The organism is Paenibacillus cookii, assembly GCF_018333375.1.
Taxonomy (GTDB): Bacteria; Bacillota; Bacilli; order Paenibacillales; family Paenibacillaceae; genus Paenibacillus_AQ; species Paenibacillus_AQ cookii.
The window spans coordinates 57,672-115,342 of record NZ_BORW01000013.1 but is presented as its reverse complement, the minus strand read 5'-3'; the positions used below and the strand labels follow the sequence as shown (position 1 = coordinate 115,342).

The 57,671-nt window shown below is 54.6% G+C and carries 43 protein-coding genes, 2 pseudogenes and 2 riboswitches (1 of these 47 only partly in view); of the genes and pseudogenes, 14 read left to right on the top strand and 31 right to left on the bottom strand.

Going from position 1 to position 57,671, the window contains the following annotated elements; genetic code table 11:
- The 9 genes from KI367_RS14105 to KI367_RS14065 all read right to left on the bottom strand — a co-directional run.
- Window positions 1-518: the 5' portion of a carbohydrate ABC transporter permease gene (locus KI367_RS14105; protein ID WP_036706506.1), read on the bottom strand. 391 nt of this gene lie to the left of the window's left edge; only the first 518 of its 909 coding nucleotides appear in the window; its start codon is at window positions 516-518; the stop codon falls past the left edge of the window.
- A gap of 16 nt (window positions 519-534) precedes the next feature.
- A complete protein-coding gene (locus KI367_RS14100) occupies window positions 535-1,497 on the bottom strand; it encodes an ABC transporter permease (protein ID WP_036706504.1) in 963 nt (320 codons plus the stop codon).
- A gap of 513 nt (window positions 1,498-2,010) precedes the next feature.
- A complete protein-coding gene (locus KI367_RS14095; protein ID WP_212950402.1) occupies window positions 2,011-2,838 on the bottom strand; it encodes a C40 family peptidase in 828 nt (275 codons plus the stop codon).
- Window positions 2,839-3,147: 309 nt separating this feature from the next.
- Window positions 3,148-4,734: a glycoside hydrolase family 43 protein gene (locus tag KI367_RS14090; protein WP_212950400.1), complete on the bottom strand. Its 1,587-nt coding sequence runs from the start codon at window positions 4,732-4,734 to the stop codon at window positions 3,148-3,150.
- Window positions 4,725-5,708: a pectinesterase family protein gene (locus tag KI367_RS14085; RefSeq protein ID WP_212950398.1), complete on the bottom strand. Its 984-nt coding sequence runs from the start codon at window positions 5,706-5,708 to the stop codon at window positions 4,725-4,727. Before KI367_RS14085 ends, KI367_RS14090 begins: the two co-directional genes overlap by 10 nt.
- Before the next feature lie 80 nt (window positions 5,709-5,788).
- On the bottom strand, window positions 5,789-7,159 hold the full coding sequence (locus tag KI367_RS14080) for a glycoside hydrolase family 28 protein (protein ID WP_212950397.1): 1,371 nt from the start codon (window positions 7,157-7,159) through the stop codon (window positions 5,789-5,791).
- A 70-nt stretch (window positions 7,160-7,229) separates the two neighbouring features.
- A complete protein-coding gene (locus tag KI367_RS14075) occupies window positions 7,230-8,354 on the bottom strand; it encodes a glycoside hydrolase family 88/105 protein (protein WP_212950395.1) in 1,125 nt (374 codons plus the stop codon).
- A 79-nt stretch (window positions 8,355-8,433) separates the two neighbouring features.
- Complete coding sequence (locus KI367_RS14070) at window positions 8,434-9,951, bottom strand: extracellular solute-binding protein (RefSeq protein WP_212950393.1); 1,518 nt, start codon at window positions 9,949-9,951, stop codon at window positions 8,434-8,436.
- A gap of 47 nt (window positions 9,952-9,998) precedes the next feature.
- Complete coding sequence (locus tag KI367_RS14065) at window positions 9,999-10,937, bottom strand: ABC transporter permease (protein WP_212950418.1); 939 nt, start codon at window positions 10,935-10,937, stop codon at window positions 9,999-10,001.
- Window positions 10,938-11,258: 321 nt separating this feature from the next.
- Here KI367_RS14065 and KI367_RS14060 point away from each other — a divergent pair, with 321 nt between their 5' ends.
- Window positions 11,259-12,143 (top strand): carbohydrate ABC transporter permease, encoded by an 885-nt coding sequence (locus KI367_RS14060; protein WP_036706498.1) that lies wholly within the window; start codon window positions 11,259-11,261, stop codon window positions 12,141-12,143.
- A 205-nt stretch (window positions 12,144-12,348) separates the two neighbouring features.
- On the opposite strand, the gene KI367_RS14055 is transcribed toward KI367_RS14060, so the two are convergent.
- Window positions 12,349-14,592: a helix-turn-helix domain-containing protein gene (locus KI367_RS14055; RefSeq protein ID WP_212950391.1), complete on the bottom strand. Its 2,244-nt coding sequence runs from the start codon at window positions 14,590-14,592 to the stop codon at window positions 12,349-12,351.
- A 272-nt stretch (window positions 14,593-14,864) separates the two neighbouring features.
- Between KI367_RS14055 and KI367_RS14050 the strand changes: the two genes are divergently transcribed.
- The 6 genes from KI367_RS14050 (at window position 14,865) to KI367_RS27170 (ending at window position 22,340) form a co-directional block, all read left to right on the top strand.
- Window positions 14,865-15,860, top strand: a complete 996-nt coding sequence (locus tag KI367_RS14050) for a LacI family DNA-binding transcriptional regulator (protein ID WP_212950389.1) — start codon at window positions 14,865-14,867, stop codon at window positions 15,858-15,860.
- A gap of 93 nt (window positions 15,861-15,953) precedes the next feature.
- Window positions 15,954-17,363, top strand: coding sequence for a tagaturonate reductase (locus KI367_RS14045; protein WP_212950388.1), 1,410 nt, complete (start codon window positions 15,954-15,956; stop codon window positions 17,361-17,363).
- Window positions 17,364-17,379: 16 nt separating this feature from the next.
- Window positions 17,380-18,867: a UxaA family hydrolase gene (locus KI367_RS14040; RefSeq protein WP_212950386.1), complete on the top strand. Its 1,488-nt coding sequence runs from the start codon at window positions 17,380-17,382 to the stop codon at window positions 18,865-18,867.
- A gap of 594 nt (window positions 18,868-19,461) precedes the next feature.
- Window positions 19,462-20,871 carry a glucuronate isomerase gene (uxaC, locus tag KI367_RS14035; RefSeq protein ID WP_212950384.1) on the top strand — a complete coding sequence of 470 codons (1,410 nt, stop codon included), beginning with the start codon at window positions 19,462-19,464 and terminating at the stop codon, window positions 20,869-20,871.
- A 13-nt stretch (window positions 20,872-20,884) separates the two neighbouring features.
- Entirely contained in the window at window positions 20,885-21,649 is a 765-nt protein-coding gene (locus KI367_RS27175) for an alpha/beta hydrolase (RefSeq protein WP_246536916.1), read from the top strand.
- 1 nt (window position 21,650) lies between these two features.
- Entirely contained in the window at window positions 21,651-22,340 is a 690-nt protein-coding gene (locus KI367_RS27170; RefSeq protein ID WP_246536915.1) for a rhamnogalacturonan acetylesterase, read from the top strand.
- A 135-nt stretch (window positions 22,341-22,475) separates the two neighbouring features.
- Here the strand turns inward: KI367_RS27170 and KI367_RS14025 are convergent, their stop codons facing one another.
- The 12 genes and pseudogenes from KI367_RS14025 to KI367_RS13980 all read right to left on the bottom strand — a co-directional run bounded on the left by KI367_RS14025 (window position 22,476) and on the right by KI367_RS13980 (window position 37,741).
- Window positions 22,476-23,156: a DUF4956 domain-containing protein gene (locus KI367_RS14025; protein ID WP_212950382.1), complete on the bottom strand. Its 681-nt coding sequence runs from the start codon at window positions 23,154-23,156 to the stop codon at window positions 22,476-22,478.
- Window positions 23,157-23,174: 18 nt separating this feature from the next.
- Window positions 23,175-23,885, bottom strand: a complete 711-nt coding sequence (locus KI367_RS14020) for a polyphosphate polymerase domain-containing protein (protein WP_212950380.1) — start codon at window positions 23,883-23,885, stop codon at window positions 23,175-23,177.
- A pseudogene (locus tag KI367_RS27165) lies at window positions 23,886-25,196 on the bottom strand (CotH kinase family protein); the annotation flags it as partial. It lies immediately after the preceding gene.
- A gap of 447 nt (window positions 25,197-25,643) precedes the next feature.
- Window positions 25,644-27,491, bottom strand: a pseudogene (pelG, locus tag KI367_RS27160) (exopolysaccharide Pel transporter PelG); the annotation flags it as partial.
- Between the two features lie 54 nt (window positions 27,492-27,545).
- On the bottom strand, window positions 27,546-28,256 hold the full coding sequence (gene deoD, locus KI367_RS14010; protein WP_212950376.1) for a purine-nucleoside phosphorylase: 711 nt from the start codon (window positions 28,254-28,256) through the stop codon (window positions 27,546-27,548).
- A gap of 135 nt (window positions 28,257-28,391) precedes the next feature.
- Window positions 28,392-29,831 (bottom strand): AcpB/EbpR/MafR family transcriptional regulator, encoded by a 1,440-nt coding sequence (locus KI367_RS14005; RefSeq protein ID WP_212950375.1) that lies wholly within the window; start codon window positions 29,829-29,831, stop codon window positions 28,392-28,394.
- Window positions 29,832-29,906: 75 nt separating this feature from the next.
- Entirely contained in the window at window positions 29,907-30,731 is an 825-nt protein-coding gene (locus KI367_RS14000) for an alpha/beta fold hydrolase (protein ID WP_212950373.1), read from the bottom strand.
- A 173-nt stretch (window positions 30,732-30,904) separates the two neighbouring features.
- Window positions 30,905-31,065: riboswitch (cyclic di-AMP (ydaO/yuaA leader) on the bottom strand.
- A 72-nt stretch (window positions 31,066-31,137) separates the two neighbouring features.
- A riboswitch (cyclic di-AMP (ydaO/yuaA leader) is annotated at window positions 31,138-31,338 on the bottom strand.
- Between the two features lie 496 nt (window positions 31,339-31,834).
- The gene (locus KI367_RS13995; RefSeq protein WP_246536914.1) at window positions 31,835-33,397 is read right to left on the bottom strand and encodes a helix-turn-helix transcriptional regulator; all 1,563 of its coding nucleotides are present in this window, start codon (window positions 33,395-33,397) and stop codon (window positions 31,835-31,837) included.
- Window positions 33,312-34,073: a hypothetical protein gene (locus KI367_RS27155; RefSeq protein WP_246536913.1), complete on the bottom strand. Its 762-nt coding sequence runs from the start codon at window positions 34,071-34,073 to the stop codon at window positions 33,312-33,314. Before KI367_RS27155 ends, KI367_RS13995 begins: the two co-directional genes overlap by 86 nt.
- Before the next feature lie 127 nt (window positions 34,074-34,200).
- Complete coding sequence (locus tag KI367_RS13990; RefSeq protein WP_212950371.1) at window positions 34,201-35,856, bottom strand: extracellular solute-binding protein; 1,656 nt, start codon at window positions 35,854-35,856, stop codon at window positions 34,201-34,203.
- A gap of 29 nt (window positions 35,857-35,885) precedes the next feature.
- A complete protein-coding gene (locus KI367_RS13985) occupies window positions 35,886-36,797 on the bottom strand; it encodes a carbohydrate ABC transporter permease (RefSeq protein WP_052146856.1) in 912 nt (303 codons plus the stop codon).
- An 11-nt stretch (window positions 36,798-36,808) separates the two neighbouring features.
- Window positions 36,809-37,741, bottom strand: a complete 933-nt coding sequence (locus KI367_RS13980; protein WP_052146855.1) for an ABC transporter permease — start codon at window positions 37,739-37,741, stop codon at window positions 36,809-36,811.
- 516 nt (window positions 37,742-38,257) lie between these two features.
- On the opposite strand from KI367_RS13980, the gene KI367_RS13975 reads away from it, so the two are divergent.
- The 7 genes from KI367_RS13975 (at window position 38,258) to KI367_RS13945 (ending at window position 45,353) form a co-directional block, all read left to right on the top strand.
- Window positions 38,258-38,605: a hypothetical protein gene (locus tag KI367_RS13975; protein ID WP_036708005.1), complete on the top strand. Its 348-nt coding sequence runs from the start codon at window positions 38,258-38,260 to the stop codon at window positions 38,603-38,605.
- 182 nt (window positions 38,606-38,787) lie between these two features.
- On the top strand, window positions 38,788-39,852 hold the full coding sequence (locus KI367_RS13970; protein WP_246536912.1) for an ABC transporter substrate-binding protein: 1,065 nt from the start codon (window positions 38,788-38,790) through the stop codon (window positions 39,850-39,852).
- Window positions 39,853-39,936: 84 nt separating this feature from the next.
- The gene (locus KI367_RS13965; RefSeq protein ID WP_212950369.1) at window positions 39,937-40,869 is read left to right on the top strand and encodes a nucleoside hydrolase; all 933 of its coding nucleotides are present in this window, start codon (window positions 39,937-39,939) and stop codon (window positions 40,867-40,869) included.
- 61 nt (window positions 40,870-40,930) lie between these two features.
- Window positions 40,931-41,752: an ABC transporter permease gene (locus tag KI367_RS13960; RefSeq protein ID WP_212950367.1), complete on the top strand. Its 822-nt coding sequence runs from the start codon at window positions 40,931-40,933 to the stop codon at window positions 41,750-41,752.
- Between the two features lie 6 nt (window positions 41,753-41,758).
- On the top strand, window positions 41,759-42,547 hold the full coding sequence (locus KI367_RS13955) for an ABC transporter permease (RefSeq protein WP_036707999.1): 789 nt from the start codon (window positions 41,759-41,761) through the stop codon (window positions 42,545-42,547).
- Window positions 42,548-42,563: 16 nt separating this feature from the next.
- Window positions 42,564-43,619, top strand: a complete 1,056-nt coding sequence (locus KI367_RS13950) for an ABC transporter ATP-binding protein (protein ID WP_036707997.1) — start codon at window positions 42,564-42,566, stop codon at window positions 43,617-43,619.
- Window positions 43,620-43,637: 18 nt separating this feature from the next.
- Window positions 43,638-45,353 carry an adenine deaminase C-terminal domain-containing protein gene (locus KI367_RS13945; RefSeq protein ID WP_212950365.1) on the top strand — a complete coding sequence of 572 codons (1,716 nt, stop codon included), beginning with the start codon at window positions 43,638-43,640 and terminating at the stop codon, window positions 45,351-45,353.
- 120 nt (window positions 45,354-45,473) lie between these two features.
- On the opposite strand, the gene KI367_RS13940 is transcribed toward KI367_RS13945, so the two are convergent.
- From KI367_RS13940 to KI367_RS13900, 9 genes are all read right to left on the bottom strand, one after another.
- A complete protein-coding gene (locus KI367_RS13940) occupies window positions 45,474-46,268 on the bottom strand; it encodes a DUF2935 domain-containing protein (protein WP_212950363.1) in 795 nt (264 codons plus the stop codon).
- Between the two features lie 192 nt (window positions 46,269-46,460).
- Complete coding sequence (locus KI367_RS13935; RefSeq protein ID WP_036707991.1) at window positions 46,461-47,531, bottom strand: bifunctional 3-deoxy-7-phosphoheptulonate synthase/chorismate mutase; 1,071 nt, start codon at window positions 47,529-47,531, stop codon at window positions 46,461-46,463.
- Window positions 47,532-47,965: 434 nt separating this feature from the next.
- Window positions 47,966-48,151: an aspartyl-phosphate phosphatase Spo0E family protein gene (locus KI367_RS13930; RefSeq protein ID WP_036707989.1), complete on the bottom strand. Its 186-nt coding sequence runs from the start codon at window positions 48,149-48,151 to the stop codon at window positions 47,966-47,968.
- A gap of 558 nt (window positions 48,152-48,709) precedes the next feature.
- On the bottom strand, window positions 48,710-49,558 hold the full coding sequence (locus tag KI367_RS13925; RefSeq protein WP_036707986.1) for a carbohydrate ABC transporter permease: 849 nt from the start codon (window positions 49,556-49,558) through the stop codon (window positions 48,710-48,712).
- A gap of 24 nt (window positions 49,559-49,582) precedes the next feature.
- Window positions 49,583-50,440 (bottom strand): carbohydrate ABC transporter permease, encoded by an 858-nt coding sequence (locus KI367_RS13920; protein ID WP_212950362.1) that lies wholly within the window; start codon window positions 50,438-50,440, stop codon window positions 49,583-49,585.
- 132 nt (window positions 50,441-50,572) lie between these two features.
- On the bottom strand, window positions 50,573-51,910 hold the full coding sequence (locus tag KI367_RS13915; RefSeq protein WP_036707983.1) for an ABC transporter substrate-binding protein: 1,338 nt from the start codon (window positions 51,908-51,910) through the stop codon (window positions 50,573-50,575).
- Window positions 51,911-52,185: 275 nt separating this feature from the next.
- On the bottom strand, window positions 52,186-53,403 hold the full coding sequence (locus KI367_RS13910) for an acyltransferase (protein WP_212950360.1): 1,218 nt from the start codon (window positions 53,401-53,403) through the stop codon (window positions 52,186-52,188).
- Window positions 53,404-53,598: 195 nt separating this feature from the next.
- Window positions 53,599-54,063, bottom strand: a complete 465-nt coding sequence (locus tag KI367_RS13905; protein ID WP_306433237.1) for a GlcG/HbpS family heme-binding protein — start codon at window positions 54,061-54,063, stop codon at window positions 53,599-53,601.
- Between the two features lie 149 nt (window positions 54,064-54,212).
- On the bottom strand, window positions 54,213-57,449 hold the full coding sequence (locus KI367_RS13900) for a polysaccharide lyase family 8 super-sandwich domain-containing protein (protein WP_212950358.1): 3,237 nt from the start codon (window positions 57,447-57,449) through the stop codon (window positions 54,213-54,215).
- Window positions 57,450-57,671: the final 222 nt, after the last annotated feature.

The following is a 57,671-nucleotide window of genomic DNA, read 5'->3' as shown; positions in this document are numbered from 1 at the left end:
TGCAGCTCCTTCGGAATCGAGCTCTGGAAAAACGTGCGGGACACGATGATGTTCCAAATCGATGCCGCAGACGGAATGACGATCGCCCACATCGTGTTGATCATGCCGAGCTGCTTCACCAGCAGGTAGGTCGGTACCAGCCCGCCGCCGAAAAACATCGTCACCATGAACATGCCCATAAAGAAGTTGCGGCCGACGAAATCCCTGCGGCTCAGCGCATAAGCTGCCGGCAGCGTAACCACTAGGTTGATGGCGGTCCCTACCGCCGTATATAAAATAGTGTTCGCGTATCCGTTCCAAATGTTCGAATTTTCAAACACCCGTTTGTAGCCTTCAAAAGTGATGCCTTTCGGCCACAGCCACATTTCCCCGGAACCGACGAACTTCGGATCGCTGATCGATGCGCTGATCATATACACCAGCGGATAAAACACGATCGCAAAGGCCAAAAAAACGTAAATGTAGTTGCAGACGAGAAACGCCTTGTCGCGTTTGGTTTCTTTTACGCCCGAAAGCATCCGCGCATCCTCCTTTCTACCACAAGCTGTTTTCGCTCGTCCGGCGCACGATTTGATTCACGACGATCAGCAGCACGCAGTTGATCACGGAATTAAACAAGCCGATGGCCGTCGAGAAGCTGTATTGGGCATCCACGAGCCCCGAACGGTACACGAACGTCGAGATGACGTCGGAAGAACTCATGTTGAGCGGATTTTGCAAAAGCAGTATCTTTTCGAAGCCGACCCCAAGCAAACTTCCCATATTGAGAATCAGCAGGATCGTCATCGTCGGGATGAGCGTCGGGATGTTGATATGGCGGATGCGCTGAAACCGCGAAGCCCCGTCGATGATCGCCGCTTCGTGAAGCCCCGGGTCCACGCCGGAAAGCGCTGCCAAATAAATGATCGTGCCCCAACCCGCGCTTTGCCACACGCCCGATAACACGTACATCGTTTTGAACCATCTCGGATCCGTCAAAAAGTCAGGCGCTTGAAGGCCGAGCCCTTCAATGACATGAACGACGATGCCCGTCGAAGGGGACAGGAACGAGATGATCATCCCGGCCATGACGACGACCGAAATGAAATGCGGCGCGTACGTGACCGTTTGGGCCAGCTTTTTGAAAAAGCCGTTTCTGACCTCGTTAAACGCAAGCGCCAGAATGATCGGAATCGGAAATCCGACGGCGAGTTCGTACAAGCTGATGCTCAGCGTGTTCCACAACAAATCCCAAAAATAATACGAATGGAAAAAACGAATGAAATGGTCGAATCCGACCCACGGGCTGCCCGTGATCCCTTTGGTGGGAATGAAGTTTTTGAACGCGATTTGGATGCCGTACATCGGCCCGTAGGAGAAAATGAGAAAGTACAGAAACGCCGGCGCGATAAAGATGTACAATTCCCAGTTCTGGACGATTCTTTTCCAGACGCCTTTGCCGGATGTTTTGCGTTTCGGTACCGCTCCCAGCGGGATGGCCGTTTTCGTATCCTGCATAGAACCACTCCCTCATCCACTGATGAACGTTTTGGCTGCCCGCTCCTTCCCGGACTACATGCCCCGGCGGGCTGACAGCGCTTACAACCCCAAAGATATCCGACCCCGCGGGACTCGTAAATATGCCATTTTTGCAAAGGGGCAAAAACGCGCTCCGCTCCTAAATTCGTGCCGGACTCCAAACGTCGTTGTCAGGCGTAAATATGTCATTTTTGCTTGGATTTACGCCCTTTTGAGCTCCCGACCGCAAAAATGACAATGGGCGCACAACCCTTGACAGCGCCCCGTTTAAGCTGACATCAAAAACGCCATGTATACGCTTACAGGCGTATGACGGTTTTTTTATTGACGCTTAAGGAAGATAGATCGTCCCGGATCGAAACGGGGCCCCTGCCTTGCTCCTGATCCTGACCGGCGCAAAAAAGACACGCCGTTTCCGGCGTGTCTTCGCCCGGGCTTCCGACCCGATATCGGACCGATCAGACACGGTCACTGATCCGCTTGGATCGTCCCTTATTTCAGCACGCTGCCGCCATATAAAAAGCGGTACTTCCAGGAGTTCGTAAAGTCCGTCACCACGACGCCGCCCGCCTTTTGCGAATAGGTGTGCAGAAGCTTGCCGTTCCCCAGGTACATCGCGACATGCGTGATCCGCTGGCTGGATTTATCGATGCCTTGGTACGCCGCGCTGCTGGAGCCTCTGTAGCTCATGAAAAAGAGGATGTCGCCGCGCTTCAGGCCGCCCACGTCATAAACCGGCGTGCTTTTTTCTTTGATCCAGGCTCCCTGCTGGCGGGAATCGGCAGGAAGCACCAGTCCGGCCCCTTCCTTGAAAATTTGGCGGAGGAAATCGGAGCAGTCGAAGGTCGTCGTCGTATTCCGGTTGGAGCCGAATTCATACGGCGTGCCCAAATATTTCATGCCCGTCTGGATGACCTTCTCGATGGCTGCCGATGCGTTCTGGGAAGGTTTCGGCGCCGCCGTGTTTCCATCCGGTTTCGACGGTCCCGCCGAACCTGCGGCCACTTGGATGTACTTGCCGGAAGCGCTGGTGTAACCGACCTCGCCGGACGACGTTTTGACCTTGTAATAATACGGCGTGCTTTGGGCCAAAATCGTCACCCGCTCCCCGCGCTTCAAATAACCGAGAACATGGCTGGAGAGGGAAGGCTTGTCCCTTAATCGGACCGAAGCTTGAACCAAGCCGGTCTGAACCTTGGCTGCCGATTGGACTACGGCCGAAGCCTCCGCCGCATGGGATGGGGTTGGAAGCAGGAAAGCTGCCGAGATTGCGGCCGATACCGCAAAACAGCCGAGAATGCTTTTCTTGATGTTGATCATGTTGTTTCCTCCTTGAAAAGATTACATTTTTGTAACATTTAGGTTATAACGTTGCCTCAGGCATTGTTTGCGTTGTACTGTTCACCATTATGTCAGAGCTTGGACGTTGGAACATGGTCAATATTTCACAAAAAATGACGCCAAATTATGGTTAAATATAGGTCGTAAGTCCTTTTTTCTCCTTGAAAATGGTTTCACAGGAATAATTACGATTTTGTAAACATAAAAAAACGGCGCCACGATCCGTTGACCGTAAACGCCGTTTGTCGTCGCTGACCGCATAGGCCGCCAACAACAAGGCAAAAGCTTTTATTCATCTCTTCCTTCGTAACGGAAATGGGAAAAATCGGCGTGTATGCCTTGGAACTGCTGCATATCGTGGACCGCAATCCCTATAAAGTTCCCCGTAAAACCTCCGCTCAGGAAGCCGATGTCGGTCGCCCCATGCAGCGGCTGCCAATCTTCTTCGCCGGCACCGGCCCGGTAATAAAACCGCGCATTCGTGCCCTCCGCTTCCACCGACAGCTGGACCGACTCGTCCGGAACCGGAACAAGTACCGGCAAAAGGGCGAATTCGTCCGCCGCGCAGCGCATCATCCGCAGCACCTTCCCCTGTCCTTCTTCATGGGTGGCATAAGCGTACAAATAATTGTCTTCATTAAGGTATAGCATCAGCCCGGCCATTTGCAAATAACTTTCCGGCGCAAATTCGAACGCGGTTTCGGCGCGAAAACGGACGTCGGTTTGCCGGATCGCCACCATATGCTGGCGGAACAGGCTTTGCGGAGACTCCCCGGCGCGGATCCGCAGATATCCGGGGCGCTCGCGCTGGGAACACCAGCTTTCATCCGCCAGGATCCGAAGGGTATTCCACGTTTTGTTCAACCGCTCGCCATCAAAAGCGTCCTCAAAAATATGCCGTTCCGTCCGCTCCGGCACCTTCACGCCTTGGGGAGCCGGCACCTCCGTGCGCGGCGCGCTGCCGCCTCCGGTCAGGCGCAGCCAGCCTGCGTCGTCCCAATACACTTGCTGAAGCGCGGTTTCCCGTCCCAAAATGGCGTATTGGCCTTCGACCGGACGCGTGCATAGATGGGCCATGTACCATTCGCCTGCGGGCGTCTGCACGAGGCTGCCGTGCCCTGCGCATTGCAGCGCCAGCTCCGGCCGCTCGCGCGAGGTCAGCATCGGATTGAGCGGGTCCACTTCGTATGGGCCGAGCAATTCCTTCGACCGCGCCACCGTCACCGCGTGTCCGGCCCCCGTTCCGCCTTCGGCCGTAATCAGGTAATAATATCCGCCTCGTTTGTAAATGTGGGGCGCTTCCGTCTTTTTCAGCCAGGTGCAGTCGAACAGCTTATGCGGTTTGCCCACAAGCCGCCGCTGCCCGGGATCATATTCCTGAATGACGATGCCGCTCGATTTGTTTCCTTCCGTGATGCGGTAATCCCATAAGGCGTTGAGCAGCCATTTCCGCCCGTCCTCGTCGTGGAACAACGAAGGATCGAAGCCGCTGCTGTTCAGGTACACCGGTTCGGACCAAGGCCCTTCGAGCGAGCTTGCGGTGATCAAATAGTTATGCGCATCCTTAAACGGGCGTTTCGTGCTTTTCACGTCGGTGTACAACAGGTAAAAAAGGCCGTCGCTGTAGCTGAGCTGCGGCGCCCAGATGCTGCAGTTTTTCGGATTGCCCCGCAAGTCGACCTGGTCCGTAAGCAGGTCGGTGAAATGCTCCCAGGAGGCCAAATCCCGGGACCGGTACACCCTGATCCCCGGAAGCCATTCAAAAGAAGATACCGCGATATAATACATGTCGTCCACGCGCAAAATGCACGGGTCCGGATTAAATCCTTTCAAAATCGGATTTTTGATCACGCCTCTTTCCGTCGTTACTGCCATGTTCCGTTCTCTCCTCCCTGAATCCAGAAATCCGTGCCTAGGAACACGTCTTTTTTATCCGGGGCCGCATCAAGCGAACCGGTGCACAACGCCCATGGCACCCGCCGCTCCCGCAGCGTTTTGGCGTCATGAACCCCGAATTCCCGGTAGCGGACCGTCGTTTCGTTGGCGGGATTGTCCCAGTTATGCCAGCCTTCGGGAACGATATGCCCGCCCAGCTTGCAGCTGACGAAATCCGTTTTGGCATGCGCCCTCCACGGACGGCCCAGATACACGCCCGTCACCCCGGGTTCCGCCGTCAACGCGCAATCCCGGAACACGTAGCCGTGCTCCGCTCCCGGCGGCGTCGAAGCCGCCGTCACGTACCCCCGGCTCCCCCGCTTCGCATGGGCCAAGCTGCGAATCTCGCACCGCTCGAAAAAGGCGGTCGCTCCGCCGAAAATAAAATCGACGGTGCCTTCGATCCGGCAGTACTGGTACAGCTGGCGGCAGCGGTCATGGCGCTCTTTTAACGGGATGCCGCCAAAGGAGCCCCCATGCTTGGGCGCCGGGGGCAGCGGCCCGGTAAACAGCGTATCCTGATGGCCTTTGAAGGTGCAGTGCCGGAACACGGCTTCGTCGCAATAGGCGGATACCGCAACGGCCTGCCCGATGCCGTCTCCCTGCCCCGCCGCATTGGTTACGATGAGATTTTCCAGCAGCAGCCGCCTGCCGCCCAAAAACAAGGTCGGCGTCGCAAAGGTTCCGATCTCTTCTCCCGTTTCGCCCCATTGTTTGGCGTAACGGTTCATCGTCAGCTCCACGCGCCCGATGCCGACGATGCGCAGGTTCGAGCGGTAAATCCGGACCGCCTCCTCATAGACGCCGGACAGGATGTACAGCGTCTCCTGCCGCTCGCCAGGCATCCGTTCCAGCGCGTCTACCGCTTCCCGGATCGTATGAAAATCGCAAAAGCTCTCTTTTCCAACCAGCATGCCGCATGGCCGTCCTTTCTTTGGGCCTTTTCAACGAGCGCTTCTGCCGTTGTCCCCGTCTTCCGGCAAAGCCGTCCGTCCTACGTTTCGGTTTCGCTAAGTTCCGGCTCCGGCGGTGCCGCCGTGACCTGCTCCACCAGCTTTTCCGGCTTGCGGGTGTTTCGCGAGCGGCAGCCGGACACCTCGACGTTGTCCCCGTTTTCGATATAAAACGCCGGACCTTCGTGATTTTCGACCGTCACGTGGCGGAACTGCACGTCCCGGACGTTGCCCAGGTAAAAGCCCCGGTTGTTCATGTCCTCGATTCCCGCCATCATGGCCGGCTTGCCCGGAATGGCCTGTTCAGCCATTGAAACGTCGATATCCGTGAAGGTCACCTCGGAAACGTAACGCTCGGCCAAACCGTACAGGAAACCGGCTGCCGCATGGACGTTCCGTGCCGTAATGTTCGCAAAATGGATCCGCCGGAACGTCGGCGTTTCCTCCGTTACCGGGTAAGGACGCTTATCCCACACGTATTTGTCCTTGCCGCGCGGACCGCAGAAATAATACAGGTTCATGATAAACGGGCATATGACGTCTTCCATCACGATATTGCTCACCCGGACGTCCTCGACGGTCCCGCCGCGGCCCCGTCTCGACTTGAGGCGGATGCCGCGGTCGGTCTGCTTGAAGATGCAGTTCGTGATGGCGACGTTCCGAATGTCCCCGCTCATTTCGCTCCCCAACACCACCCCGCCATGGCCGTGGATCATCGTGCAGTTTGCGATCGCGATGTTTTCGCACGGAACGCGCTCCTTCGTGTCTTCGGTTCCGGATTTGATGGCGATGCAGTCGTCCCCGACGTCGATATGGCAGTTGCTGATGCGCACGTTGCTGCAGGATTCCGGATCGATGCCGTCGGTGTTCGGCGAATCGGCCGGATTCCAGATCGAAACGTTGTCGATCGTTACGTCGTTGCAGCGGATCGGGTTGATCGTCCAGCTGGGGGAATTCCGCAGCATGACGTCCTTGATCGTCACCCGGGAGCAGCCGTCGAAGCTGATCAGCTTGGGCCGCGGGTATTCAAGCTCCTGCCGCCGGTTGCGGAACAGATCCCACCACGCCTGGCCGTTGCCTTCCAGCGTCCCGCTGCCGGTGATCGATACGTTGACGAGGTCTTTGCCGAAAATGCAGGAGGCGTGGACCTGGCGCCGGACGCCTTCCCAGCGGGATTCCACGGCAGGATAATCGCCCGGATCGGTCGTGAAGGAAAGCACCGCCCCCGGGCTCAGACGCAGCTCGATATGATCCTTCAGAAAAATCGCTCCCGTGCGGAAGGTTCCCGCCGGCACGTATACGGTGCCGCCGCCGGCCGCGCTTGCCGCGGCGATGGCGGCGCGGATCGCCTCCGTCGACGGCTCCGGGCTGTTGCGGTGCGCGCCGTAGTCGATAATGTTGTGCATGTGCATGTCAGCTCCTCTCGTTGTGCTGAAGCTTCGGCGGCCGGATGCCGCCGGTTCAGCCACTTCCATGCGGCGATCACGCCTCCGCGCGAGGCAGCGCTTCGTATTCGGCGCAGGCCTGCAAAAACGCGCCCAGTCCTTTTTGGTCGTTCGTCACGATCGGCTCGCTGATGTAATAAGCGTACGTGCCGTCCCGCTTGTCGGCGCCGCCGAGGCCTGCGACCTGGCAGTTTTTGTTCAGGTTGACCCAGCCTTCCTTCGTTTCCAGCACGAATTCGGCGATCAGCCCCCGGTACGCTTGATCGAGCGTCTCCCTCCAGCCGTCGTCCAGCACGCCCAGACGGATGCCTTTGGCCATGGCATACGTGAACATGCTGGAAGCCGACGCTTCCAAATAATTGCCCTTGCGGCCCCCCTGGTCCACCACCTGGTACCATACGCCGCTTTCGGAATCCTGGAATTTGCGGATGGCCGCCAGCGTATCGTTCAGGATGCGGACAAGCTCCTGATAATCGGCATGCTGCACCGGCAGCAGGGCGAGCACATCGACCAGCGCCATGACGAACCAGCCCAAGGAACGGCCCCAGAAGTTTGCGGACAGCCCCGTCTCCGGATCGCACCAAGGCTGCACCCTTTTTTCGTCCCATGCATGGAACAGGAGGCCCGTTTTCGCATCTTTCGTATGCCGCTCGCAAAGGATGAACTGCTTCGTGACGTCGCCGAGGCCTTCCCCGTCCTCGAACGCAAGCAAATATTCGAGATAAAAAGGGGAGCCCATGTACAACCCGTCGAGCCAGATTTGATAAGGATAGATTTGCTTGTGCCAGAACGCGCCTTCGGACGTCCGCGGATGCGAGCGCAGCTGATTTCGGAGGAGCTCCGCCGCTTTTTTGTATTTATCCTGCTTCGTTTCGGCATGCAGGACGAACAGCAGCTTTCCGTTGTTGATATGGTCGATGTTGTATTCGTCCAGGCGGTACCCCCGGATCGTGCCGTCTTCCTGAATGAAATCGTCCATGTTGTCCTGAATGAATCGATAATACGCACGGTCGCCGGTTTGGCGCCAAAGCAGCTCGAACCCTTTTAGCACCACGCCGTAATCGTATGACCATTTGCCCCCGTAACCTTTGTCTTCATGCAGCTTCGGCGTTCGTTCCATGATCGATTTTGCCGTACGCGCGGCCCAGCTCGTATGTTCCATGATGACCTCCTGCGGAATAAACAGGTCCTAACCCCGGGTTAGGCGGATAGGACCCTATTTTTGTTATGGTTTTCATTCGTTACTTTTTGGCGGCTTTGTAAGCTTCTTCGTATTCGGCGATGATTTTGCTGCCGCCGGATTTTTTCCAGTTCTCGACGGCGTCCTTGAACCCGTTCAGGTCGATTTTGCCGAGAATGTATTTGTAAGTGGCGTCGGTGATGATTTTTTGCAGCTCGGAGCCCTGCGTCGAATAGGTTTCCGATTCGAGCGAATAAGCCGGGTTCAGCACCGCGTATTTTGCGTTTTCCTTGATCAGCTTGTCGGATTCGGCCTTCAGCGGATCGGAGTCGTGGATTTTGTAGCCGGTTTCGTTCGGCCGGGAAGACGCAAACGGCTGCACTTCCTGCTGCCACAAATCCTGGTTGATGATCGTAGCCGCATCGTTTTCGTCCACTTTGTAGTGAACGTCTTTGATGCCGTACGTCATCAGGGCGTACATATCGTCATCCATCAAGTCGTTGACGAATTTCAGCACCCGCTTCAGCTCCGCTTCGTCCTTCACTTCCGATTTCGGGAAGGCCAGCAGGCCGCCGATGCCGTTGTTGCCCGCCCAAATATGGCGCTCGGATTCGCTGCCGGTCGGCGTAATGTTGTTGGCGAGCACGAGCTCCATGTTGTCCTGGACGCCTTTGGCCATGTTTTTCAGGTTTTTGCTGTCAAACAACGCTCCCACGTAGATGCCGGCTTTGCCCTGCGCGAATTTTTGCTGCTGGTCGGTTTTCGCCGTCACGGCAAAGTCCTGGTTGATGTAGCCGTTGTCGTACAGCTTTTTCATGTAATCCATCGTTTTGACGTATTCTTCGGTATCGAATTCCGGCGTCATTTTGCCGTCTTCGCTCACTTTCCAGTAGTTCGGAACGCCCATGTAGGAGCCGAGCGTTTTGAATGCGCCGTACACGAGGTCGCTGCGGTCCATGAAGCCGGTCGTATCGTTTTTGCCGTTGCCGTCGGGATCTTTTTCGGTAAACGCTTTCGCGACTTCCATCAGCTCATCCAGCGTTTTCGGCACGGGCAGTCCGACCTTATCCAGCCAGTCCTTCCGGATCACGACGCCGTTGCGGGCCAAATCCTTCTGGAACGGGATGCCGTACAACTTGCCGGCGATGGAAGCGGATCTGCGCGTATCCTCGGAAATTTTGGCCAGGTTCGGGAACTCGTTGAGATACGGCTCGACTTCCCAGAACATGCCCGATTTCAGCGCATTGCGGACGGAAGAGTTGTCAAGAATGGTCAAGGTGACGATGTCCGCCAGGGAATCCGAAGCCAGCGACGTGTTGATGCGTTCTTCTTTGGATGCGTCCGGGATCCAGGAGAATTTGACCTCGGCGTTCGTTTTTTCTTCGATCTTTTTAATGATCGTGTCCGTCGGCGGCGAAGCCGTATGCAAAATGTTCAGCCAGGTGATGCTTGTTTTCGCGTTTGCGTCGGAGCCGCTTCCGGTCGTCCCCCCCGCCGCTTTTTCTTTCTCGCCGCATGCCGTCAGCACCAGCGCGGAGCAGATCGCAAGCGCGGCCATTTTTTTGACCATTTTTTTCATCTTCATTTCCCCTTTTTCAAAAGATTGAGAACATCCCGCCCGCATGATCAATAGACGCCGTCTTCCCCGAATTTTTTGGCGAGCCGGTTGGAGAGCATGACCAGGATCAACCCTACCAGCCCTTTGAAAAGGCCTACGGTGGTGCTGAAGCTGAGCTGGCCGTTTTTCAGACCGGCGGTATAAATGTAGGTGTCGAAAATTTCGGCGACCTCGCGGTTGAGGGAATTAAGCAGCAGGTACATATGTTCAAAGCCCAAATCGAGCGTGCTGCCGATTTTTAAAATCAGAAGCGTAATGATGACCGGACGGATGGCCGGCAGCGTGACATGCCATGTTTTGCGCAGCCGTCCCGCGCCGTCCATCTCGGCGGCCTCGTACAGCTGGGTGTCCACGACCGTGATCGCCGCCAAATAAATGATGGTGGACCAGCCGAGCTCTTTCCAAATGACTTGTCCGATATATACGGTCCGCAGCCATTCGGGAGAAGTCAGGAAGCTGATTTTCGGCAGCCCGAGCGCGGCGAGCATCTCGTTGAACACCCCGCCGTCCACGGTCAGGAACACGTAAGTAATGGAAACGATGATGACCCACGACATAAAATGCGGAATGTAAATGATCGTCTGGACCGCGTTTTTAAACAGCTTGTGCCGGACTTCGTTCAGCATGAGCGCCAAGATGATCGGAAGCGGAAAAAAAATGACGATGTTCAGCGCAAACAAAATCAGCGTGTTGCTCAGCAGCATAAAAAACGTCGGTTCCGTAAACAAACGGATAAAATGTTTGAATCCCACCCAGGGGCTGCCTGTAATGCCTTGGTAAGGCTGATAATCCTGAAACGCGATCACAAGCCCGCCCATCGGCAAATATTTAAAAATAATGAAGTAAAGCACGCCGGGCAAAATCATGAGGTACAGCAGCTTGTTCCGTTTCAGGCTTTCGAGACGCATTCGCGCCGGCCGCTCCTTTTTGGCGGCTTTCATGTTCATGTTCACTGCGGCGGTACTTGAATCCTTCACCGAGTCGACCTCCTTGTCTGCATGTTGACGTCTACGTTGTTCAGCTTAAGGTCTTTTCGGCATTCCGTACATAATCATTTCATGATAGCGATTGCAAAACGGCGCGGTTATGCGGTTTCCGGCCGGTTCACCTCATCTGATGATCGCGATGCAACATAATGATTATGCCGCAATTCCGGCCCGGTTCGACCGTCGTTTACCGTCCCGGCAAGACCTTAGCATTTGATTATATACGTAACCCTTCCGGCTTGATAAAGTGTCCATGAAACCGACTACAAGGAGGACAAACTTATGGCACGATCCCTTAGAAAAAAACAATCCGCAGGCAGCATCGCATTTACGGTTGTGAACTCCACGTTATTGATATTGATCGCGCTCGCCTGCCTGCTGCCTTTCGTGAACGTGATCGCCAGTTCGTTTGCGTCGACGCAGGAAGTGGTGGCCAAAAAATTCATTTTGTTTCCGACCACGTTTTCGCTGGATGCATACCGGTACATTTTGTCGACGCCGACCATCTTTAAAAGCTTGGCCGTTTCGATCGGCGTGACGCTCATCGGCACGGTGGTGAGCATGGCCTTGACCGCGCTGATGGCGTACGGCCTCTCCCGCAAATATTTATATGGAAGAAACGCGATCAACTTCATCGTCGTGTTTTCCATGCTGTTCAGCGGCGGCATGATCCCGACGTTCCTCGTCGTCAAAAGCCTTGGGCTGATCGACTCCTATTGGTCGCTTGTCCTTCCGGTCGCGATCAACGCCTTTAACCTCATCATTATGCGGAACTTCTTTCAGGCGCTGCCGGACAGCCTCGAGGAATCGGCCAAAATGGACGGCTGCAACGACTTCGGGGTATTTTTCAAAATCATGCTTCCCCTGGCGCTGCCTTCCATCGCGACGATCTCGCTGTTCTACGGCGTAGCGTATTGGAATACGTACATGAACGCCATCCTGTACATCACCGATTCCGCCAAATGGCCGATCCAGGTGCTGCTGCGCCAGATCGTCATCGTCTCGAGCGGCATGCAGGCCGAAAGCACGTCGGTCGACGTCGTCCCCCCTGCGCAGACGATCAAAATGGCCGTCATCGTGATCGCCACCGTGCCGATGCTCGTCGCTTACCCGTTCGTGCAAAAGCATTTCGTCAAAGGCGCGCTGCTCGGATCGGTCAAGGGATGACGCAAGCCTGATGCATCGATCCGGCCGTCCGGTTTACGGGCATGGATCGGAAGCGGCCGGCATGGCAACGCGCCCGGTCTTTTCCGAAGGGCCCCACCCGTGTGGGGCCTTTGCCCTGACTCCGAACGTTCGCAACCCAAAAAAGTCTTGTTTCCCCGCAGGCATTCGATGCGTGAAAACAAGACTTCTTGACGACCGGCCCCGGCTACTGCGCCTGCTTCAGCTTGCGGTACGAACCCGGGGTAACATGTTCTTTTTTGCGGAACGATCGGATGAAATTTTGGGAATTGTGGTACTGCAGGCGTTCGGCGATGTCTTTGATCGTCATGTCGGTTTCCACGAGCCATTTTTTGGCCATTTCGAGCCGGTAATTCATCAAATATTCGCTGAACGTCATGCCGAATTCCTTTTTGAAGATGCTGCTTAAATAGTTGGGATTATAATGAAGGCGGTCGGCGATCCATTCCAGGGATAACTCCTGGTCGTATTCGGCCCGGACGATCGCGGCGATTTTTTCGGACAAGGAACGGAACTGCTGGTTCGTTTTTTCCTTCATGCTTTTGACCATCGGCAAAATGACTTCCTGCACCAAAATGCGTTCGATTTCCTCCGGGTTCCGGATGTCGAGCAACCGGTGGTACAGCGCGTGGTTGTCCTTCGTCATCAGCACCTCGACGCCCAGCAGCTGCTCCAGCTGGATCAGGTTGTTCACGAAACGCACGAGCGCCACTTCGAAGTTCATCGAATTGTTGTTCTTTTTCATCATTTCCGCCAGCAGCGGATACAGGAAACGGGGCACCTGCTCTTCGTCTCCAAGCCGGATCGCGTCGAACAGCTGGGATTCCAGCTCGGTCGGATAATGGAGCAGCGCCGGGCCGGATACCAGCATGGCCATGTCTTCGTAAAAAATGATCGATTCCTTGCCGAGGTTCAGCCGATGGTGCAGCGCCTGCTTGCTCATTTCGCAGGCTTCCTTGCTTTCCCAGAGCCGGTCGTACGTTTGGCTGATGCCGAAGCTGACCGACACCTTCAGGTATTCGCGAACCGCTTTCATGATCGTCTTGGCGTAATCCAGAACCTGCTTTCGGATCTCCTGCTCGCCGGTGCCGTCAAAAACCAGGATCGTCGCCTGGGTTTTGTCGTTCAACAGGATCGGCAACAGCCTCGATTCCTTCGGCACGATCTCTTCCACCATCTTGTTGATGGCAAACAGCAGCAAATCCTTATCCGCCGCCTCGCGTCCGCCGTAGCTGTCCATTTGGATCAGCATCGTGACATAACGCGGCTTTTCGATTTTTTCGTACCCGAACCGCGGCATGATCCGTTCCAGCTCTTCAGGGGTGACCCTGTTGCGGAATAAGTTCAAGATCAGCTGCGTTTCAAGCTGCGGCAGTTCGGCTTCGATCAGGTTTTCCAGGTTTTCTTTTTCGGTGACGATCCGGTTGATGGAGTGCAAAATCCATTCGACTTCGTTTTTGAAGGACGGATGCGGATGTTTGGGCAGGCTGCGCTGGATTTGCTGCAGCGGTTTGTTGAAGTAAACGGCGATCATATAGGCGATGATGACGATAAAGACGGTAATGACGAATCCCATCATGATCAAGCCGAACTTGGTCGTCTTGAGCGCCTCGGATATTTCCTTCTGGTCGAGCAGCGTCACGTAAGTCCAGTTGTTGTAGCTGGATCTTGCATAAATCGCTTTGACGGGGCCGTCCCCCGCGTCCGGTACCGTCACCGTCCCGGTCCGGTGCTCCGTGCCGACCGATTTGGCGATGCCCGCAAGCTGCTCCTTCGTCAGCCGTTTGTCTTCCGGGCCCGTCTCGTACATCAGCTCGCCCTGTTTGTTCAGAATGATGATCGGCGTGTTCTCTTCGGTTTTCAGCGTGTTGTCCAGGGTGGCGAGCGAAATGTCGGACAGGGCGATCGCCTGCTTTTTGGTCGAAAACGCGGGCAGCGTATTGACGAAACGGATGCCGTCCTTCGTTTTCATCCAGAAGAGCCCCCGCTCCTGGCCGTTAATGTAAGTGTCGTACAGCGCCTTGCGGTCCGCCTCCGTCAAATAGGAAAGCTTGCCGTTGGAGATTTTCCAGTTTTGGGCCAGGCTGATCAGCGAATATTCCGTGCCCTCCAGCCCCATCGTGGCAATGTAGTTCAGCTGGGTGTTGACGTTGCGGTATGCCTCGAAGTCTTTTTCGGTGATCGGGTTTTTGACGACGGATTCGAACGAGCTGGTCGTGCTGTATGTATTGAAGGCGTATTCGATCGTTTGGATTTTCTGTTCCAAGGAATTTTTCGTTTGCGAAATGAAGCTCTGCTTGCTGCTTGAAACCCTGTCCACGACGGAATGGGTCGTATTGACGTAAATATAGGCTCCGAAGCTGATGACAAGCCCGACGCCGAGTACCAGGATCGGTATGAAGGTTTTGTAAAACATGCGGCCTTTTTTCATCGAAATACTCCTTTAACTGCGTCTTTGGTTCCAATTATAGCGTTTACATCATGTTATTGACAAATGATTTTTCACGTGTGCATTTTCTTTGATTTTCCTTGACTTGGGAATGGCAAGAACTTAAACTGAAAGCGTGAACAAACGGGCAGCGCCTATCGGCGCCTGGATCAAGCAAGCGCTCAAATCCGGGAACGTGTTCTTGGGTTTGGGGACGCGACCGGCTCCGTCAGGAATGACCCGATTCCATCCATTCAGGAAGACCAGAGGTAGCAATGATTACGATAAAAGATATCGCCCGCGTCGCGGGCGTTTCCCACACCACCGTTTCCAGGGCCCTTAACGGAAGCCCTCTCATCAAAAAGGAAACCCGCGACAAAATCGAAAAAATCGCCGCCGAGATGAACTACATCCCCAACTACAGCGCCAAAAGCCTGGTGATGAGAAGGTCGTACACGATCGGACTGTTTTTCTCGAGCATCGACCAAGGCACTTCGTCAAGCTTTCTCGTCGACGCGATGAAGGGCATCCACCACGTGCTGGACGAAAATTACAACCTGACCGTGCACGGCATCGACGGCATCAAGCATTTCGACGCCATTTTGCCGCAGCGCTTCGACGGCATTCTCGTCATGAGCCAAAGCGACGCGGACAACGCCTTCATTTATCACGTCAAAAAAATGGGCATTCCGCTCGTCGTGCTGAACCGGCAGCTTGAGGACCCCGGCATCATGAACGTCGTGGCCGATGACCGCGAAGGCGTCAAAGAGGCGATCGATTACGCCGCGGCGCAGGGACACCGGAAATTCGCCATCATCGAAGGGAAAGCGGGCTTCAAATCGTCATCCGAACGCAAACAGGGTTTTCTGGACAGCCTGATCGCCAACCGGATGCCGCTCGTCCCGGAATATTTTGCGGCGGGCGACTACGGCATCGAAAGCGGTTATGAGGCGATGGCCTCGCTGCTGTCCCTTCCGGATCCGCCTACCGTCGTCTTTTGCGCGAACGACGACATGGCCATCGGGGCCATGAACGCTTGTTACGCCGGAGGGGTTGCGATTCCGGAGCAAATGTCCCTGATCGGGTTCGACAATATCGTGTTCGCCCGGTACACGAACCCGGCGCTGACGACCATCCATCGGCCCGTGGCCGAAATCAGCAAGCTCGGCACGACCAAGTTGATCGAGCTGATGAAGGAACCGGATTGCGAACCTCAGCGCCTTTTCGTAAAAACCTCGCTGGTCGTGCGCCAGAGCGTGGCTTCTGTATGACCGATGCATCAGAGGCCTCTATTTTTCAATCAAAATGTTAACGTGTGCATGAACAGCGTGACTTATCTATTTGAATAAGGAGATGATCTTTGAATGGCGCAGCAACTCTCCAGAAGCCTGTTCCCCGAACTGCCTGCATACCCCGAACGAATGATCCAATTCGGCGCGGGCAACTTCATGCGCGCTTTCGTCGATTGGCAGCTGCAGCAGATGAACCGCCAAGGGCTGTTCCAAGGCAGCGCGGTCGTCGTCCAGCCGACGCCGGGCGGGCAAGCGGATGCGATCAACAGGCAGGATGGGCTATATACCGTGTTGCAAAACGGCATTTTCCAGGGGCAAACCGTCAATTCCCGGGAGATCGTCTCCTGCGTGACCCGCGTCATCAACCCTTATCAGCAGTTTGACGACTTCCTCGCGCTGGCGGAGGACGATTCCCTGGAGTTCATCACCTCGAACACAACGGAAGCCGGCATCGCCTACGATGCGCGGGATGAAGCCGGAGACCGTCCTCCCCTCAGCTTTCCGGGCAAACTGACGGCGCTGCTGTTCAGGCGTTTTGCGCTCGGCAAAAAAGGATTCGTGATCATCCCCTGCGAGCTTGTCGACCGCAACGGGGAGCAGCTCAAGCAGCTTGTGCAGCGGTATGCGCGGGAATGGCAGCTGGGCGAAGCGTTCATGGCCTGGCTCGATGCGGAAAATACCTTCTGCTGCAGCCTGGTCGACCGGATCGTCCCCGGGTATCCGCGCGGCGAGGCCGAAAGCCTGGAGCGCGAGCTCGGCTACAAAGACGATCTCATGGTCGCATCCGAGCCCTATCTGCTGTGGGTCATCGAAGGCCCTTCGTGGCTGCCTGAACGGCTGCCGCTGGACCGCGCCGGACTGAACGTGCTGTTCACCGGCGACATGACGCCTTATCGCGAACGCAAAGTCCACCTGCTTAACGGTCCCCACACCGCCATGGTACCGCTCGGATTGCTGGCCGGATTGGAAACGGTGGAGGACGTCATGAAAGATGATGGTTTCTCGGGGTTCGTGCGGGACCTCATGGAAAAGGAAATCGCCCCTATGCTCGATCTTCCGCAAGCCGATGTGCTCGCCTACGCGAAGGATATCCGGGAGCGTTTCAGCAATCCCTTTATCCGGCACGAACTGGCGTCGATCTCGCTTAACAGCATTTCGAAGTTCAACGCCCGCCTGCTGCCGATCCTCCGGAAATACGCCGGCGCCAAGGGAGAGCTCCCGCCGCTGTTGACGTTGTCTTTTGCCGCGCTGCTGCTCAGTTACCGGGGCGACCGCGTGCCGCGCAAGGACGTTCCCGGGGCGATCGCCGCCTTTGACGAGGCTTGGAGCCGTCCCGATACTTTCGCCGAGACCATTTTGGGGAACGAAAGCTTGTGGGGGGAAAACCTCTCGCTCATCCCGGGCCTGGTCCCCGCCGTCGAGGAACGAATCCGGCAGTTGGAGCAGTCCGGCAGCCGAGCGGCGTTACAACAACTGGTATAGGAATAGGAGGTTCCCAATGAAACAATGGCTGAAATTAAACCCGCGGGACACCGTTGCCGTCGCCCTCCGCCCGATTGCCGCCGGGGAAGCGATCACCGGCCTGGATCGGCCGCTGACGGCCCTTTCGGATATTCCCCAGGGGCATAAAATCGCGCTTGCCCGGTTCGAGCCCGGCGACATGATCACCAAATACGGTTATCCGATCGGCCATGCCGCCAGTGCGATCGAACCCGGCGAATGGGTGCACACCCATAACATGAAAACGAACCTGAGCGGCGAGGAAAAATATGAATACGTGCCCGACCTGCATCCGATCTCCTATCCGCCGCGCGGCCTGACCTTTCAGGGTTACCGCCGGAAAAACGGCGGCGTCGGCATCCGCAACGACCTGTTCATCGTGCCGACCGTCGGCTGCGTAAACGGCATCGCCGAGCAAATGCTGCAGGAATTTAAGGCGCTCCATCCCGATTTGGGCCCGTTCGATAACGTCACCATCCTCAAGCACCCTTACGGCTGCTCCCAGCTCGGCGACGATCACCGCCAGACCCGCAGCATCCTGCTGGATGCCGTCAAACATCCGAACGCCGGGGGCGTCCTTGTGTTTGGGCTCGGCTGCGAAAACAACGTCGTTGCCGAGTTCCGCAGCCTGCTCGGCGATTATGACGAGGCGCGCGTAAAGTTCCTGGTGGCGCAGGAGGTCGGCGACGAAGTCGAAGCGGGTCTTGCGCTGCTGGAAGAGCTGCATGAAGCCGCGAAAACCGACCGCCGCGAGCCGGTGCCGATCAGCGAATTGAACGTGGGACTCAAATGCGGCGGCTCCGACGGATTTTCGGGCATTACGGCGAATCCGCTGCTGGGCGCCTTTTCCGATTTCCTTATTTCCCAGGGCGGTTCGACGGTCCTGACCGAGGTGCCGGAAATGTTCGGCGCCGAAAAAATGCTGATGGCCCGCGCGGAAAACGAAGAGGTTTACCGATCCATCGTCGAGCTCATCCAAAATTTCAAGCAATATTTCCTGTCGCACGGCGAACCGGTGTACGAAAACCCTTCCCCCGGCAATAAAGCGGGAGGCATCAGCACGCTCGAGGACAAATCGCTCGGCTGCACGCAAAAAGCCGGAACGGCGCCCGTCGTCGACGTCCTGCAATACGGCGAAAAGCTCCGCAAAAAAGGTTTGAGCCTGCTGCAGGCGCCGGGCAACGACCTTGTCGCTTCCTCCGCCCTGGCCGCATCGGACTGCCATCTGGTCCTTTTTACGACCGGACGCGGCACGCCTTTCGGCAGCTTCGTGCCGACGGTGAAAATCGCGACCAACAACGAGCTGTACGCCAAAAAAGGCCACTGGATGGACTTTAACGCCGGGCCGCTGCTCGAAACCCCGATGGCCGACATATTGGAGCAATTTATCACATACGTAATCGAAGTCGCCAGCGGCCGGAAAACCCGAAACGAGCAAAACGACGTGCGCGAGCTGGCCATCTTCAAAACCGGGGTCACGCTTTAACAACCCCACAAAGTGAAGTGAATGCTTCGAAGGTTATTCCGATTACTTTGCGGGGGCCCCGAACAAAACAAATACACCCCACAAAGTGAAATGAATGCTTCGAAGGTTATTCCGATTACTTTGCGAGGGCCCCGAACAAAACAAATACACCCCACAAAGTGAAGTGAATGCTTTGAAGATAATTCCGATTACTTTGCGGGGGCCCCGAACTAAACAAATACACCCCACAAAGTGAAGTGAATGCTTTGAAGATAATTCCGATTACTTTGCGGGGGCCCCGAACTAAACAAAAAGCACCACACAAAGTGAAGTGAATGCTTTGAAGATAATTCCGATTACTTTGCGGGGGCCCCGAACAAAACAAAAAGCACCACACAAAGTGAAGTGAATGCTTTGAAGATAATTCCGATTACTTTGCGGGGGCCCCGAACAAAACAAAAAGCACCACACAAAGTGAAGTGAATGCTTTGAAGATAATTCCCATTACTTTGCGGGGGCCCGGATCCAAACAAATACACCCCACAAAGTGAAACCTAAGCTTCGAGGGTTATTCCGACTTATCCTAAATCATTTATTTATAAAGGGGATGCCGACATGTTTTTGAACGATAACTTTTTGCTGACGACCGACACCGCGCGCACGCTGTTCCATCAGCATGCCAAAGAAATGCCGATCATCGATTACCACTGCCACCTCGATCCGAAGGAAATTTACGAAAACAAGCCGTTCCGCAACCTGACCGAAGCTTGGCTTTCCGGCGACCATTACAAATGGCGGCTGATGCGCGCCAACGGCATTCCCGAATCGCATATTACCGGGGACGCCTCGGATTACGACAAGTTTATGGCCTGGGCGGTCACCGTGCCGAAAACGGTGGGCAATCCGCTGTACAGCTGGACCCATCTGGAGCTTCGCCGCTTTTTCGGCATCGAGGAGCTGCTGAACGAGGAATCCGCGCCGCGGATCTGGGACGAAGTGAACCGCAAGCTGGCCACCCCGGCGTTCCGGCGCCGCAGCATCATCAAAAATTCAAACGTCAAAATCGTCTGCACGACCGACGACCCGGCGGATTCCCTGGAATATCATCAGCTGCTCAGAAAAGAGGAGCAGGACTTCCAAGTGCTCCCCGCATTCCGTCCGGACAAAGCGCTGAACATCGATGCGCCAGGATTTATCGAGTGGCTCGGGCGTTTGGAGCAGGCCGCGGGCGTTCAGGTTCGTTCTTATGCGGCGCTGACGGAGGCGCTGAAGCAGCGCGTCGACTTTTTCCATGAGCAGGGCTGCCGCCTCTCCGACCATGCGCTCGACGTGCTGCGCTACGAAGCGGGCGACGCCGCCGCGGTGGAAAGCATTTTCGCGAAAAGACTTGCAGGTTCGGAGCTTTCCCCATCCGAAATTACCGTGTACCGGACCGAACTCCTGTCGGCATTGATCGGCATGTATCATGAAAAAAATTGGACGATGCAGCTGCATATCCATGCATACCGCAACAACAATACCGTCATGTTCAACCGCCTCGGGCCGGATACCGGGTACGACGGCTTAAACGATTTGCCGCTTACCGAATCCCTGTCCCGCCTGCTCGACCGCGCCGAAAGCGCGCAAGGTCTGCCGAAAACGATCCTGTATTCGCTGAATCCGAACGATTATCCGTCCCTGCTCGCGCTGATGGGCTGCTACCAAAAGGATACGCCGGGCAAAATGCAGCTCGGCTCCGGCTGGTGGTACAACGACACCCGCAGCGGCATGCGGCATCAGCTGACGATGTTTGCCGACAACAGCCTGCTGTCCCGTTTCGTCGGCATGTTAACGGATTCGCGCAGCTTTTTGTCCTACACGCGGCATGAATATTTCCGCCGGGTGCTGTGCGAGCTGATCGGCGAATGGGCGGAGCGCGGCGAAGCGCCGGACGACATGGCGCTGCTCGGGCAAATGGTCGAGGACATCGCCTATCGCAACGCCGCGGCGTATTTCGGCTTCCCGGCTGCCGTAGCCGCCGAATAAGGAGGACTCGGCCATGCTGCACATTCGCCGTCATCTGGAAGGAGCTCCGGAGACCCAAGCGTCTCCGGGCTCCTCTCTTTGGCTCTACCCGGCTGAGAATGATTCGGGCCGGGAATTGCCGTTTATGCTTGTTCTCCCGGGCGGAGGCTACCAGCACCTGGCCCCGCACGAGGGCGAGCCGATCGCCAAGTGGTTCAACGCTCTCGGCATGCATGCCGGGGTGCTGCATTATCAACTGGAGCCTCTGGACCCCGAGGCTTTGATTCGGGACGTTGCCGACGCCATCGCATGGGCCCGTACCGGAGACAAGGCGTTCCGAGTGAACCCGAATCGGATCGGAATGATCGGCTTTTCCGCCGGCGGTCATTTGGCATCGATCACGGCCACGACCGCCTCGTCCAAACCCGATCTCCTCATCCTGTCGTATCCGGTCATCACGTTCGAAGAATTGTACACGCATCAAGGAAGCCGCGAGCGGTTTCTCCGTCAACGCCTTTCGCCCGAAGACATCCAAAGGTACTCCTCCGACCGCCGGGTAACGGCCGACACGCCGCCGACGTTCCTGTGGACAACGGCAAACGACGCCGCCGTCCCCGTGGAGAACAGCCTGCGGTTTGCCGCAGCTTTGTCCAAGGCCGGCGTTCCGTTCGAGCTGCACGTGTTCGAGGACGGACGCCATGGACTCGGGCTGTCCGATGCGAATCCGTCCTGCCGGCAATGGCTCGAATGCCTCAAAACCTGGCTGCGGCAGCATCATTTTGTGAAGGAGGAGACCTAAAATGCCGCAAACGCTGTATATCGCCGGCGATTCGACCGCAGCCGCAAAGGATGCTTCCCAGAAACCGATGGCGGGCTGGGGCGAATACCTGCATCATTTTGTAACCCCTTCGCTTCGCATCGACAACCGCGCCGTCAATGGCCGGAGCACGAAGTCCTTTCTGGAGGAAGGACGGTGGGCCGCCATCGAAGCCGAGCTTCGGGACGGCGACATCGTCATGATCCAGTTCGGCCATAACGACGAAAAAAAGGAAGACCCTTCGCGCTACACGGATCCCGATACCGACTACCGCAGCAATTTAATGCTGTTCATCGCTTCGGCCAAACGGCGCGGAGCCACGCCGGTTTTGCTCACTTCCGTCAGCCGGCGGCGTTTTGCCGCCGACGGCCTTCCCGATCCGCTGGCGGTCGGGCCCTATCCGGCCGCCATGCGGGAGGTTGCGGCGGCAACCGGGACGCTGCTGCTTGACGTTTTTGCGGCTTCCCAGCGTTTATACCGCGATTTGGGAGCGGATGCGACCAAAACCTTGTTTATGCACCTGCCGCCCAACCGGCATCCCAACTACCCTGAAGGAGTCGCTGACGATACCCATTTTTCGGAGGAAGGCGCACGGCAAATCGCGAAGCTGGTCGCCGAGGCAATGGAAACGGTCGCTCCCCTGTCTGCCTTGTTGCGGGCCGCAAGCCGCTAAATGTTCCCTATAGAGACATCAAAAGGGCTTCCCGGCGTCGTGAAAACGACCCAAGGAAGCCCTTAATGTTATGTTCTCCGGCCAAAAAACGGCCCTGAAATCTTTGATTTATTTCCGGGGAAATTGTCGAACGGTTTACTGCGCATAATCGCCGGTATAATTGATCAGCGATGCGTCCTGCACGCCTTTTACCGCGCTGATTTCATTGACAAATGCCGTATTGTCGTCGCGAATCCGCACCTCGTACGTAATTTCCGTGTATTCTTTGCGTACGGTTTTCGATTTCAGCGTGCCCGCAAGCTTGCGCAAATGCACCCTTACCTCGTCCGCCGCGGCTTCGGTATGCCGAATGATCAGCAAATAAGGCATTTCCTTCACCTTTTTTCTGGCCAACCAGATCAAGACGATTCCGAACACCGCGGAGCCGATCAATGCGGCCGGATACACTTTGGCGCCGCAGGCGATACCTGCCGCAATGGACCAAAACATGTATACGATATCCAGCGGATCTTTCACCGCCGTCCGGAAGCGCACGATGCTGAGCGCGCCGACCATCCCGAGCGACAACACGATGTTCGTGCTGATCGTCATGATGATCAATGTCGTGATCATCGTCATCAGGACGAAGGACACGTTATAGTTGTAGCTGTACACGACGCCTCTGAAGGTTTTTTTGTATATCCAAAAAATAAACATGCCGATCGCAAACGATGAAATCAGGCCCAAAAACAAATCGATATACGAAATATCGCGGAACGCCTCCAAATGAAGCACGCTTTTTTTGAAAAGATCCTGAAAATTTAGGTTATCCCCCACTGCAGTTCCTCCTGAACGTTAGTCTTTAAAATGTTTGACGCCCACTTCCCGGCAAATGACGAACTTCGAAATGGCGGATCGCACATGCGCTTGGGGCTGAATGATTTGCCGGATGCCGTCCGGCAGAAAGGAATCGTATTTGATTTCCATGATGGTCAGCGCCGGAGACAACGCTTCTTCCAAAACGAGGGCCGGGTCGAACAAATCGACGGTATTGATGCCTGCGGCCAGCCTTTTGTCGAACGTCACGCGGACGTTTCCCATCTCGTACACGTAAGCCTCCCGGGTATAATCCACGATGACGGAAGGGCGGAACCCGTAATGCGCAAGCGAGACGTAAAATTCCTTCAGCAGCGGATGTTCCTTGGCCGACAGGCAGGACGGATCCCCTTGCAGAATAAGCCCGTACTCCTCTTTGGATAAAGGCGCGGATTCCTTGCTGATATAATCGCCGTATTTGCTTTTCCGCTCCAGCGTGATTTTTGCGTCGCTCCCGTTGTAGATGCGGATCCGGTATTTGTTCCGGCGGAAGATGCCGTTGTTTTTATCATATAAGGAATGCTGATGGACTCCGTCGAAATAGAGGCTCCGAATGCCGTATCCTTCCGCGTCGACGGAATTCCGGTCCATCGTCATCGCGGCGGATATCCGGTGCCTTAGCGCCAAATATTCGTGCATGTGCAAATAATATTTCAACTCATGGCGCAGCTTGTTCCCCTGAAACTCCATTTAATCCACCTCGAACTTCCTCACGCCGTAATAAGGGGTGCCTTCCTCGTCTTCGAAACTGTCGAACGAAATCTGCGAATGCCCCTTGCTATCGCGCGCGACCACTTTCCAATAATAGGTGTTCGGCGAAAGTTTCGGGATCGTGACGTTGTTTTGCGCCAGCCCTTTCTTTTGGGCGACGATATTCGCAAAGTTCGGGTCGGTCGCCAGCGTCCAATCGTAAGTCAGGTCGTCTCCCTGCAAATCAAACGATATTTCCCAAGAAAAGCGGAAGGCTCCTCCTTCTTGCTCGTCCACCTCGTCCATGTAAAACGGCTTCGGTTTTTCCAGATCTTCCAGGAACAGCTTGTATCCCGTTTCCGGCGTCGAAACGATCCGCTCGTAATCCTGCGAAAGCTCGCTTAGTTTGCCCGGGAGATACTGCACATCCGGCGAACGTTTGGCGAAAGGCTCCACCATGTTTTTATATTTGGCGAGCTGTTGCTCCACCGTGTTTTTGTTGATGTAATTTTTCGAGATGTCCTCGATTTTCTTTTTCAGCAATTCGACATGTTCTGTGCTGCGGAAAAACCGGTTATGAAGCGTGCTGCCCCAATAGTTGCTGATGCCGCTTTGGTAAGGGCTGATGCTCTTCAAGTTCCGCTGCAGCCCCCAGCCTCCGTCATAATCCCATGGCAGGAAATACCATTTTTCCGAATTCAGCGGCGAATACAAATAGAAGTTGTTCGCGTCGGTATCCATGTTATCGGTCAAAATGTTTACCGCAAGCCAGGTCAAATAATTGTCGAGGTCAAAATGCTTTTCGATCACTTGGTCGATCGGAATGGTCATGTTATTGACGTCATCCAGCATCCGGATCAGCTTCTCGTGGTCTTCCCTGCCCTTGATCTCCAAAATCGACTCGAAGGCCTTTTTGTCGTAAGCCGGGTCCGATTGCAGCTTGATTTGTTCCGGATAACGCTGGAACTCGAAAAACGTGACCTTATACAGTTGGCCGTAAGGATCCAGCCAGTGGGATTTCAGAAACTTTTCGTTCGGCTGCTCGATTTGCGTGTAAAGGCCGTAATCCTGGAACGTTTGCTGCGATCCGCCTTCCGAGAGATCCTTGACGTATAAATGAACGAATCCGGTGCGCAGGCTCGTAAAATTCGGAATCGTCTCGAACAGATCGAAGCTCAGCTTGTTGCGCAGGCGGGACAAATCGGCCGAATGCTTGTTCAAATTGATCGACCGCTGGTCCTGCCACAATCCCGCTTCGTCGAACAGCTTGATTTTGTAGGATTTCTGGGAAGCATAGCGGGCCGTATTGCCCCGCAGGCTGATGCTCCCGTTGGCGTGATCCGCGCCGTACCCGAACATGCCGGACTTCGGCCCGCTGCCGTCCGATGCGCCTTCCTGCATGATGACGTTCAGCTTGTCCCCGCTGTAGCGGTCCGTGTTCCGGTTCAGGCCGTACCAGCTGAGCCCTTTTTTGTTGTCGCCTTTCGGCGGCAGCACCGTCACGTACAAAGCCTTCAAGGCATCATCCTGATCCCGTTCGTAGATGCGCTTATCTTCCTCGATGCCGGTTGGCTGGGGAGCGGCTGGCGCTTCTTGCGAAACCCCGTTTCCGGCTACGGATTTCGGCTCATCGGCGGGTTCCGAACAGGCGGAAAGGATCAGCATGGACGAAGCGATCACCATCACCGTCGCGGTCGGCTTGCCGAAGCGCATGGATTTGCGCTGATGATGCATCGGCTGCGAACAGAACGTGTAATAATCGATATTTTTGAGGACGTACATCAGCCGGAACAAGACGAGGGCAAGCCCGCCCAAGGAAGCGTAAAACATCCCGAGCCCGTCATATTCGAGCCGAAGCGTCCAATACGTGAGCCCGGCATTCAGCACGATAAAAAGGGAACTGATGGCCGCCGCGCCCTTCCGGTCATCGAAGTACAGCAGGAGCAGCAGCGTCACAAACATCATAATGAAAAGAAAATATGACAGCACCAAAATATTAAACGAATCGAGCTGCGCCATCGTAAATCCGATTCTCGGCAGCAGCTTCATGCCAATGGCAATGGAAACGATCGTAAACAACAGCTGAACCTCCATCAAAAAGCTGATTTCCTGCATCAACGTCCGCTGCATCGCTTTTTTCGAAGCGTCCATTTGGAGCAGGGTCCCTCCTTCAAGCACATGCTTGTAGTAGGCCTGAAATTTTTCGTAAAACTCCGTTTCGACCGAAACGATAAAAGCGACCAAGGTCGGAATGACGGACAAAAAAGCATAAAATACCGGCAGATCATATTCCGGGGATATGTAGTACCTGCCCGCCACCACGATTCCGTGATCGCTGAACCAGAACACCATGCTGTGGACGTAAATGCCCGCATACATGCACGAACCGATCAAAAACAAAGCCGGGTACTTTTTGAAATAAGACAAAAACACGAGGCCGATGATCGTCGCGGACAAAAAGCTGACCAACGCCGCTCCGTACAACAGCTTCAGCCCGAATCCGGCCACCACGTTGCCCTGTTTTTCGTTGAGGCCCTTCACCGCGCCGACGATCGTGCCGATCGAGCCGAAGTTGGCGAAGGAGATGAGGAACACCGAAACGATCGCTTTGGCGCGTTCGCTGAATTCCCCTTGGACCTTCACGAAGTCGAGCATCGCCACAAACTCGTTAGCCACGATTTTCGTGGCCATAATGCTTCCGGCTTTGATCGCTTCATTCCATGGCACGCCCATAAGGAACGCAAACGGAGCGAGCACGTAGCCGAGAATGTTTTGGAACGAAATGCCGAACACGCCGCTGAAAATCCCGTTGACCATGGAGATCAGGGCGACGAATCCGACCAGCATCACGCCGACGATGACGACCACCTTAAAGCCGTCCATGATATATTCGCCGAGCATTTCGAAAAAGGTCTGCTTCGTCTCTTCCTGCACTTCGAGAATATCGTCTTCCGGCTGCACCTTGTAAGGGTTTACAATCGAGGAGATAATGAATCCGCCGAACAGGTTGAGCACCAGCGCGGCCACGACGTATTCCGGCTTGAGCATCGTCATGTACGAGCCGACGATCGACATGGACACGGTCGACATCGCGGATGCGCACAGCGTGTACAGCCGCTGCCGCGGCAGCAGGCCGATTTGCTTTTTGAAGGAAATAAACACTTCGTTTTGGCCGAGGATGGCGGAAGCGACCGCGTTGTACGACTCCAGCTTGCCCATCCCGTTCACCTTGCTGAGCGCAAGGCCGATGTATTTAATGATAAACGGCAGGATTTTATAATGCTGCAAAATGCCGATGAGCACCGACATGAACACGATCGGCATCAGGACGTGGAAAAAAAACGAATGGATGCCTTCGTTGACGATGCCGCCAAACACGAAATCCGTGCCTTCGTTCGCAAAATTCAAAATTTTCGCGAAGCCGTCGGCAAAACCTCTGACCAAAAATTCCCCGATGCTTGTCTTCAGCAAAATCAGTCCGAGCACGATCTGCAGCGCAATCATGACGAGAATCGGACGGAATTTGATGTTCTTCTTATCCGAGCTGACGAGCCAGGCAAGCGCGAGCACGACGACAAGTCCAATCAGAGCGATCACATATTTCATGATGTCTCCCCCTTTTTTGTGAATTAAATCACAATATTTTCCGAATATACAGCGTTACGCGTCCGCTATAATGGTCTCCAGCGCAATTTCCGCCATGAGATTAAAGGACTGCTCGCTGTCTCTATGCGCGGAGCGTTCGCCCGTCAGCAGCTGGCTTCCCACCGTCAGGATCGTCAATGCCCGAACCCCGTATTTGGCGGCCAGCGTATACAGCGCCGTGCTTTCCATCTCGACGGCCAACACCCCGAACTCCATGAATTTATGAAGCCTTGCCATCGTCTCCCTGTAAAACTCGTCGGAATTGTACACATTCCCCACGGACACGTTAGCGCTGCGGCGCACGGCCTCCTGGTACGCTTTCATCAGCAGGCCGAAATCCGCCGACGGCGCATAGTTGCAGCCGAGGAAAATTTTCTCCGTCATGTTGCTGTCCGAAGAAACCGCCTGCGCGAGCACGATATCGCGGATTTGCAGCTCCTTCTGCATCGCGCCGCAGGTGCCGATCCGGATGAGCTTTTTCGCCCCGTAATCCTGGATCAGCTCGGTGGCATAAATGCTCATCGACGGATTTCCCATGCCCGTCCCCTGCACCGAAACCGGAACCCCTTTATACAACCCGGTAAAGCCGTACATCCCCCTGACCTCGTTGTAGCACCGAACGTTTTCCAGAAAATGTTCGGCCACGAATTTGGCGCGCAGCGGATCGCCGGGCAGCAGCACCCGTTCCGCGACGTCTCCGGCATTGGCTCCCAGATGAATACTCATGTTGCATTTCCCCTTTGGATTAAACTCGCGAGCGATGTTTCTGTGATCGCTTACAGTAGTCATCTTAAAGGGAATCCGCGGCCGAAACTAGCCCAAATGCTGCCGTTGGAAACGGAAGAAAAAGGACCACGCTATTTACGACATCAGCTCCTGGCGGATGTTCTCCAGGTCCCTTTTCGTCGGAATGGTCGAAATCAGAACGGTCGGCACGCTCGTCAAGGAGACGGGCATCGTGCTGATCACGAAATCGATCTGCTGCTCCCGGATGATGTCATCGGTCAGCCCGTGCAAAATCGAGGTTTCGATCGTCAGGTCGTCCCCGATTTCCCGTTTGATCAGGTTTGCGACGTAATGCCGAACCGAAAATTCCTCGCCGATAATGAGAAATGCCTTTTTGCTTTTATACCGAAGGCTTGCGCTGACCATAAACGTCAGTTTGGTCAAATGATAGTCGTTGTACATGAGCTCGGGAAAACTCCGCTGCCATTGCCGCATGCATTCCGATACCGCCGCATAGATCGGCTGCTCTTTGTCGCGGATATACCCGGTCAGGTGGCTGTGCGAGACGGCCATCAGCTCGGGAATGGCGTTATCGATGCGCAGCTTGTCCATGAATTCCCGGATTTCGGCCAGGAAACGGGAGCTGGCGTTCAACGCCGGAAATGCGTTTTCCAGAATCGAAATGAGCAGGCCGGACATCCGGCTTCCTGCATCGTCTTCCTGCTCCGAAGCAAGGGCCCTTCCCCCGAAAACAGGGAACCCGTCCTTGCCGTGATACTGGCTCAAGCTGAACATCGACTGCAAAAAATAAACCTCTTCGCGGGGCAACACGACGCCGTACGCCGCAGCCAGCTTTTCCGACATCTTCGAGACCGGAACGAAAAACGGATGGCGTTCCCATGCGTAGCTTCTGCTTTTGAGCGCAACCCGGTGCCCCTGCTTGATCCTTTCGAGCACGATCGCGATCAGGAACGTTAAGCTCCGTTTTGCGTTCAAAAAATAAATCATTCCGTTTTCCCGCTCGATCTCGGTCACCCAGCCGTCCAGACGCGCGTAATCGGCATTCGAAAAAGGCCATCCGGTATAAGGATAAGCCTCGGTGAACAGCTTCCATAAAAAATAGCGGACATGGATTTCGTTTCCTTTCAGCGTCGGAGCCGCATACGTGATCCGCAGCTGAAACGGGCGCAGTTCGTCACGGTTTAGTTGGACGATCCATTTTTTGAACGAAGAAAAGCTCATGTACAGCTCTTCCGCTACCTCCTCGGCGGAGGTTTTGCCGTCATGCATGAACAACCGCTGCATCAGTCGGAAATAAGGCGTTTCCCGAAGCAGCGGTTCCAAAACTTCCTGAATGCTTGTCCCATGCCGGTCCCGGCGGAACATGATGCCTTTCCCCCTGGATACCTCGATCTGCATGGACGGGGGCAGCAGGGGGACGGCGGACTCGACGATCTTGCGGACGGATTTGTCCGATACGCCCAGCTCGCTTTCCACCTCTGCGAACGTAAACCACCGTTCTTCCCGGTCCAGCAGCTTCAGCAGCGATTTCAGCTGCCTGTATTCCTTATTCATGTCATCACCTTTGCCGGATGCTTTCCGCCGACCCTAGCGCGGCACATCCCTCATTGTTGCCGGCGGAGGCCGTTTTCAGCCCGAATGCTGCTGCTCCATCCGGAAAAGCTTTTGGTCGATCAAAAAATTGAGCAGAATGCGGTTAAATTCCCGCGGCTGGCACAAATGGCTCGGATAAATCGCGTCCTCGATCACCGCTTTCTGGGCGCAGGCGAACCGTTCCACCGCCTTGTTCATCTGGTTGACGAACCATTCGCTCTGCCTGCCGGCCACGCATAACACCGGCATCCGCAGCCGGGACAACACCGGATCGATATCCGCCTTAAGCAGCGCCATCCGTTGTTTGATCGACTCGGTCGGCCGTTTATGAAACAGCTCGTTCCTTAAAATGCTGTAAGCCGGAATCCACCTGTGATACGTTACGCGCAGCGACCGGAGAAAAAACTCGGCGGGAAGATAATAGGAAATCCAGCTGCAGGCCTCCAGCAGCTTCCAAAAACCGTTTTTCGTGCCGAAAGGGCCGCACGGCCCGTAAAAATAACTATCCACCAGCACAAGCGCGTTGACGCGGTCCGAATAGGTTTCCGCGAATTTTTGCACCAGCAGGCTGCCGCTCGAGCAGCCGACCAGCGTCACCTTCGGCAAGCCGAGCTTATCCAGCAGCTCTTTCAGGTCCCTGCACTGGGTGTCGACGATTTCCTCGACTTCCACATTCAATTTACCCGAATTGCCGTAACCTCTCAAATCGAGGACGATGACCTTCGCCCTTTTGCTGAAATATTCCACTTGGGGCTCAAAACTATGATGAGATGAAAGATGTCCGTGAATAAAGACGATCGGCACCCCGCTCCCATGCGTCTCGTAATATAGCGACGTTCCGTTCACTTGTATGTTAGGCAACTTCCTTCTCCTCCCGCTATGCATGGTCTGTCGATGTGTTTTTTATATGTGGGTCGAACCTTCGTTAACGTCGGCAAAATGCTCACGTCAAAAAAAGAAGCACGGAAAGAGGAACTCCCTTTCCATGCTTCTTCAGGGCAAGGCAAAATAAACCTTGCGGCGCATGTATCAAAGCAGCCTCTCTTCTCACGCTTACGAGGTTAGCTGTCGGATTCGGACCAAGAGTAGCCCTACTCGAATGCGATTTCGAGATTCACCCCGTGTGACGAACGGTTGGTTGTCACGGCCGGTTCCCCCGTTTTCCGCCGGAACGGAAATTCAGCGATCATAGACATTCATGTTATTTTTTCGCACAGAAAAACACAGAGCGGATACCCTGTGCTCGTTGACAACTCACAGTTTCACTCCTCTCTCCTAGCGACGCTTACGAGGTTAGCTGTCGGATTCGGGCCGTGAGAGCTGCCCTACGGACGGAAAGCTGATCAAAGGCAGCCTCTTCATCCGATTCACCCCAAGCAGCCGGCTTCATCCCTTCACAATGGAATGCCTGCCGATGCCGATGTGGTTCCCCCGCTTTTCATGATTGAAAATTCAGCGTAATTCATTCATGAACCAAAGATTTTTCATAATGAGTTGAATATACGCCTGAGCCGGCGAACTGTAAAGGTTGGTTACACTAGAATTCATGGCCTTTTTTATAGGTTTCGCCGGTTTCCGAACGCTAATCCTGCGTAATCATTCAATTGCAACGGAAAGCTTCCGTTTGCGCGGTTTATATTCCTTTCAGCTTCTTTGACGAAGCCTTCCAAGCCTTCCCTCCCGAAATGGGATTCCGAACCCGTTGGAATAATCCAATACCTCTTCGGCAACCGCATCAGAACTCGGTCTGTCCAATGAGAACGCTATTCAAAAGCGGTGAACGATTGCTACAATAAATGATGTCGAAAGACATTGTTTCGATCCGTGATGGCTGCACGCCGTATATAATATTCTCCGAATTGGAGTGGTACTTATTTATCTGGAACTTGATCTTCGCTATAGACAATCCGGCCTCTAGGCCAAACCGAAATGGCGGCTGACCTATCGGATCTCATCGTTCCCCTTCACATCGCCGATTCCACGTATTCATCCGGCTTGATGCCTTCGTACCGCACGAAAGCACGCTTGAAGGAATAGACGTTTTCGTACCCTACCCGGCGGGCGATATCGTCCATCCCGAAAGTTTTCTCCCGCAGCAGCTCCTTGGCCGTTTCCATCCGGAGCCTGCATAAATAGTCGTAGAAGTTGATGCCCGACACTTCCTTGAAAATTTTGGAGACATGGGATACCGACATGCCGCATCTTTCCGCCAGCTGCTTCAGCGAAATGTCGGCGCTGGTGTAGTTCTGGTTCACGAATTGAAGCAGTTCGCTGCCGACGGCAAGCGAAGGCGAGGTGTTGGCATAGCGTTTCCGTTCGCAAATTAACGTGCCGACCTCAAAAACGTAGCTCCACATCCCGCCGATGTCCCCCGCTCCCGCCCGGCTCGCGAATTGCTTGGCGTATAGGCACGTGTCCAGGTTCAGCTCATGCAGCACCCTCAGCATCGTTTCCATCAACAAGGATACCAGCTTGGTTTCGCTCGGTTCGGGCAGCCGCCGCTTTTTGTTTTCCTCGCTGATTTCGTGCAAGATTTGCATCGTCGTATCCAGGTTGCCGATTTTCAGGTTATTGATCAGCTGAACCTCCCAATCGGTCGGATAATAATAATCGACGCCGGGCTGAATCTCCTCCTGCTGCACCGGGAGATGCTCCCGCGCGAAGAGGGCGTACTGCAGGCTTTCGTTGGCCGCATAATACGATTTGCTGATGCCGACCAGCCCTTTTTCCGCCGTGCCGCATAAAACGTCCGGCTGAAAGCCGCAGGCCAGCCCGATCTCGCCCGCGATTTCGGCCGCGATGCTCTCCAGCGCCCCTTCGCTGCCGAACGGCTCGACGGAAGAAAGAATGAGCGCTTTGTCCGCATTGGTCACCTCAAACAGCTCGTACGCGAGCCGGTGACGGCTCATCGCCTGTTCCACGATCATGATCGTCATCATTTCGATTTTCCGGATCCGTTCCATGTCGGACAAATCGCGGAGTGCATGGAAACTGATCAGCATCGTGCAATAAAACATGTCGTCGGTATAACCGATGCCGAATTTTTTCAGCCCGTTCATCTGCTGATCATCCGTAAAATACCCTTTCAGCAGGCGCAGAAACAGGTTCGATCTCGCGGCGCTTTCGTAATCCTGCATCGACTGCTGGAGGTTTTTGTTTTCGAGCAGCAGCCGGTCGAACGATTTTTCGATATAGCTGTATTCCGAGCCATAGATGGGGGCGCCGCCCTTCCCGTCTTCCACCCGGACCGCCGCAGACAGTTTGTTCAGCAGGACGCCGAGCGGGCGGTAGCTGACCTTGGCCAGCAAAAAGGCCATGCAGGCGCCGAGGACGACGGAAATCGCGATCGCAAGCAGCGAGCCGACAAGATTGTTGATGCCGATCACGCTGCTGTCGGTATAGGAAATCGTGTACCGCAAATCGCCGGCCTTGGACGGCAGCTCAAACGCATAACCGCCCGAATCGGCCTGAAGGACTCCAGGCGCGCTGCGCGTTTGGCGGTAAATCAAGGCGCCCTGCGACGACATGACGATCTCCTTGGATTCGATCCCGGCAAAACGATGCATATAACCGAAAAAAGTAAGCGCTGTCAATAAAAAGGACCAAAACCGCGCGCGGATGGTTGACGACCTCCAGGCTTTGCAGCACCGGAATGACCCGTTTGCCGTTGCCCCATAATTTCATGTCCGCAGGCGGCATGATCTTGAAATACTGCTGTTCGGCCAACGCGGCCTGAAGCTTCCGCTCCGTTTGCCCGTCGAATACCGCGACCCCCTGAAAAAAGCGGTCTTCCGGATAAATGCCCCATGGCGTCAAAACCTGGCCTTTTTCGGGGAACACGACCATGCCGAAGGAGAGGATGCCAAGCGAATTGATATCGTTATCGAGACTTTTGCGGATCTCCAGCATCTTGAACAAGTCGAATTCCTGATCGTACACGTTCGTATTTTGCATCAGCTTTTTGACCCAGGCTTCGTTGCCCAGCATTTTGCCCATGTTTTTCAGCTCGTTCAGTTTATTGTCGACGAGATCCGCGATCCGGCTGGCATCGGCCGCCTGTTTTTGGCGCTGCTGTTGTTTTTCCTCCATCATGTTCCGCTGCACGTTAAGCGAGCTGAATACGATGATGGGAATGATCAGGATCGCGGTATACGACAAAAAGATGTTGCGGAACGTTCCGCTTCCGAAACCTTTATAGCGCAAAACAACCCCTCCTCCGGTTGGTATGACGCAAACGATAAAAAGCAAAAGCAGGAAAACGGCGATTTTTTCGCGCGTTTTGCGAATAACCGCCATTTTCCCCATTGGATGTTGGACGTTGCCGTTAACGTTATTGGATGCTGTTGTACCGGTCAAGCAGCTGCTGGTTGATTTCAATCAAATCGTCCAGCCCGAGCTTTTTCAGTTCGGAGATATATTGATCCCAATTGTCGAGCGATTTTTGACCGAGAGCCAGCTTGGTCGCAAGCTCCTGCGAGTACGTCGTCAAGTTGGTCAAAATTTTCGTTTTCTTTTCGAGCTGCTGATCGTCCGGGATGGCCAAATACATGTCGTTCATGTTGACGAAATACGGCTTGTAGTTCAGGATGTTTAACTCGTTATCGATTTTGTGCTGAGGTTTGTCGATCAGCTCAAACTCGAGGTTGGCGAATTGGACGCGAGGGAAGACGGTATCCCCGAACAGCTGACGGCCCGTGGCCTGCCCCATTTTGGCCAGCTCCTCTTCCGATACATTGTTGATATATACTTTTGCCCCGTTGGCGTCCTTTTTGTACGTTTGACCTTCAATTCCCCAATACAGAAGATCTGCGTATTTCTCCGAATAGATCGTATCGAAAAACTTGATCGCGGCTTCCACATCCTTGCAGTCTTTCGTGATCGCATATTTCTGCCATACAAGGAACGGCGGTTCCAATTGGGCTGCCGGAGTGATGTTGTCAACCGCTTGGAGCGGCATGAGCGGCAGGAATTCGCCGCCGCCATTGATCGTCGGTTCCTGGTACGTTTCCAGGTTGTAGTCGGTTAAGGAAGCGACCTGGTTTTCCGTCATTTTTTGCTGCTTTTGCTCCCCTGTCGCCCCGATCAGGCTCGTATCGAGAACGCCTTCTTTTACTAACTGCTGCAGGTAGCGGAAGTAATCTTTGATGCCGTCTTGATACCATGGCGATACCACTTTTTTGTTTTCGACATCCACTGCCGTAATATCCGTGCCCAGCCCGAACCATTGAGCGATGGCGCCGTTAAACGCGCTTGGATCGTAAACCAGAACCTCGTCCTGCTTGCCGTTTCCGTTGGCATCCTTTTCCCGGAATGCTTTTAAGGTTTGCGAATATTCCTCGGCTGTTTTTGGAACCGGGAGATTCAGCTTATCCAGCCAATCTTTGCGGAGCAGCATGGTCAAGGATACCGGGGCCGGTATATTTCCCTGGTATGTTTTTTTGTGCAGATTGCTAAACCAGTACATGTTGCCGTCAGGCGACGTCGTCGATTTTTTGGCGAAAGGCATTTCCTCGTTGTACATTTTTTTGATGTTGCCGTTGCTGTACTTCTCGATCAGCGGATTCAGATCAAGCAGCACGCCCTGCTTTGCCAAATTCAGCACCGTCGTGTTATCCAGAGCCGAGATATTCACGATGTCGGGAAGGGAAGAACCGGAAGCCATCCGGGTTTGAATGGTCACTTTGTATTGCTCCGCCGGAACCAGCTCGTAATCCAATTGCAGGCCGGCATCGGTGAGCATCTTGTCGACTTCTTTCCATACCGGATACTTCTCCCTGTCCTCGAATTTGATATATTTGTTCGAGCCGGCCGGCCCGAGCAGCCGGAGCTTGCCGGTTTTCTGCCCGGTTTCGGGATTGCCGTCGGCTTCCTCTTTTTTGCTGTCGGCCCCGCCGCCGTTGCTGCCGCCGCTGTTGCAAGCGGTTACAGATGCGATTAAAACCATCGCCATCATAGCGGATACGAACGGTTTTTTCCACTTTTTCATTGCGTTTTCCCCCTTTGAATGGTCGCAGCCTATTCTTTTAACGAGCCGAGAAGCGCTCCTTTAATGAAATACTTTTGGAAAAACGGGTACGTAAAAATGACCGGCAGCGTGGTGAACACGATGATCGCGTATTTCAGTTGGATATTGGAAAGCATGTTGGCCACGGCATTTTTCGTATCCTCCAGCGACAGCATTTTTAAATCGACCGATTGCTGCACGACGACGCGGTACAAATACATTTGCAGCGGGTGCAGCTTTTCGTTCGGCAAATACACGAGCGCGTCGAACCAGCTGTTCCAGATGCCGACGACCGAATAAATCGCAATGACCGCCAGAATCGGTTTGGAAATGGGCAGGATGACCCGGAACAGCAGCTGCAAATGGGAAGCGCCGTCGATAAAAGCCGATTCCTTGAGTCCGTCCGGAATGGTCGTAAAAAAGGTTCTGACGAGAATGATGTTCCAAATGCTGACCATGCCGGGGATGATCACCGCAAACATCGTGTTGTACAATCCAAGCTTGTTGACCAGCAGATAGGAAGGAATCAACCCGCCGCCGAAATACATCGGGATCAGCAGGAAGGCGACGAGCCATTTTCGCCCTTTAAGCGTGCGTACCGTTAGCGGGTATGCGCCTAAAACAGCCGTAAGGCAGTTCAACAACGTCCCTGCGGCCACGTAGATGAGCGTATTGGAGTATGCCCACCACATTTTCGTGTCGCTGACGATCAGTTTATAGGAATCGAGAAAAAATCCTTTCGGGTACCAAAACACGTTCATGGCCGCCACTTCCGTCGGCGAACTGATGGACATGATCACGACGAGATAAAATGGATACAGCGTAATGAGGCAAATGAAAAGCGCAAGCGCATACAAAACAATGTCGACCGCTACAGAACCCTGCTTGATCTTGTTCGGATTTCTTCTGACCGAGGCGGCCATCGTACTCCCCCTTACCATAAGGCGTAATCGGAATATTTGCGGCTGAGCGAATTGGCGATGTACAGCAGCGTGAAGTTTAGGAGCGAAATAAACAATCCGACCGCCGTCCCCGAGCTGAAATTTCCGCCCAGCAAGCCGTCGCGGTACAAATACGTGCCGATGACATCCGCCGTCTCGTATACCATCGGGTTGTAGATAAGCAGGATGAACTCGCTGTTTGCCGAAAGCAGGTTGCCGATCGCGAAAATAAGCAAAATAAAAATCGTCGGCCGGATGGAAGGCAGCGTAATATGGAGCATTTGCTTGAAACGGTTTGCGCCGTCCATTTTGGCCGCTTCATATAAATGAGGATCGACGGAGGACATGGCCGCCAAATACAAAATGCTGCTCCATCCGAACGATTTCCAAATGCTTGTGATCGTATAGATGGCCGGAAAATAGCCGGGTTCGGTATTCAGCGCCACCGGCGTGCCGCCAAACAGCTTGACGATCGCGTTGACGATGCCGTCCGTATTGATAAAGGACAAAACCATGCCCGCCACGACGACGTTCGAAATGAAATGGGGCAAGTAACTGGCCGTCTGCACGTATTTTTTGAATATGCCGCTTTTCAACTCGTTCAGCAGCAGCGCGAACAGGATCGGCACCCAAAAGCCGAACACGAGAAAATAAAAGCTGAGCAAAAACGTGTTGCGCATCAATCTTCCGAAATACGGGCCGTTAAAAAAATCGATGAAATGCCGGAAGCCCACCCAGTCGGTATCATGAAGCGAGAAAAAAGGTTTTCCCGGGTAATAATTTTGAAAAGCAATGATGACGCCGTACATCGGAATGTAGCTGAATATAAAAATATGGACAAGAACGGGAAGCATTATCAGGTAGAGCTGCATATTGTCGCGCCATCGGAACGACATGCGCCCGCCCGGTTGTCGAACGGCTTTCATGGTCTTCCCCTTTCTTCATCGGTCTCGCGGTCTTGCGGGCCCGCTTCCGCTGGATTCATCATAATGGGCCGTTTCAAACGAAGGCAAGCAACATTTTTTGATCGGCTTCGCAATATTTTCGGAGACGGAACATTCCGGTTTTGCAAAAAGCAGGAAATCCCCGTCGTTATAAGGTTTCTTGGAGATTTTAGCCGGTTCATGTTTTCCGCAAATCGAGATGCCCGCCAGAATGTTTTTCTCCCAGCTTTCCTGCGTTTGGCCCGCGCCGCCGTTGGTTAAGCCCGCCCCCTCCTCCCGAGTCTTCCGCTACTCTTTTGATAGTTCCGCTATCGGCAAAAACACCTCTCGTCCCGAGAAAAGTTCGTAAATGAGTCGTTTTTCAGGAAATACCCAATAAAAAAAGTGAGTAATTCATATAAAATCCGAACAATAACTTGATAATTCCTCGTTTTTTTTGTATTATAAATCTCGTGAACTCCTTATCACCAAAAATATTTCATAGTTTGAAGGTGACCAATGGTTCATTCCGATTCCAACGAATTCAAGCAGAAGCTGAGCCAGGTATACAATGATGTCTCGAAGGAACTGTTCGGCTTTGGAACTTCCTTGCTGAGAACAAGCATCCATCCCGAGGCGATCGCGATTTATGCCCGGCACCGTCGTTCTCCCCGCTCCACCGTTCTGGAAGGCGAGGTTCCGGCTTTGAAATACGAAGTCGACTTTTATATGTCGATGATCTACAAGAAAAAGCTGAAATCCCGACTGGAGGATGAGCTGGATCTCCGGATCGAAGCTCTGCTTCGGGACTACGATCCCGCAACGCAGTGGGCGGTCACGAACATTATTTTAAAAACAGATTCATAACCCGCGGCGCTTTCCTTTTGATTTATCTTAAGGACTGCCCGTGCCAGGAAAGCAAACGGATGCCGCTATTTCTTTGTTTACATTGAAAAAGCGCTCTAGTTAGAGATTCATTCTACCTAGGGCGCTTTTCTTTTTTCTGAAATATACAAATTTAACCAAAAATCATACGGGAGTGAATCATCGTGAAAACAACATGGATCAAAGGACTACTTGCCTGCAGCCTTTCCGCGCTTGTCCTGGCCGGATGCGGCAGCACAAACGGGGACGGAGGAGATTCGTCCGGCGCCAAGAAGCAAAAACTCGTCGTCTCGACTTGGGGCTTTGCGGAAGACTTCTATAATAAGGAAGTTTATGAACCGTTCGAAAAGGCGCACAACGTCGACATCGTTCTGGAAACGGGGAACAATGCCGACCGGCTCAGCAAAATCCTTCAAGGAAGCTCCGACGTCGACGTCATCTACTTGTCGGATTATTACGCGCAGCAGGGCATCGAAGCGGGCGCCTTCGAAAAAATCGACCGCAGCCGCCTCAAAAACCTGGACCAAATTTATGACATCGCCAAAGCGCCCAACGGAGAGGAATACGGTCCTGCCTATACGGTCGGCCAACTCGGCATCGCCTACGATCCGAAAGCGGCCGGCATGAAAATCGAGTCTTGGAGCGATTTGTGGAAACCCGAGCTGAAAGGCAAGCTGACGATGCCAAGCATTACGTCCACCAGCGGCCCGATGATGGTCGACGCCGCCTCCAAAGTTGCGGGAAGCGCCGAGTTTAACGAAGACAAAGCTTTCGAACGGTTGACCGCGCTGAATCCAAGCGTCGTGAAATACTACAGCAAAACCTCCGAATTCGTGAACATGTTTACCCAAGGCGAAGCCGCTGCCGGGCCGATCATGCAAATGTACGTGGGCGACCTGCAAAAAGCCGTTCCCGGCATCGAATTCGTCACGCCGAAAGAAGGCGCGTATGCCATCATCAATACGCTTAACGTCGTCAAAGGCAGCAAAAACAAGGCATTGGCCGAGGAATTCATCGACTGGCAGCTGAGCCAGGAGGTACAGGAAAAAGCGGCGAAAGCCAAGGTCGATTCCCCTGCCAATAAAAACGTAAAACTGACGGCCGAAGAAGCCGAAGGCGTAACCTACGGACCGGAAGTCGTCGAGAAGCTGCAAAAGCTCGATATGGGGTTCGTGAACAGCCATTTGAAAACATGGACCGACCGCTTTAACCGGGAAGTCACCCGCTAAGCGTTTGCGGGTCCGTGCAACATTTGTACGGCAGGGGCTGCTTGCCCCTGCCCTTTTTATTCAAGCCACGAAAGGGGAATCCACGTGAAGAAAGCCATATTGGACGTAGATACGGGCATCGACGATGCGCTTGGCATCATGCTTGCGATCCGGAGCGGCGAGCTGGACGTGCTCGGGATTACGACGGTGAACGGCAACGTGTCGCTCGAAACGGCAACGACCAATACCTGCAAAATTCTGGAACTCATCCACGCCGCGCCCTCCATTGCGGTATATCCCGGGGCATCCCGTCCGCTTATGCGCGACCGGCTGTTCGAGCACCGGGTCCATGGCCGGGACGGGCTTGGCGGGGCATTGGCCGATATGCGCCCTGCCGATCGCGTCGACCGGAGCCTGTTCGGTCCCGATTTCATCATCGAACAGGCCCGGCGTTTTCCGGGGGAAGTGACGCTGATCGCCACCGGCCCGCTGACCAACGTCGCGCTGGCCTTGGCCAAATCCCCCGGGCTCGTTCATGATCTGAAGGAAGTCGTCGTCATGGGCGGCGCCGTCCAAACGTACGGCAACATTACGCCTGTGGCGGAGTACAACATGCACGTCGACCCGGAGGCGGCCAAGCTCGTTTTCCAGGCCGGGTTTCCGCGCCTCCTGATGGTCGGCCTCGACGTGACGCGCACGGCTTTGCTCTCAAGCGAGCATATCGACGCCATGGGATCCTCGGAAATCGCGAGCTATGTCCGCGCCAGCACGGCGGATTACATGAAGCGCTATTTCGAACGAAACGGCGTCCAGGCCTGCGCCATGCATGACCCGCTGGCCGTCGGGGCGGCCATCTGGCCCGAACTGGTCCGATCCGCGCGGCATTACGTCGACGTGGAAACCAGAAGCGAACTATGCGACGGACAAACGGTATGCGATTTTCAGAACCGCCTGCAGCGGGAGCCGAACGTCGACGTCTGCCTGGAGGCCGATGCGGACGAATTCATCCGCCGCTTGATCGGCGTCCTGCGCGGTTGATTTTATCAAGCGCAAACGGCTGCTCCGTCTTTGATAAATTTAAAAACGGGAGATTGCATTCATGAAAAAGCGATACTTGTACGTGCTATTGGCACCCGGCCTGCTGTTTTTGACGTTGTTCATGATCGTTCCGCTCATCCTGACGGTCGGATCGACCTTCTTCAAGGACGGCGGCTTTACCGCAGGCATCTACGCGCAGTTTTTTAAAGACGCGTATTTCCTCGATATATTGGGCACGACCCTGCTCGTCAGCGTCATGACCACCTTGCTGTGCATTGTGATCGGTTTTCCGGTCGCATATTATTTGTCCAAACTTCCGCCGCGCAAAAAAGGCATCATGCTTGCGCTTGCGATTTTCCCGTTATTGACGAGTTCGGTCGTCCGCTCCTTCAGCTGGATGATCATCCTCGGCAAAAACGGCCTGGTGAACAATCTGCTGACGGCCCTTGGCATCATCGATGAACCGCTCAGCATTCTTTATACGCCGGCGGCGATGATTATCGGCCTGGTCCATCTGTTCCTGCCGCTTATTCTCATTACGCTCGTCGGCGTCATGGAATCGATCGATCACGATTTGGTGCGGGCGGCTCAAAGCCTGGGCGCTTCCAGGCTGACCGCGTTCCGCAAAATCGTCGTCCCGCTCAGCATTCCGGGGCTGATCGTCGGCAGCATTCTCGTGTTTGTCGGCAGCCTGACCGCTTATACCACGCCTGCCCTGCTCGGCGGCAAAAAACGCGTCGTCGCCACGTTTTTGTACCAAAACGCGATTACGCTGAACGATTGGCAGGCCGCTTCGGCCATCGCAACCATCATGATGATCATCACGTTTGTCGTCATCGGGCTGATGAACAAAGCGGCGGCCAAATTCAAACCGAAGGGGTAGAGACGCATGAAAAACAAAAATCCGGGGCTTTCCCTGTTTACCTTTATCGTCTACTTGTTTTTGCTCGGGCCGCTCGTCATTATCGCCGTGACCTCCTTTGAGCCGGGAACGGTGCTGAAGTTCCCGCCGACCGGATTTTCGCTGAAATGGTACCATAATATTTTCGAAGTCGAGATGTTCATGAGCACGTTCAAAACCTCGATTCTGGTATCCCTGCTGGGGAACGTGCTGGCCATATTGCTCGGGATTCCGGCCGCCTACGCGCTGAACCGCGCGTCGTTCCGGGGCAAGGAGACGCTGAACGCGGTCTTCCTGTCTCCGCTGCTCATTCCCGGCATCGTCCTTGGCTTCACGCTGCTGAAATACGTCGTGATCGCCTTTCACATTCCGATTTATGCGTCGCTGCTGATCGGTCATACCGTCATTATGCTGCCGTTCATTATCCGGGTCATCGGGGCAAGCCTCGCCGGCTTCGATTTTGCGGTGGAAGAAGCGGCGCACAGCCTTGGCTCAAGCCGTCTGGCCACCTTTTTCAAAATCGTCCTGCCGAATATCAAGTCCGGCATCATCGCATCGGTGCTGCTCGCTTTTCTGGAATCGTTCAACAACGTGGACATTTCGCTGTTCATGACAGGACCCGGCGTCAGCACGCTGCCGATCCAAATGCTCACGTACGTCGAGAACTATTTCGATCCTACCATCGCGGCCATTTCGGTGCTGCTGATGCTCATTACCGCCGGATTCATGTTCCTGATCGAAAGGCTGCTGGGTCTGACCTACTTCACCAAACAATAAATGGAGGCGTAAGACGATGTCTTTACTGCAACTTGAAAACGTATCGGTCGCTTATGACCAGCAATACATTTTGAAGGACTTCAATCTCTCCGTCGAAAAAGGCCACCTGATCTCTTTGCTGGGCCCGAGCGGCTGCGGAAAAACGACGACGCTCCGGCTGATCGCCGGTTTTCTCGACGCCACGGACGGCCGCTTTGCCTTCGGGGGAAAAGATTATACCCGCGTCCCGATCAACAAACGCAATTTCGGATTCGTCTTTCAAAGCTACGCGCTGTTCCCGCACATGTCCGTCTACGACAACGTGGCCTTCGGCCTGCGGCTGCGCAAGGTCAAAGAAGACGAAATCAAAAAACGGGTCATGCGAATGCTGGAAATCGTCAGCCTGGGCGGCTTCGAGAGCCGCTTCCCGCAGGCCCTTTCCGGCGGGCAAAAGCAGCGGGTCGCGATCGCGCGCGCGCTGGTGATCGAACCGGACCTGCTGCTGTTCGACGAGCCGCTGTCCAACCTGGACGCCAACCTCAGGGTCAACATGCGCGTCGAAATTCGCCGCATTCAGCAGGAGCTTGGCATTACGGCCATATACGTATCCCATGACCAAGAGGAGTGTTTTTCCATTTCCGACCGGGTGGCCGTCATGAACAAAGGAATTATCGAACAGCTCGATCAGCCTTCGGTCATCTTCCAATATCCGAAAACCGAATTCGTTGCCCGGTTTATCGGTTTCAACAACTTTATCGCTTTCGAGGAACGCGAAGACGAAGGTTCGTTCTACAGCCTGCGCAGCGGGGACTACCATTTTCACGCCGCCAAAGCGCCCGGCATGCCCGCAACGATGAAAGGCGCGATCCGCCCCGACGATCTCATCGCCGGAACGCTTGCGGAAATTCAGCCCGGCGACAACGTGCTGACGGGCAAGGTCAAGGTCAGCACTTATCTGGGCCGCAGCTACCAGTATGTCGTCGTCACTCCGCTTGGCGAATTTACGGTCAACAAGGAAATGCAGCAGCCCTATGCCAATGGGCAGGAAATCCGCCTGTTGTTTCCATCGGAGAAGCTTGTACTTGTCGAATAACCATAGGGGGAATTTATCATGCAGCCAGACCTGCTTCTGCTCAATCCCAAAGTATACAACAGCTACTTCAAGCAATGGACGGAAGCCAACGTCGCCGTCAAAGACGGGAAATTCATGTATATCGGCCCGAGCGGGGAAGAAACGTTCCGCGCCAAACAGGTGATCGATGCCGGCGGACTGTACATGATCCCGGGTTTTATCGATATCCATCTTCATATAGAAAGCACGATGGTCACGCCCGCTTCCTTTTCGGAGGGGCTGCTTCGGAACGGCGTGACCACGATCGTGCCGGAGCCGCATGAAATGGCCAACGTTTTTGGCCTGGACGGGGTGCTGGAAATGATCAAAGCAAGCCGGGAATGCGCGGTGGACATGTTTTACGCGATCCCAAGCTCGGTTCCGGCCACCTCGCTGGAAACCTCGGGCGGCTCCATCGAAATCGAGGACATGGAGGCTTTGCTGGCGACCGGCGACGTCATCTGTTTGGGCGAAATCATGAACTACGTGGATATCATCACCGATCCGGACTGCAAAACGAACCGGATTTTGAAGCATATGAAAGAACGGCATCCGGAGCTGGTCATCGAAGGGCATGTGCCGAAGCTGCTTGACCTGGACCTGCAGCGCGTCATCTCCGCCGGCGTCGATTCCGACCATACGCACCAGACGGTGGAAGGGCTGAAGGAAAGGATCGGCGCAGGCATGTTCATCGAAATCCAGGAGAAGTCGATGACGCCGGAAATTATGGATTATCTCATCCAACACGACGTATCCGAACGCTTCTGCTTCGTGACCGATGACGTGATGGCCGATTCCTTCGAAGCCCGGGGACACCTGAACCATATCGTCCGCAAAGCGATCGGCATGGGCATGGCGCCCGAAAAGGCGATTTACGCCGCTACCTTCTCCCCTTCCCGCCGGATGCGGCTGTACGACCGGGGAACGATCGCGCCGGGGAAAATCGCGGATTTTCAGCTGATCGCCAATCTCGAGAGCATGCAGCTGGAAACGGTGTTTAAAAACGGCAAGGAAGCCTATTCGGCGTCTAATCCATCCCCGCTGCAGGCAACCCGGTACCGGTTTCCGGAGCATTTTTACCGGAGCGTGCAGCTTAGCGAGCTGAACGAAGCGGATTTCGCCGCTCAGGTTGACGTGGAAGACGGCACCTATCTATGCCGGGTGATGACCGTTCGGGACGGCTCGACGTTTACCCAGGAAAGCCATATCGAATTCGACGCGGTCGGCGGACGCTTGAAATGGGAAGGCACCGGCTGCGGCATGATCGCGACGTTCGAGCGTTACGGCAAACACGGCGGCAAAGCTTTCGGATTCATAAACGGCGATACGATCCAAAAAGGCGCGGTCGCCACGACGTATTCCCATGATAACCATAATCTGCTGGTTATCGGCCATAACGTGGCGGACATGCTTCTGGCGGCAAACACCGTCATCCGGCAGCAGGGCGGGTTCTGCGTCGTCTTGGACGGCGAAGTGATGGCCAACATGCATCTGCCGGTCGGAGGCATCCTTACGGAAGAGCCGCTCGGAGCGGCGGCCGAATCGGTCAAGCAGCTGCGGGAGGCGATGCAGGCGCTTGGATACAAGCATTACAACCCGATCATGTCCATCGCGACCCACTCGCTGCCCGTCAGCCCGTATTTGAAAATTACCGACCGCGGCCTCATCGACGTCAACGCAGGCCAAATCGTGCCGCTGATCATCGAAAAACGGTAGCGGCCATCCAAAAAAGCCCCGCAAAAGGAGCACCATCGGCTGCTCCTTTTGCGGGGCTTAGTTTTTTTCTGGACTCTTCCTTTAGCTTTTCGCTTGACCTTCTGCCCGCGACCGCAGGCCCTACTCCACCCTCGGCTTGGCCGGATCGCAATTGGGCCTTGGCACTTCCCCGAACTGGGAAAGCTTCTGCAAATAATAACATTCTTCCCTGTACATGTGATCCGGAACGAGTTTGTTCAGGCGGGTCAACAGTTCGGCGCTGATATCCAGCTCCTCCACCTCCAGCAGAAACGCCATGAATGCGGACATTTCCACGTCAACGTCGGTATGGAACTTTTTGATCGAAGGATACGTCGGTTTTAACGTGCGCAAATAGCCGACCAGCTCCAGCGCCTTCAAATAAAATTCATTAAAATGCTGTTCGAATTCCTTGCTTTTGCGGATCAACCTTCGTTCGACCCCGTCCAGATCGGATGCGATCGACGCGGAATGAAAGGCCGCATCCGGCAGCCACAGCAGGTCGTGATGCAGCGGATGATAACGCGGCACCGGCTTTCCCGCAAGCAGCTCCTTCAAAATCCTTTCGTACTCCTCCAGCTCGTTGATCATGTGGTTGATGAAGGTCGGGGACAAGCCGATATCGATTTGGCGGAGAAGCACGCGGTCCAGGAGGCTTAATTTGAAGGACCGCAACTCGGCCGCGGCTTGATACGCCTGCTCGTTCAGCTGCTTCAAATCCTGCTCCGGCCCCAAGCTCCGCGACTGCGCCAGCAGCTGGTCGAACAGCCGGATAAACCGGTCCGCCGTCCGGACGTCCGCAGTTTCCTTGGATGACAGCCCGTTAAAGATAAACCTGGCATGGTCCCCCAATATTTGCAGCCAAAACCTGTGTTCGAACAGCGCCTCGTCGTTCATGCGAAAGCCCCCTTCAGCGTTATTGTAGCCGGGCCTTTTGCAAGCTTCGAAAAACGGATCCGTCGCTTGGGACGGAAAGCGGCAAAAGGCTTAAACCAGCTACAAATATATGCTTGGAGGGACCCGGATTATGCCGGGGAAAAAGGGCTTGAAGCGAACCCTTCGGGAGCCTCGAAAGCGGAATCGCCCGTTTTACAGCAGCCCCGATTTTTGCACCTCCGCATAAAAGTCATGGAACTGAGGAATGTTGAGCTGCTGCGCCGCGTCGGACAAAGCCGTCGCCGGATCCGGGTGCACCTCGACCATGACGCCGTCCGCGCCTGCGGCCAACGCCGCTTTGGCGCAAGGAGCCAAAATGTCTTTGCGTCCCGTCGAATGCGTTACGTCGACCAGTACCGGAAGGTGGGTTTCCTGCTTCAGGATCGGCACCGCCGAAATGTCGAGCGTGTTGCGGGTCGCCTTCTCATAGGTCCGGATGCCGCGTTCGATCAGCATGACCTGGCTGTTGCCGCGGGACACGATGTATTCGGCCGCATGCACGAATTCATCCAGCGTAGCCGCAAGTCCGCGCTTTAGAAGGATCGGCGTCCGCACGTCGCCGGCGGCTTTCAGCAGCTCGAAGTTTTGCATGTTTCTTGCGCCGATCTGGATGACATCGATATAATCGCAAGCCAGCTCGATATGCGCCGGGTCCACGATTTCGCTGATCGTCTTCAGGCCGAACTCGTCCGCTACCTCCTTCAATATTTTCAGCCCTTCGATGCCAAGCCCCTGGAAGTCGTAAGGGGACGTTCTCGGCTTGAACGCGCCTCCGCGCATGACGGTCATCCCTGCCTCCTTGAGCGCTTTGGCGACGGTGCGGACCTGCTCGTAGCTTTCGACCGAACACGGCCCGGCGATCATGACCGGTTTGCCGCCGCCGATCGTGACGCCGCCCAGTTGGATGAGCGTATTTTCCGGTTTCTTTTTCCGGCTGACGAGGAGATGTTTCTTATGGTCCACCTGCTGGAGCGACAATGACGCTTGAAAAATTTGCTTGAACAGATGCCGTACCGTTTCATGGTCAAACGGCCCTTCGTTGCTGGCTACCAGCTTCTCCAGCATTTCCTTCTCCCGGACCGGATCGAATTTCGGGACGCCCTGCTTTTCTTTTTCGACGCCCAGCTCCTGGGCGATTTTGGCCCGCTCCGACAGAAGCGCAAGCAGCTGCAGGTTCACCTCATCCAGTTTCGTGCGCAATTGTTCCAAACGTCCTTGACTCATCGTACGTCTCTCCTTTATCCCTTGGATTCGATTTTTGAAAAACAAAAAGACCCCTGTCCGTCAAGGGACGAGGAGTCGCGGTACCACCCTTATTAGACATGCCCGAAAACAATAGCGGCATATCTCACTTCTGGCCTTTTAACGCAAGGTATACGGGCATGCCTACGGTCTGCGGAAAGCAGACGTTCAGATGCCGGCTCCGAAATGAACTTCGGCGGGTGCGGTTATTCGGATGCTCTCAGTCTACCGGCATGCCGTCCCTGTTAATACGTTCTCCGCTTACTCTTTCCTTCATGGCTTGTGTCGTCGAATGAAATTAAATGCATTGTATTACAACCTGAACCCGGGTGGCAAGCATTTTATTTAACGCTTAATTGCTTCATTGCAGCGCAGAAAGATAGGTCAGCCCGAAAAAGACGCCGAAAACCTCCCGGTTATGCGATCGGTTTTTCCGCTCGTTTATCTTTCATCGCCCTGTTGTAGCAGTTGATCAGTTCATCAAGCACCATCGACTGCCGGATCACCTTGGGATTCCATACCTCTCCGTATTGATCCACCATATGGTAAAGCCTCTGCCTGGCTTCTTCGATGGAAATTTGCGTTGATTCCGTGCTATTCATGAATTCCGGTTACCTCCCTGTCATTTTGGTTGCTTTTATCGGTACGAGTCGATGCTCTACCATTCTCTCGGCTCAACTATGCTCTTCTTAGGCTTTTCATGCTCTTATTCGGGCGGTATTTCCCTCCGGTGACGTCGGACGGCAACAAGCTCTATGTATGCAATCGCTGTTGTTTCCTGCAATCAGCCGTAATTTTTCGTCAGTAACTGCCGTTTGCCAGCGTTTCCTTACGTGGAAGAAAAATACAAATTTTAGAATAATATCTGTATACAGATAATATTATGTTGGATTTTATACGCTGGTCAATAATAAAATTCGAATCTATGAAAACAATTTTATTTTTTCATACTTCCGCCAAAAATGCTGTCAAACTGCGGATAAAACATTGTCAATCCTTGCAAAATCCTCCCGGATAACCGGCCTCGGGCGTCCTGGGCCCGCCACTCCAAGGGGGGTTAAACAAACCGCCGGCGCATGAAGAAAAAAACGACATTTCTGCCGTTTAATCATTGAACCTTTGAAGTTGCATATTCCTTTTGCAAGCATGGAACTCCATTTTTAACCTTTTACCGCTCCTTCGGTCAAGCCCTTTTCGATGAATTTGGAAATAAAGAGATAGATGAACAGGATCGGCATGACCGTCAGCGTCACCGCCGTCGCCATGAGGCCGAAGTCGGTTCCGTACTGCGAGCTGATTTCGCTGAGCAGCGCCACGATCGGGCGAACCTTCTCTTTGTTGACGAAAATGAGCGCAGAGAACAGGTCGTTATACGACCATAAAAACACGAATATGCTGACCGAAGCAAAAGCGGGCCTCGAGACGGGCATAAACACCTTCGTAAACATCTGCCACCGGTTGCAGCCGTCCATAAAAGCCGCTTCTTCGAGTTCCTTGGCGATCGTCGACATATAACCCGCGATGACCAGCGTCGCAAAAGTCAAATTGCCGGCCGTTTGCGGCAAAATCAGCCCCCAGTACGTATTCACCAGGCTTGTTTTGATCAAAAGCTCATATACAGGCACGACCGTCGCGAATGCGGGCACCAACAACGTCGCGTACAAAATGGAGAAAATGAACCGTTTGCCCCGGAACGTAAACCTGGACAAGACGTAGGCGGCCAATCCGCCGAACAGCAGCACGAACAGCACCGTGCCTCCCGACATGATCAGGCTGTTCACGTAGCTTCTGCCGATATTGATCCGGTCGAATGCGGTCGTATAGTTGATGAACACGGGATCCAGGGCAAGGGAAAAGGACTTGTTCATGACGTCCCGCGATTCCTTGAACGAGTTGTTGACGATCCAAAACAGCGGATAGATCGTCGTCATGGCCCAGGCCGACAATACGATGTACATCAGCGCCGTTCCCAATCTGAAACGTTTTTTGCTCTGCATAGCTGGCTGCATAACGATTACACCCCTAATAACAGCTTAATATGTGATTTCTTCGCTTTTTAACAAACGATTGGCAAGCAATGCGATGACGACCCCGAGCACGACCATGTAAATCGCGACCGTCGAGCCGTAGCCGAAGTTTTGGTCGACCATCGCCTTTTTGTACATGTAGGTTCCCAGCACTTCGGTCCCGTTTTGCGCCCTGGAGATGACCCATACGAAATCGAACACTTTCAAGGTGCCGGTGATCGCCAGCGTAATGACGACTTTGATGTCGCTCAAAATCAGCGGGATGGTGAGTTTCACCATTTTTTTGAAGCCCGATATGCCTTCGATTTTGGCGGCGTCGTAATAATCCTCGGGAATTTTGGACATTGCCGTCACGAACAGGACGAAATAAAAACCGACGTAATGCCACACGGTCGGAACCGCGATCGCCTTGAGCGCATTGGTCTCGCTGAGCCACAGCACCTTCTCGAGGCCCAGGCCGGCAAGCACGTTGTTGAGCAGTCCGAAATTGTAGTTATAAAACAACACGAACAACAGCGAAATCGCCGTACCGGAAATGACGACGGGGAAAAAGAATACGGACCGGAAAAACCCCTTCAGCTTCGTAATGTTGTCTACCATGACCGCCAGCACCAAAGCGATTCCCACCTGGAAAATCAGGACGTACAGCATGATTTCAAGCGTGTGCAGCGTCGCCGCGCCCAGCAGCTTATCCGATACCAACCGTTCATAGTTGTCCCATCCGATAAACTTTTTATCGAAAAAACCTTTGGTCCGGTAAAAGCTGAAATACAAACTTTTGAAAAACGGGTAATACAAAAACAACGTCAAAAATGCAGCCATCGGGAACAAAAATATCCAGATATACTTGCGATCGCCCTTCATCTTTATCACCACTTGAGTTTTATTTTCGCGAGCCGCCCCAATCCTCCCGAATTTAAAAGAGGACGCCGCCTCCGAGGAGGACGGCGTATCCGGGTGAAGCTTTGGGTCAAGCCATTGGATCACGTCAGGCTTTTACTTCTTGTTGGCATCCTCGATTTCTTTTGCTTCCTTCAGCACGTCGGCCGGGGACTTCTTGCCGGTCACGACCGCTTGAACGCCTGCGCGCAGCGTCGAGAACGTTTCCGGAGCGACCATCGAGTCGATCGGGTTGTTGACGGAGCTTGCGCTTGCGGCCATGGCGAATCCATCCGTCGCCGTTTGCGTTTTGCCTTTGATTTCGACGCCGGCCGCTGCAGGCGTGCCGCCGTTGGCCAAAGCGATTTTTTCGATGACGGCAGGAGAAGTCAGATGCTTCAGCAGCGCGATCGCCGCGTCTTTTTTGTCCGCGTTGTCATACGTCGATTTCGGGAGGTAGAAGCCGCTGCCGAAACCGCCAATGATGTCCTTGCCTGTTCCTGCGCCGCCCGGCATTACTGGAAACGGAAGAACCGTCGTGTTGTCGATGACGTTCGGGTCTTTCCAGTTGCCCATCGCCCAGGAGCCTTCGAGAATCATCGCGGCTTTGCCTTCGCCGTAGTAGTTGGACGCCATGCTCAGGTCGATCGTGGCCGCGTCTTTCGGGAATGCGCCGAGGTCGTACAGCTCCTTCATGGCCGCGTAGCCTTTTTCCCAGTTCGGATCGATGCCGTCCAGAAGGCCGCTGTTATGTCCCTTCGCTCCCGCGGCGGAAAGGATGAAATGCTCGATGACGTAGTGGGATTGGTCGAATGGAGCCGCGAGCGGAATGATGCCTTTTTTGGACAGCGTTTCCACCGCTTTTTTCAGCTTATCCCAATCCGTCGGCAGCTCGAGGTTGTTGTCCGCGAAGATTTTTTTGTTGACGAACAAACCTTCATAGAAGCCGGTCAATGGAACCGCATAAATGTTGCCGTCTTTTTGTCTCGTGTTTTCGAGCGCTGCCGGGGAGAAGCCGGCTTTCCATTCCGGATCGGCATCGAGAATTTCGTTCAGCGGCACGACTTTGCCCGCATCGACGAAACCTTGGGCATCCGCCCCAACGAAGTAGAACAGCACGTCAGGTTCGTTGCCGGACGTCATGTCCGTGTTGACTTTCGTTCTGAAGCCGTCGTCGTTGGCCGACATGGTATCGTTTTCAACTTTGACGTTCGGATTTTTCGACACGAATTCGTCGATCGCGGCCTGGAAGGCTTCGCGCGCGGCGTCGGTGCCGCCGAATGTCGAGAATACGCGGAGCGATACGTCTTTTTTCGGCGCCTCTTCCTTCGGCTTTTCCGATTCCGTTTTCGGTTGTTCGGTCGCCGTGTTTTTCTCCTCGGTTTTGCCGCATGCGGCCAGGAACATCGTAAACACGACCAGCATGCTCAAAAGAATCAATGAAGACCTTTTCACTTGCAAATCCCCCTCAATATGGTTTTTTCATATGCGCTGTTCGACTTATGCTGTCTGTTCTTATCATACATTAGTTGCAAATTTTGTAAGGGGATACATTCCTCTAAACGACGGGGAAATATTCACAATGGGACTCGGGAAACAAAAAAAGCACCCCTGGAAATGCGCCGGTCGAACCTGAAACGGTTCATGCCGACGCCTCTTTCCGAAAGGTGCATCCCTCGCTTGATATGAAGTTGGTCCGGATGGCCCGGAGCTTGCCGTTTTCTGTCGTATTACCTGTTGCCTGCCCCGAAGACGGTGCGCGAATCGCCCCGGTAATCGTTGACTTTGTTGCCCCGAAGCGGCTTGCGGCGCCCTGCTCCCACGATCCAGCGGGCCCCCGGCATGCGGGACAACGCATAGCTGATGCCGAGCGAAGCCAGAACCGTCAATGCAAAGGTGAGCAGCGCAAACGGCAGATGGCTGCCGGCAAGGTTCAGGGGACGGGTAAAATAAGCGATGACGTAAATCACCAACGCATGCGCAAGATAACCCCCGAACGAATAGGTGCCGATCCATGAAAGCAGGCGCAAAAAGGCTTGGTTCCGCTCCCGCAGAAGAAGCAGCAGCCCGTACAAAAACAGCATTTGCGCCATGATGATAATAAAGGTCGAAGGCTTCAGATACGTGGAAATGTTCAGGTTGACGGTTTCGCCGGAGCCCCGCAGCACGTCATAGCCGAGACGGATGTACATTCCCAGAAAAACCATTCCGCACCATGGCAGCAGCTTCGTGCACCATGCCCGCCAGTTCCCGATGTTTGCGGCGCATGCCGCGCCTAGCAGAAAATAAAATCCGTACATGAGAAACGAATAGCTTCGGTGCGTTACCAACGCTGCCCACGGGCTTCCGATTCGTCCTGCCCAGTAGCCCATCCGGTAGTAGGACAGATACAGGAGGATGATATAACATGCGCCGGCGAAGGCCAGGACCGCCAAAACGCTCCCGGTGCGTCTTCCTTCGTCCAAAAGGTTGATTTTGTTTTTGGCGCCTCTATAAAGCGCGGCCAGCAGCGGAAAACAAATATAAAATTGAATGATCATCAGAATAAACCATAATTGGTAGCCGGTTTGCGGCTGGACCAGCTCCCGCAGCAGGCTCCCCCAGTCTTGTCCTCCTTTTTGCCAGAACGACGGCGTAAACGCGCGGACGTAAAGCCAGTAAACGATCGTCCAGAACAGGAATGGGACGAAGACGGTCTCAAGCCTTTTGCGGATAAACGCAAAATAATTCAGCTTCCCGTCATAGTTATAAAACATCAGCACGGCCGATAAAAAAACAAAGGTCGGCGTTCCGAATCGGGTCATATGGTACATCATCGTCAGCATCGTGGAGTCGGCCGGTTCAATATCGGCCCTGTAAATGTACTCCGCGATCGAATGCTGCATGACGATAGCCAAAAAAGCAAGGCTCCTCAGCTGCGTCCATTCTTCAATGCGCGGTTTGCCCATGGAAACTCCTCCTTCATGTGCGGTTACGCGCAAGTATACCTTTTGAATATTAAACGAACCTTAAAGCCCGGACCGAAAACGGTTGGGAAAATGATGTAACTCGAAGTCATCTATGCCCTCGGACAACACGAAAACCGCCCTTATGAAAGGGCGGCTGCGGCAGGCTGCACAAAGCTTCCGGCGGTATAACCCGGCTTAAAACCGAACGGATCCGATGCGGGCGCGGACGTTAACGTTTCCTCCGGGATTTGCCTGCATCGCTTGAAACGCCTGCACCGCCGCATTGGCAATCTCGGCATCCTGCACGCTGGTGCCCCCGCTGACGCCGATGCCGCCGACGATCTGCTCGCCGACTTTTAACGGAATCCCTCCGGCGAGAATGACGACGCGGCCGCGGTTGGTGGTGTTGATCCCGTAGGAAGGCCCGCCGGGCTGCGCCGCTTGCGACAGGTTCGCCGTCGGCATTTGCATGCTGACACTTGTCCAAGCTTTATCCTGTGCAATCCCGATTCCGGCCAGGCGGGCATGGTCCATGCGCTGGAAAGCGACCAGATTTCCGCCGTCGTCCACAATCGCGATATTGCTTGCCAGGCCCATTTGCCGGGATTTTTGCTCCGCTGCGGAGAGCAGCCGTTTCGCCGTCTCCAATGATAACTTCATCAGGGCTTCACTCCTCGTCTTTAACTCATTCCAGGATATGCGCATGGATGGAAATCGTGATATTCGTCTACCCAAATACCGGCTGATTTTGGGCTGTCGCCCCCTGCATCGATCCCGTCCGCAAGCGCAAAATTTTTGGGGATCGGCCGTTAATTTTCCTTGCCGGCAGGCCATTCATGCCCCGAATACCGATGGCTGCCCGCGGAGGGCAACACGTTTTGGAACGTCACGGTATGCGTTCGTCCGATGGAGCCCTTCACATCCGCCACGATGGTTGTTATGCCGCCATTTTGCGCCACCTGAACCGAGTCGTCTTTCGCGACCGGCGAAAGGCCGGCTTGGCGAAGCTCGACCGTGATCGTGCTCTGCTGCTGGGTCGGGTCCGACAAGGCCAGTGTAATCTCTCCGCCGGTCTGCTTCAGCATGACCGACGCCGGATTTTTGGCGGTGATCGTACCGATCGTCCCCGGGACCCAGAAGTTGGCTGCGGTCATGCCGAGCCTTTTTTGCTTGACGGCCTGCAGCTCGGCCGTATTGCTCATGATTTCGACCTGAGGATTGCTGCTGTACGCTGCCGTGGCGGCGGCGTCTTTGCCGGGGAGCAGGACATAGGCATAACTCGCGTTCGCGGGTTTCGTTCCATGTTCGAACGCCAGGCTGAAGTAATTACGAGTGATCGGCGTTTTGGACTGGCCGCTGTTGATTTGGCTCCATGATCCCGTTCGGGATTCGCGCAAAGCGTAAAGCTGCGGGGCGCCGGGGAAATAATAGCCCATGTCCGAACCCGGCACGTTGCCCGCAAGATGCGCCCATTTGACGCCGCTAAGCGTTTCGGACCAGTCGAGGCCGTCCGGCTGCCTTGCGCCGTTGACCGTAAGCGCGTTGTCGCCGGCCGCGTTTAGCTTTCGGTTGTCGACGATCGTTTCGACCGGTTTGGGTCCGGCCGTCGTGCTCGTGATCCCCGCGCCCAGCGCGACGATTTCGTCGTCGAACATGAACCACGACTTTTTCCCCGTAAGGCTGCTTCCCGTGACCTGCGACAGGGAAAAATCCATGCCGGCCGCGCTGTAAAGGCCGTCGATCGAGGTCCCGCCGACCCATGTTTTGGTGTTCATGTAGCTTTTCCATTCTCCGGGGATCATCCCTTCTCCCGATCCGTCCGTCGTCGTGCCGGGGAGGCGGAACGAGTTCACGGTCGGCCAAAAGCCGTCCCGGAATTGCTTCAGGTCCCGGTCATAGACGTAGGTCATGCCGATTCCCGTATACCAGCCTTTCAAGTTTTCGTTGTTTCCTTTTTCGAATGCGGAGATGCGGTTGGAAAACAGGCTCAGCCCGAACCCGTACCCCTCCCGCAAATGCGCGACGCGGTCCATGCCGGCAAACACCCGGCTTTTGACCAGTTCGCCGCGCGGCTGAACCGCCGCATCGTTCATCAGCTGCTTCACAAGGATCAAGTCGTAGACGGGCAAACCGGCGTAATAGTCGGCATACGTCGTGTCTTTGCTGATCCATTCCTTGGCCATGCTTTTGATGGAGGCGGCGACGTCCGCCGGCGCCCCTTCGGCAAGCCGCAGAAGCGTGACGATCGTGCCGCGGGCGCTGCCCGATCCTTCCCGGGATATCCCCCTGCCGTTCACCATGTCCATGTACAACCCTTTATAAATAACGGGCTCGAACGTATCCGTTACCCAGCGGTATACGTTGTTTACGTTCGGATCCGTCACCGGCCACGGCGATCCGTTCAACAGGTACGTCATGTCGGCGGCGCGGCTGAGCCAGACGGCCCCGTATCCCGCGGTGTAAGCGATATTCGAGTGCTGAACGAGCGATCCGTCCTTGTACACCCCGTCCCCATGGCTCGCGTAAGCAAATTCCGGTCCGATGGCATCCCGGCCGAGCGTGATTTTCGCGCTGTTTTTGCCGATGACTCCGCGAACGGTGACGACAAGCGCTTTGTCCAGCAAATTGGCGCCGGTCATGTTTGTACCTTTGACGCCCAGCACGGTGCCTTTTTTCGGATCGGGATCAAACGCATCGACAGCCTTCATGTAATTGGCGATTTGCTGCGGCGTCAGCTCGTCGTACATCAGCGCGACGGCATCGTTCAAAATTTGCGGGGCGCCGATCTCCCAATCCCACCAGTTCCCGTAGGCGCTTTTCCTCTCGTTGTAACGGTTTGCGTACATCCAGTCCAAAGCGCCGACGATCGCGTCCCTTAATCCGGCGTTATGGTAAAGCCTGGAGCTTGGCGTGGAATAAGCGACGGCCATCGTCCGGATTCTGCCGTAGGCGCTTGAAATTTGCGCCGAGTCCGTCGGGCTCTTCAAGTCGTTCCACAAATAGGTCCGGCCTTCCGTTTGGTTCAAAAGATCCAAATACCCGCTGCCGGCGTCATTCGAAACGCTGTCGTCGATGCTGGCGACGGCCTCCCTTACGTTCGGGTCACCGCCAAGGTTCCCGGAACCGCCCGTTAATTTTTCAACCCATTTGAACCGCAATTGGCGGTAAGCTTCGGCTGTTTCGGCCGATTCGACGTTCACCAGGCATTGCGCTTTGACGCTTCCGTCCGGCGTGGCTGCCGTGATCGTTGCCGTACCGGCCGCGATCGCCGAAAGTTTCCCCGCGGAATCCACGGCAACCGCATCCGGGTTGCTTGAACTCCAGACGACCGTTTGATCCGCCGCATCGGCCGGCGTCATCGTCAATCCAAGCGTCAAGGATTCCCCGACCCCCATCGATACGGCAATTTGATCCAGCGCCAGCCCCGTGATCCCGTCATATTCCTCCAAAACAACGCCGTCGAACCAGACCTTCCCCGTTCCGGTCTCGAGAAACGGTTCGATGACCAGCTTCGTCACGCCTGCGGGAATGGTCATGTAGACCTGCTGCAGCGTCCAATCGTTGGTGCCCAGCAGCTTGGCCGAAGCCGGCCCGTCCCCGACTTTGCTTGTATTGTAAAACTGCGTCCTGAAGTAGGCCCCGGTGCCGATCACGTTCTCCGTTTTCACCCACATGCTTAATTTGTAGGATTTCCCCGCGGCAATGTTCGTCACTTTTTGGTTGACGGATATCCTGCTCGTTTCGAACGCGTCGAAGGCGATCGACTGCATGCCTTCATGGCGCGTGGTTGAATCCAAGTACACGCGTGCGGTCTGGTTCGGGGCTTTGCCGCTTCCCGTCGGTATCCATAATGCCCAATAGGCCGGAGCCGGGCTGGTCACGCCGCTCCAGCTGGCGTCCGGCGTGGAGGCCGTCTGCTCAAAACCACCGTTGGCCAGCAAGTTGGCCGTCCCGGCCCGCGCTTTTTGATCCGATGCCCCGAAATTCCCGGGAGAAAATAAAAACAAAAACATGCTGACAGCCAAAAGTACACTGATTTTCCTCACTAACGTTCACCCCGCCGATTCAATTTTTGAAAGACAATGGGAGCATGGAGCAGAAGCGCAATCGAGCATTCATGAGCCGGCGGCCGTCATCAAAAAGGGACTTGTAACCGTTTTCAAATGTTGTATGTATAAACCGGGGATCCGCCGAACAAAGTCGTGAACCCCCGGTGAAGCCGTTTTTTCGGTCGGCCGCCGCTTGCATCCAAAGAATATCGTACGTTG

Bases quoted from the DNA above. Each gene is read 5' to 3' on its own strand.
- KI367_RS14100 (WP_036706504.1), bottom strand. From the start codon at position 1,497: ATGCAGGATACGAAAACGGCCATCCCGCTGGGAGCGGTACCGAAACGC.
- KI367_RS14095 (WP_212950402.1), bottom strand. From the start codon at position 2,838: ATGATCAACATCAAGAAAAGCATTCTCGGCTGTTTTGCGGTATCGGCC.
- KI367_RS14090 (WP_212950400.1), bottom strand. From the start codon at position 4,734: ATGGCAGTAACGACGGAAAGAGGCGTGATCAAAAATCCGATTTTGAAA.
- KI367_RS14085 (WP_212950398.1), bottom strand. From the start codon at position 5,708: ATGCTGGTTGGAAAAGAGAGCTTTTGCGATTTTCATACGATCCGGGAA.
- KI367_RS14080 (WP_212950397.1), bottom strand. From the start codon at position 7,159: ATGCACATGCACAACATTATCGACTACGGCGCGCACCGCAACAGCCCG.
- KI367_RS14075 (WP_212950395.1), bottom strand. From the start codon at position 8,354: ATGGAACATACGAGCTGGGCCGCGCGTACGGCAAAATCGATCATGGAA.
- KI367_RS14070 (WP_212950393.1), bottom strand. From the start codon at position 9,951: ATGAAAAAAATGGTCAAAAAAATGGCCGCGCTTGCGATCTGCTCCGCG.
- KI367_RS14065 (WP_212950418.1), bottom strand. From the start codon at position 10,937: ATGAACATGAAAGCCGCCAAAAAGGAGCGGCCGGCGCGAATGCGTCTC.
- KI367_RS14060 (WP_036706498.1), top strand. From the start codon at position 11,259: ATGGCACGATCCCTTAGAAAAAAACAATCCGCAGGCAGCATCGCATTT.
- KI367_RS14055 (WP_212950391.1), bottom strand. From the start codon at position 14,592: ATGAAAAAAGGCCGCATGTTTTACAAAACCTTCATACCGATCCTGGTA.
- KI367_RS14050 (WP_212950389.1), top strand. From the start codon at position 14,865: ATGATTACGATAAAAGATATCGCCCGCGTCGCGGGCGTTTCCCACACC.
- KI367_RS14045 (WP_212950388.1), top strand. From the start codon at position 15,954: ATGGCGCAGCAACTCTCCAGAAGCCTGTTCCCCGAACTGCCTGCATAC.
- KI367_RS14040 (WP_212950386.1), top strand. From the start codon at position 17,380: ATGAAACAATGGCTGAAATTAAACCCGCGGGACACCGTTGCCGTCGCC.
- uxaC (WP_212950384.1), top strand. From the start codon at position 19,462: ATGTTTTTGAACGATAACTTTTTGCTGACGACCGACACCGCGCGCACG.
- KI367_RS27175 (WP_246536916.1), top strand. From the start codon at position 20,885: ATGCTGCACATTCGCCGTCATCTGGAAGGAGCTCCGGAGACCCAAGCG.
- KI367_RS27170 (WP_246536915.1), top strand. From the start codon at position 21,651: ATGCCGCAAACGCTGTATATCGCCGGCGATTCGACCGCAGCCGCAAAG.
- KI367_RS14020 (WP_212950380.1), bottom strand. From the start codon at position 23,885: ATGGAGTTTCAGGGGAACAAGCTGCGCCATGAGTTGAAATATTATTTG.
- deoD (WP_212950376.1), bottom strand. From the start codon at position 28,256: ATGAGTATTCATCTGGGAGCCAATGCCGGAGACGTCGCGGAACGGGTG.
- KI367_RS14005 (WP_212950375.1), bottom strand. From the start codon at position 29,831: ATGAATAAGGAATACAGGCAGCTGAAATCGCTGCTGAAGCTGCTGGAC.
- KI367_RS13995 (WP_246536914.1), bottom strand. From the start codon at position 33,397: ATGTCGTCGCAGGGCGCCTTGATTTACCGCCAAACGCGCAGCGCGCCT.
- KI367_RS13990 (WP_212950371.1), bottom strand. From the start codon at position 35,856: ATGAAAAAGTGGAAAAAACCGTTCGTATCCGCTATGATGGCGATGGTT.
- KI367_RS13985 (WP_052146856.1), bottom strand. From the start codon at position 36,797: ATGGCCGCCTCGGTCAGAAGAAATCCGAACAAGATCAAGCAGGGTTCT.
- KI367_RS13980 (WP_052146855.1), bottom strand. From the start codon at position 37,741: ATGAAAGCCGTTCGACAACCGGGCGGGCGCATGTCGTTCCGATGGCGC.
- KI367_RS13975 (WP_036708005.1), top strand. From the start codon at position 38,258: ATGGTTCATTCCGATTCCAACGAATTCAAGCAGAAGCTGAGCCAGGTA.
- KI367_RS13960 (WP_212950367.1), top strand. From the start codon at position 40,931: ATGAAAAAGCGATACTTGTACGTGCTATTGGCACCCGGCCTGCTGTTT.
- KI367_RS13955 (WP_036707999.1), top strand. From the start codon at position 41,759: ATGAAAAACAAAAATCCGGGGCTTTCCCTGTTTACCTTTATCGTCTAC.
- KI367_RS13950 (WP_036707997.1), top strand. From the start codon at position 42,564: ATGTCTTTACTGCAACTTGAAAACGTATCGGTCGCTTATGACCAGCAA.
- KI367_RS13945 (WP_212950365.1), top strand. From the start codon at position 43,638: ATGCAGCCAGACCTGCTTCTGCTCAATCCCAAAGTATACAACAGCTAC.
- KI367_RS13940 (WP_212950363.1), bottom strand. From the start codon at position 46,268: ATGAACGACGAGGCGCTGTTCGAACACAGGTTTTGGCTGCAAATATTG.
- KI367_RS13935 (WP_036707991.1), bottom strand. From the start codon at position 47,531: ATGAGTCAAGGACGTTTGGAACAATTGCGCACGAAACTGGATGAGGTG.
- KI367_RS13930 (WP_036707989.1), bottom strand. From the start codon at position 48,151: ATGAATAGCACGGAATCAACGCAAATTTCCATCGAAGAAGCCAGGCAG.
- KI367_RS13925 (WP_036707986.1), bottom strand. From the start codon at position 49,558: ATGCAGCCAGCTATGCAGAGCAAAAAACGTTTCAGATTGGGAACGGCG.
- KI367_RS13920 (WP_212950362.1), bottom strand. From the start codon at position 50,440: ATGAAGGGCGATCGCAAGTATATCTGGATATTTTTGTTCCCGATGGCT.
- KI367_RS13910 (WP_212950360.1), bottom strand. From the start codon at position 53,403: ATGGGCAAACCGCGCATTGAAGAATGGACGCAGCTGAGGAGCCTTGCT.
- KI367_RS13905 (WP_306433237.1), bottom strand. From the start codon at position 54,063: ATGAAGTTATCATTGGAGACGGCGAAACGGCTGCTCTCCGCAGCGGAG.